The sequence below is a fragment of the Streptococcus caledonicus genome, assembly GCF_042656225.1.
GTDB lineage: Bacteria > Bacillota > Bacilli > Lactobacillales > Streptococcaceae > Streptococcus > Streptococcus caledonicus.
The window spans coordinates 1-42,833 of sequence record NZ_JBHSOJ010000022.1; the positions used below are offsets into that span (position 1 = coordinate 1).

The 42,833-nt window shown below is 37.9% G+C and carries 34 protein-coding genes, 3 tRNA genes, 1 other RNA gene and 3 pseudogenes; 35 read left to right on the top strand and 6 right to left on the bottom strand.

The genetic code is table 11. The annotated features are described in order from the left end of the window. Nucleotides 1–293 precede the first annotated feature (293 nt). The 6 genes from ACFPQ3_RS08285 (at nt 294) to ACFPQ3_RS08310 (ending at nt 7,650) form a co-directional block, all read left to right on the top strand. Nucleotides 294–2,813 (top strand): YSIRK-type signal peptide-containing protein, encoded by a 2,520-nt coding sequence (locus ACFPQ3_RS08285; RefSeq protein WP_380434029.1) that lies wholly within the window; start codon nt 294–296, stop codon nt 2,811–2,813. Between the two features lie 1,163 nt (nt 2,814–3,976). Beyond that, nucleotides 3,977–4,249: a hypothetical protein gene (locus ACFPQ3_RS08290; protein ID WP_156806700.1), complete on the top strand. Its 273-nt coding sequence runs from the start codon at nt 3,977–3,979 to the stop codon at nt 4,247–4,249. 12 nt (nt 4,250–4,261) lie between these two features. Then, nucleotides 4,262–4,531 (top strand): hypothetical protein, encoded by a 270-nt coding sequence (locus ACFPQ3_RS08295; protein WP_156806699.1) that lies wholly within the window; start codon nt 4,262–4,264, stop codon nt 4,529–4,531. Nucleotides 4,532–4,698: 167 nt separating this feature from the next. Then, nucleotides 4,699–5,256, top strand: a complete 558-nt coding sequence (locus tag ACFPQ3_RS08300) for an isoprenylcysteine carboxyl methyltransferase family protein (RefSeq protein ID WP_156806698.1) — start codon at nt 4,699–4,701, stop codon at nt 5,254–5,256. An 80-nt stretch (nt 5,257–5,336) separates the two neighbouring features. Further along, nucleotides 5,337–6,035, top strand: coding sequence for a response regulator transcription factor (locus ACFPQ3_RS08305; RefSeq protein WP_156806697.1), 699 nt, complete (start codon nt 5,337–5,339; stop codon nt 6,033–6,035). 64 nt (nt 6,036–6,099) lie between these two features. Next, the gene (locus ACFPQ3_RS08310) at nt 6,100–7,650 is read left to right on the top strand and encodes a sensor histidine kinase (RefSeq protein ID WP_198039920.1); all 1,551 of its coding nucleotides are present in this window, start codon (nt 6,100–6,102) and stop codon (nt 7,648–7,650) included. Between the two features lie 564 nt (nt 7,651–8,214). Here the strand turns inward: ACFPQ3_RS08310 and ACFPQ3_RS08315 are convergent. Together ACFPQ3_RS08315 and ACFPQ3_RS08320 are read right to left on the bottom strand one after the other, a co-directional pair. After that, entirely contained in the window at nt 8,215–8,376 is a 162-nt protein-coding gene (locus ACFPQ3_RS08315; RefSeq protein ID WP_162012369.1) for a hypothetical protein, read from the bottom strand. 652 nt (nt 8,377–9,028) lie between these two features. Then, the gene (locus ACFPQ3_RS08320; RefSeq protein ID WP_156806695.1) at nt 9,029–10,015 is read right to left on the bottom strand and encodes an AraC family transcriptional regulator; all 987 of its coding nucleotides are present in this window, start codon (nt 10,013–10,015) and stop codon (nt 9,029–9,031) included. A 124-nt stretch (nt 10,016–10,139) separates the two neighbouring features. Here ACFPQ3_RS08320 and rhaB point away from each other — a divergent pair, with 124 nt between their 5' ends. From rhaB to ACFPQ3_RS08380, 12 genes and pseudogenes are all read left to right on the top strand, one after another. After that, nucleotides 10,140–11,582 carry a rhamnulokinase gene (rhaB, locus tag ACFPQ3_RS08325; RefSeq protein WP_156806694.1) on the top strand — a complete coding sequence of 481 codons (1,443 nt, stop codon included), beginning with the start codon at nt 10,140–10,142 and terminating at the stop codon, nt 11,580–11,582. 12 nt (nt 11,583–11,594) lie between these two features. After that, nucleotides 11,595–12,851, top strand: coding sequence for an L-rhamnose isomerase (gene rhaA / locus ACFPQ3_RS08330; RefSeq protein ID WP_156806693.1), 1,257 nt, complete (start codon nt 11,595–11,597; stop codon nt 12,849–12,851). Between the two features lie 196 nt (nt 12,852–13,047). Continuing rightward, nucleotides 13,048–13,869, top strand: coding sequence for a rhamnulose-1-phosphate aldolase (gene rhaD, locus ACFPQ3_RS08335; RefSeq protein WP_156806692.1), 822 nt, complete (start codon nt 13,048–13,050; stop codon nt 13,867–13,869). Between the two features lie 218 nt (nt 13,870–14,087). After that, entirely contained in the window at nt 14,088–15,239 is a 1,152-nt protein-coding gene (locus tag ACFPQ3_RS08340) for an iron-containing alcohol dehydrogenase (RefSeq protein WP_156806691.1), read from the top strand. 768 nt (nt 15,240–16,007) lie between these two features. Beyond that, entirely contained in the window at nt 16,008–16,637 is a 630-nt protein-coding gene (gene upp, locus ACFPQ3_RS08345; RefSeq protein ID WP_156806690.1) for a uracil phosphoribosyltransferase, read from the top strand. Nucleotides 16,638–16,948: 311 nt separating this feature from the next. Next, nucleotides 16,949–17,542: pseudogene (locus ACFPQ3_RS08350) on the top strand (ATP-dependent Clp protease proteolytic subunit); the annotation flags it as partial. Between the two features lie 278 nt (nt 17,543–17,820). Continuing rightward, nucleotides 17,821–18,093, top strand: a complete 273-nt coding sequence (locus ACFPQ3_RS08355) for a DUF2129 domain-containing protein (protein WP_156806688.1) — start codon at nt 17,821–17,823, stop codon at nt 18,091–18,093. Nucleotides 18,094–18,199: 106 nt separating this feature from the next. Continuing rightward, nucleotides 18,200–19,357, top strand: a complete 1,158-nt coding sequence (locus ACFPQ3_RS08360; protein ID WP_198039919.1) for an ABC transporter substrate-binding protein — start codon at nt 18,200–18,202, stop codon at nt 19,355–19,357. A 139-nt stretch (nt 19,358–19,496) separates the two neighbouring features. Continuing rightward, on the top strand, nt 19,497–20,366 hold the full coding sequence (locus ACFPQ3_RS08365; RefSeq protein WP_156806687.1) for a branched-chain amino acid ABC transporter permease: 870 nt from the start codon (nt 19,497–19,499) through the stop codon (nt 20,364–20,366). Nucleotides 20,367–20,368: 2 nt separating this feature from the next. Further along, entirely contained in the window at nt 20,369–21,319 is a 951-nt protein-coding gene (locus ACFPQ3_RS08370; RefSeq protein ID WP_156806686.1) for a branched-chain amino acid ABC transporter permease, read from the top strand. Between the two features lie 2 nt (nt 21,320–21,321). After that, nucleotides 21,322–22,086, top strand: a complete 765-nt coding sequence (locus ACFPQ3_RS08375) for an ABC transporter ATP-binding protein (RefSeq protein WP_156806685.1) — start codon at nt 21,322–21,324, stop codon at nt 22,084–22,086. Then, complete coding sequence (locus ACFPQ3_RS08380) at nt 22,086–22,796, top strand: ABC transporter ATP-binding protein (RefSeq protein WP_156806684.1); 711 nt, start codon at nt 22,086–22,088, stop codon at nt 22,794–22,796. Before ACFPQ3_RS08375 ends, ACFPQ3_RS08380 begins: the two co-directional genes overlap by 1 nt. Before the next feature lie 181 nt (nt 22,797–22,977). Here ACFPQ3_RS08380 and ACFPQ3_RS08385 read toward each other — a convergent pair. The 3 genes and pseudogenes from ACFPQ3_RS08385 to ACFPQ3_RS08395 form a co-directional block, all read right to left on the bottom strand. Further along, nucleotides 22,978–23,815: pseudogene (locus ACFPQ3_RS08385) on the bottom strand (IS630 family transposase). A gap of 320 nt (nt 23,816–24,135) precedes the next feature. Then, nucleotides 24,136–25,401: a hydroxymethylglutaryl-CoA reductase, degradative gene (locus ACFPQ3_RS08390; protein WP_232323245.1), complete on the bottom strand. Its 1,266-nt coding sequence runs from the start codon at nt 25,399–25,401 to the stop codon at nt 24,136–24,138. Further along, entirely contained in the window at nt 25,391–26,563 is a 1,173-nt protein-coding gene (locus ACFPQ3_RS08395; protein WP_156806682.1) for a hydroxymethylglutaryl-CoA synthase, read from the bottom strand. The genes ACFPQ3_RS08390 and ACFPQ3_RS08395 overlap by 11 nt, the downstream gene beginning before the upstream one ends. Nucleotides 26,564–26,871: 308 nt before the next feature. On the opposite strand from ACFPQ3_RS08395, the gene ACFPQ3_RS08400 reads away from it, so the two are divergent. The 5 genes from ACFPQ3_RS08400 to yihA all read left to right on the top strand — a co-directional run bounded on the left by ACFPQ3_RS08400 (nt 26,872) and on the right by yihA (nt 30,400). Continuing rightward, nucleotides 26,872–27,732, top strand: a complete 861-nt coding sequence (locus tag ACFPQ3_RS08400) for a thymidylate synthase (protein WP_156806681.1) — start codon at nt 26,872–26,874, stop codon at nt 27,730–27,732. A gap of 124 nt (nt 27,733–27,856) precedes the next feature. Further along, nucleotides 27,857–28,369, top strand: coding sequence for a dihydrofolate reductase (locus ACFPQ3_RS08405; RefSeq protein WP_156806680.1), 513 nt, complete (start codon nt 27,857–27,859; stop codon nt 28,367–28,369). Beyond that, nucleotides 28,369–28,539 carry a hypothetical protein gene (locus tag ACFPQ3_RS08410; RefSeq protein WP_156806679.1) on the top strand — a complete coding sequence of 57 codons (171 nt, stop codon included), beginning with the start codon at nt 28,369–28,371 and terminating at the stop codon, nt 28,537–28,539. The genes ACFPQ3_RS08405 and ACFPQ3_RS08410 overlap by 1 nt, the downstream gene beginning before the upstream one ends. A gap of 20 nt (nt 28,540–28,559) precedes the next feature. Beyond that, nucleotides 28,560–29,789: an ATP-dependent Clp protease ATP-binding subunit ClpX gene (gene clpX, locus ACFPQ3_RS08415; RefSeq protein ID WP_156806678.1), complete on the top strand. Its 1,230-nt coding sequence runs from the start codon at nt 28,560–28,562 to the stop codon at nt 29,787–29,789. A gap of 11 nt (nt 29,790–29,800) precedes the next feature. Then, complete coding sequence (gene yihA, locus ACFPQ3_RS08420) at nt 29,801–30,400, top strand: ribosome biogenesis GTP-binding protein YihA/YsxC (RefSeq protein ID WP_156806677.1); 600 nt, start codon at nt 29,801–29,803, stop codon at nt 30,398–30,400. A gap of 338 nt (nt 30,401–30,738) precedes the next feature. Here the strand turns inward: yihA and ACFPQ3_RS08425 are convergent, their stop codons facing one another. Further along, a complete protein-coding gene (locus ACFPQ3_RS08425) occupies nt 30,739–31,437 on the bottom strand; it encodes a helix-turn-helix domain-containing protein (RefSeq protein WP_380434034.1) in 699 nt (232 codons plus the stop codon). A gap of 153 nt (nt 31,438–31,590) precedes the next feature. Here ACFPQ3_RS08425 and parE point away from each other — a divergent pair, with 153 nt between their 5' ends. The 12 genes and pseudogenes from parE to ACFPQ3_RS08485 all read left to right on the top strand — a co-directional run bounded on the left by parE (nt 31,591) and on the right by ACFPQ3_RS08485 (nt 42,278). Further along, nucleotides 31,591–33,546, top strand: a complete 1,956-nt coding sequence (gene parE / locus ACFPQ3_RS08430; RefSeq protein WP_161978767.1) for a DNA topoisomerase IV subunit B — start codon at nt 31,591–31,593, stop codon at nt 33,544–33,546. 9 nt (nt 33,547–33,555) lie between these two features. Further along, nucleotides 33,556–34,161, top strand: coding sequence for a protein adenylyltransferase Fic (gene fic / locus ACFPQ3_RS08435; protein ID WP_156806675.1), 606 nt, complete (start codon nt 33,556–33,558; stop codon nt 34,159–34,161). Nucleotides 34,162–34,332: 171 nt separating this feature from the next. Then, nucleotides 34,333–34,902: pseudogene (locus ACFPQ3_RS08440) on the top strand (lysostaphin resistance A-like protein). 521 nt (nt 34,903–35,423) lie between these two features. Continuing rightward, entirely contained in the window at nt 35,424–37,880 is a 2,457-nt protein-coding gene (gene parC, locus ACFPQ3_RS08445) for a DNA topoisomerase IV subunit A (protein WP_156806673.1), read from the top strand. 143 nt (nt 37,881–38,023) lie between these two features. After that, nucleotides 38,024–39,049: a branched-chain amino acid aminotransferase gene (locus ACFPQ3_RS08450; protein WP_156806672.1), complete on the top strand. Its 1,026-nt coding sequence runs from the start codon at nt 38,024–38,026 to the stop codon at nt 39,047–39,049. Nucleotides 39,050–39,215: 166 nt separating this feature from the next. Further along, the gene (locus ACFPQ3_RS08455) at nt 39,216–39,446 is read left to right on the top strand and encodes a DUF2969 domain-containing protein (protein ID WP_156806671.1); all 231 of its coding nucleotides are present in this window, start codon (nt 39,216–39,218) and stop codon (nt 39,444–39,446) included. 60 nt (nt 39,447–39,506) lie between these two features. Beyond that, nucleotides 39,507–39,587, top strand: a tRNA-Tyr gene (locus ACFPQ3_RS08460). Between the two features lie 5 nt (nt 39,588–39,592). Further along, nucleotides 39,593–39,664: transfer RNA gene (locus ACFPQ3_RS08465), tRNA-Gln, on the top strand. Between the two features lie 85 nt (nt 39,665–39,749). After that, the gene (gene rpsA / locus ACFPQ3_RS08470; protein WP_156806670.1) at nt 39,750–40,958 is read left to right on the top strand and encodes a 30S ribosomal protein S1; all 1,209 of its coding nucleotides are present in this window, start codon (nt 39,750–39,752) and stop codon (nt 40,956–40,958) included. A gap of 67 nt (nt 40,959–41,025) precedes the next feature. Then, nucleotides 41,026–41,097, top strand: a tRNA-Arg gene (locus ACFPQ3_RS08475). A 149-nt stretch (nt 41,098–41,246) separates the two neighbouring features. Then, nucleotides 41,247–41,593: a transfer-messenger RNA gene (gene ssrA / locus ACFPQ3_RS08480) on the top strand. A gap of 43 nt (nt 41,594–41,636) precedes the next feature. Further along, nucleotides 41,637–42,278 carry a DUF3862 domain-containing protein gene (locus ACFPQ3_RS08485; RefSeq protein ID WP_156806669.1) on the top strand — a complete coding sequence of 214 codons (642 nt, stop codon included), beginning with the start codon at nt 41,637–41,639 and terminating at the stop codon, nt 42,276–42,278. Nucleotides 42,279–42,833: the final 555 nt, after the last annotated feature.

Consider the following 42,833-nt stretch of genomic DNA (forward strand, 5'->3'; position numbering starts at 1 on the left):
AGATGAGTGTAGGTCATTTATGTTAGTCCCTTTCAGACAAATGTGGTAGTTTATCTGAGACTAACATAGATGGCTTTTTCTGTCTAGCTTAATTTTACAACGCGGGAAAAACAATCGTTTCAGAAGTTTCATTCTGAAGGGATGTTTAAGTTACTGCTTTTTTCTTAATCCTTGCCTATACACAAAAATTAGGTAACTATTACATTACCTCCGTTCCCTTTCTCTCTTCTTATAGCTATAATGATGATTATAGAGCACCTTCTAATTTCAGAGGTAGAAAGCGAGATATTTTTATGTTATTTGATAACCGAAAACGTTATAGCATTCGAAAACTCCAAGTTGGGGTAGGGTCTGTTCTCATTGGAACCTTGCTGATCGGACTACCGACACAATTCGTTCAAGCTGATGGTAAGGATGAAGTAGCAATCAGTTCACCACCCAGTACAGAGATTTTTTCTCATACAGAAGCCAGTCAACTAAAAGAAGAGCAACCGGCGATAGTTTCGGATGCGGAAATCTCTAAAACTGAGAATCGCACTGATGATACGAAAATCAAAGGAAGCGAGATTTCGGAAACAACTGACGCTACACTTGAAACGAAAATATCTGAAAGAGGTCACTCAAACTCAGATTCATTAGCCACATTAGAGCAAGAAGTCATCGGCAATAGTACACCTACACCTGGTTCATCTCAAATAGACAGCCTCCAACCTGCTGAAGCCACTTTACCTGAAATAGCTCAAACAAAACCAGAAACAACGAGCCTAAGAAATTCTACACAAGCACAGGAAATCAAATCCCCTCAAGCAAGTGATGGTATCGTTAATAAAAAGTCAACAACTGTTCCAATGGCTTATGAAGAAGATGTTAATAATACGCATAAAAGCGTAACTTACCAAATAGGATATCACTATGATGGTATCGGCAACAATAAAAAGATTACTCATATAACTTGGACTGTCTCTTTCAACAACGCTGGAGAAAATTGGGTTGGACCTAATATGATTTTTATGCTCCCCAAAGGAGTTCAATTAGAAAACATTGATTTTGAAAGGACTGGCGAAAAGAAAGAACGTTTCCAAATAAAGGATTCTCATTTTTTCACTGGCGATTTCGATCATACCTATGGATATTTAAAACGAGACAATGGTAGCTATAACTATCAAAGCGAGTGGGACACACATGTTTCTCGTGTAGAGCCTGATAAACAGGGATTTTCACCAAATGATTTCTCCACTATGTTAATCGTTAAAAAAACAGGTAAAACCTATCTGGATACATCAGATAAGTATCGATATCAAATTACTGCGAAGCTATCTGATACAGTCGATCCCACAAATCTTCCATTCTTAACGGGGATAAATCAAATCACTCAGGGAGCTGGGAACTGGTATCGTTTTAAAGGTGAGAAAATAAATCAAGAAGAAAAGAAAAAATTTGAAGACACCCTCAAAAATGAACTAGTCAAAAAGTTACTAGAACAAGTTGAAAGGGAAAAGCAGGAAGAAAAAGGTATAGGAGACAGCTCCTTAATAATTTCTCCAGCGCCCAAGCCTAAATCAACACCTGAGATGGCCCCTAAGTCTGAGGAGAGAGCAGTGCCCGAGGCTAAGCCAGAGACTGAGCCTAAACCAGCGCCTGAGGCTGAGCCAGAAACCGAGAAAAAGCAAGTACCGGAAGTAAAACCAACACCCGAGGCTGAGCCAGAAACCGAGAAAAAGCAAGTACCGGAAGTGAAACCAACACCCGAGGCTGAGCCAGAAACTGAGGCAAAACCAACACCTGAGGCTAAGCCAACACCTGAAACAAAACCAGCACCTGAGGCTAAGCCAGAAACCGAGAAAAAGCAAGTGCCGGAAGTGAAACCCATGCCCGAGGTGAAACCAAAACCTGAGGTAGAACCAGAACCTGAGGTGAAACCAATGCCCGAGGTAAATCCAGAGACTGAGGTGGAACCAGAACCTGAGGTAAATCCAGAGACTGAGGTAGAACCAAAACCTGAGGTAGAACCAAAACCTGAGGTAGAACCAGAACCTGAGGTGAAACCAATGCCCGAGGTAAATCCAGAGACTGAGGTGGAACCAGAACCTGAGGTAAATCCAGAGACTGAGGTAGAACCAGAACCTGAGGTGAAACCAATGCCCGAGGTAAATCCAGAGACTGAGGTAGAACCAGAACCTGAGGTGGAACCAGAACCTGAGGTAAATCCAGAGACTGAGGTGGAACCAGAACCTGAGGTAAATCCAGAGACTGAGGTAGAACCAGAACCTGAGGTGAAACCAATGCCCGAGGTAAATCCAGAGACTGAGGTGAAACCAGAGACTGAGGTGAAACCAATGCCCGAGGTGAAACCAGAGACTGAGGTGAAACCAATGCCCGAGGTAAATCCAGAGACTGAGGTAGAACCAGAACCTGAGGTGAAACCAGAGACTGAGGTGAAACCAGAGACTGAGGTAAAACCAAAACCTGAGATAGAGCCAAAATCTGAGAAAAAACCATCGCCTAAGTTTAAATCAACCCTCCCTCCCAAAAATGAACAACCTAGAGAATCTACTCCGATTGTTCCTAAAACGTCAATGACTCCTGATGTCAGCAAGGAAGTTCAAGTAAAATCTAACAAAATGGAATTACCTGCAGAAAATTTGGAGATAAAAGTCAAGCAAATACCTGTAACATCCAAAACGAAGACAACTTCTATTCAGAGAACAGCTCAGTTACCGATGACTGGTGACCTACCGTCGATCTTAGCCTTGTTGGGTAGCAGTCTACTAGCATTATTAGGAATTACACAAATCAAGAAAAGCAAGGACTAACCTCCCAAATGATTTTGCAACGATTTAACTTTCCAGTTATTTTGCTATCAGAGCTATACGTTGGACTCTCTCTCTAAACAGTAGAGCACTGTCCTTTGTAAGCTGTAAGGGATTGTGAAAACCACATCCTAGAAAGGACTGAACTGCTTCTTTTAAGTGGACAATACTATAATATAAAAGATTGAGCAGCGGCCTTGTTCCTCGTTTAAAGAGGTGCAAAGCCGTTTTGATTCCCTTGAAATCATTCGCTATTGTATAGTTATTTGAATTAAGAACAGGACACAGATGGATCATTTTAACCCGCGATAATACTATTGGTTATTCTATTATTTATCCTAATCTTTTTTTCAATTTACTATAATGCATGCTGCCAGATGAAAAAAATCATCAGAGAAGAACTTAGATTCAGATTTTGAATTTAAAGTAAGTATAAAAACAGATACAGTAATCCGTATCCACTGAAGCGACTTTTATATAGAAGCATCGTACTTCTCTAGAGTTAAGAATAATCCTTCTCGTTGACAATGTTAAAAAAGACAATATCCATAAGTTTTCAACAGTATTTTGGTATCCTTATTTCATTCATCAGTAGCCTTGAGTTCCTTTACCGCTACCTACTCTTTCAGCCATCCTCAGAGCACAAAATCTCAAGAAATATCATGTTTTGGTACTAGTAGGTAAACGAGTTCTTGCTGATCAAACTTATTTTTAGCTCAAAAATAGTCTTCATCAATATCATTTAAGAAACAGCACTAACGGTAATCTCCTAGTGTATGAAAGTCTCGTTAATTGTCTTATGTTGGAAGTCAAAAACCTCCAGCAAATATTAAGCATGTATGAAAGTAGATTGATTAAGTGAAAAAAACTAACAATATAAAGATAGCATTAATAATATTTAGATAACCTTAAGATTGTCTTATCTTTAGATAAAATCGTCACGAAGCCTATTGTAAAGTCAAAAAAAGCCTGTAAAATTAAGTATGAATAAATAAAAGGAGTTAAAAATTAAATGAAAATTCAGTATATCATGTCAAAATGATTAAGAGGAAAAAGCATGGATTAGTATGGTAAGTACATAATGTTGGCAGTAACAAATGTCATGACTTCGACAGTTCATGCTAAGGAAAATACTACCGATCGATTTACACGATTTGCAGAGTAAAGTGAAGGTCAATGGGTATATTGTTCCGGCAGCTGATGAAAAGTTTATTGAGGAGAAAGTCTTATCAAAACTTTCTTATCCAGGAGGAGGAACAGCTCAGTTAACAGGAGAGGTTACTGTAACTGTGCTAGCTAAAGCTAGTGTTGATAAAGTGTGCTATGTTTTAGGCTCTATGAAAGAAAGGTTGCCGTTTATAACAAATCCCGATGGAAGCGTAGGATTTAAGGTTACACACTTTAGTGTTTATGTACTTGTTTATAAAGTGGTAGAATAACCAAGACAGGATATGGATACTATATCTGAGATGCGACCAAAAGATGGGATGCTTGTGCAGATGTTAAGTCTCAACCAAAGCCATGAGATGAACAAGAAAGAACCTGGTCGGTCACAAAAAAGTCATCGTGATAAGGAACAAATGAAAGTATTGGAATTAAAACCAATCGTTAAAGAGCAGTTGTGTTTAACATCAAATCATGATGTCATTGAATCTAATAAAGCAATGGCATGTCGTATACCGAAAAACTTCCACGAGCAAATTCATTGGAATCAAGTCTAACAACAGAGTTGGTGGTATTTCTAGGCGTTTTAGGAGTTTTATCATTTATAATCTATGTGGTGAAACGTCATCGTAAATCTATGAAGTAGAGAATTACAGTACATAGAGAGGTTAAAAAACTCTTTTCTATGTTTATTTAAAATTGATTGAAAGGAGAAAACAATAAAATGATTTTAATGATTGTTGGAGCTATTTTCATACTCCGACTAGCTTTTTTAACGATTTCTAAGAAAAATGAGGCTGATATTCTAGCAAATGGTGGTATTGAATATGGCGTTAAAAATACGAAATTACTAACCGTTGCTCATATCTTATTTTATCTAGGATGCTTCGTGGAGGCTTATGTACGTCATACAATACTTGATCAGGTAGGTTTCTTAGGGCTAGGTTTACTTTTATTTGCCTTTATCATGCTTTGTGTTGTTATCCATTTGTTATCTGATATTTGGACTGTTAAGCTGATGATTGCTAAAAATCACCAATTTAACAATCACTGGCTATTTCGTGTCGTGAAACATCCTAATTACTTTTTAAATATTGCGCCAGAACTAGTAGGTCTTAGTTTGCTATGTCATGCTTGGTGGACCTTGATTTGTGTCGGTCCATTTTATGCTTTGATACTTCGTAATCGGATCGTTGAAGAAAATAACCTTATTATCACACAAATACTACCTAATACGGAAAACAACTGTAAACATGTAACGGGTGAAGGCAGAAGGTTTTAACTAGAATTGGTGCTCATATTTTGTCATAAAATGCTACAATAGGAGAAAGAAATTATTGAACCTTTACGAGGAGGAAAGTGATGTATACGATATTGCTTGCTGAAGATGATCAGGATATTGTTGAATTACTCAGATTATATCTAGAAAATTCGTCTTATACAGTATTGATTGCTAACGATGGCGAAGAGGCTTATGAGCTTTTTAAGCAAAATCAGGTAGACTTAGCGATTGTCGATATTATGATGCCGAAATTGGATGGTTATGGGCTGACAAAATTAATCAGACAGGATAGTAATATCCCAATTATTATTTTATCGGCTAAAATGTCAGACATGGATAAAATTCTAGGCTTAAATATTGGTGCTGATGACTATATCACAAAACCTTTTAATTCTTTGGAAGTTGTAGCGCGTGTGCAATCGCATTTGCGTAGGTTCTATGAACTGAATTCAAAATCGAAAGAGACAAAGGAAATTGTTGCGGGCTCTCTGAGATTAAATATTGATGAGGTGTTGTTAAGGAAAAATGGAGAACCTATTGCAGTAACGGCGACAGAATTTAAAATTCTTCAAAAATTGATGGAATACCCAGGGCAAATTTTTACGAAATTGCAGTTGTATGAAGAGATTAATGGAAGTCATCAATTTATAGATGGTGATGAAAGTACAATTGTTGTTCATATTTCTAACCTTAGAGATAAGATTGAAGATGATCCTAGACATCCTGACTATATAAAAACGATGAGAGGTATAGGCTATAAATTTGAAAAGCAGACCTAAAAAAAGCGTTAGCTTAGTTCGAATGCTCCTATCTCAATTCATTATCTATATGGTTGTTTTATTTGTGGCAATATTTACTTGGATTTTTTTATCACTAATTATGCTGGAGAAAGTAACGATGGGTATTTCCATGACTGATCTTTCTAAAATTGAGAAGGAATTGAAGCGTGAAAATTTTGCAGATAAATCTCTTTCTATTATTAATAGATATGGTCAATTTTATGAAGTCATTTCTGATGGAAGTGTTATTTATTCTAGTAATCCCTCTAAAAGTTACTCTTTTTCTCCAGAGGAGTTAGAGATTATGCTACCTTATGATACAGAATCTTATTATACAAGTACAAGGTACACGGAAGTTGATGGTAAAGGACGTTATTTTATTCAGAAAAATAAGGAAATCGCAGATAAATATGTTGCTTCAGGAGTAATTGTCGAAGAAGAAGAGTTTGTTTATTTATTAGACGAGCAATTAAATGTTTTAATTGCGAATACGTCAACGCGAAAAGAGAGTTTTACACCACGTGAAATTGGTCTATTGACTCAAACCTTGTTTGATGATTTTCACGTCTATAAGTATGACTTTAAGACTAATAGTGGTAAAAAAATGACATTAGTTATGTTTAGGCCATACGATATTATGCTGGTAGAACAACGTTTTTATGACAGTACCATCTTTAATCTTGGAATTTTATTAATTATTGTTACGATAATTATTATCGTATTTACATGGCGCCTAAATAAAAGAATCTCTATGCCGTTGAAAGTATTGAATGACGCTATTAAAAAATTATCTCAAAAAGATCGGATTGAGACAGTTACCGATTACAATGGTCCGAAAGAATTGATGGAAATTTTTAAAACCTTCAATATAGTATCTCTTGAATTTTATAATAGTGAGAAGAAGCGTCAAGAAGTTGAAGAAAGTAATCAAACGATGATTGCCAACCTTTCTCATGATTTAAGAACACCTGTGACGGTAATTCAAGGTTATTCAAAAGCCTTGGCAGATAATTTGATTGCTAATGAGACACGTGAACGTTATACGCAAATTATTTATCAAAAAGCTGTCTTGTTAGATGAATTGATTTCATCCTTGTTTGATTTTAGTCAAGCACAGCATCCAAAATTTCAATTGCAGACCAAAACGATAGACTTTTGTGAATATTTAAGAAGTTACTGGGCAAAACATTATGATGAATTCATTTTGCAGGATTATGAATTGGAGATAGATATCCCAGAAATTGCCTATTATGCTCAATTAGATACTACAAGTTTTACAAGAGCCTTGGACAACTTGTTGAATAATTTTTTGAAGTATAATCCTCCAAAAACGCGATTGACCTTTACCTTGAAGCGTGAGAAACATGTGTTAATTTTGTCAATTGCTGATAATGGAACAAAAATATCCAAAGAGGTAGCAAAAACCCTTTTTCAACCTTTTGTCACTGGCAGTCCTGCCCGAACTGCTGGCAAGAGTGGTGCAGGGTTAGGTTTGTCCATTGTTAAACAATTTGTTATAATGCATCGTGGTAATATTATTCTCCGCACGGAAAATGTAGCTCCTTATTCTAAGATATTTGAGATAACCTTACCGATTGATTCGTATAAAAAATAATATTGTAAAAACTCTAAAGACGGATAAAAACTACTCATAATAAGTTCTTATTTAGACCGTACCTGCTCAGGTTATTTTGTGTTAGTGTTATAATTGTTTAGTTTTTTAATATTAAGATTAAGATAAATTGTCTTAGTGTTACAATTCATTATAAAATATAAATGATGATAACTGTATAATGTTGGCACTCGAAATATATTAAAAACTTCCAAAGTCAGTGATTTTGGAAGTTATTTTTGTCAAGGACAGTATTTGATCAAAATATAGTCATTCCACTTTAAAGAACTGTTCTCAAACACTCCTCAATTGTTTGGCACTAAGCGAGTAGTTTTATGACGCTTTTTTTTAGGATTACCCAAGATTTTTCAATGGGGTTACATTTAGGTGGCTAGGTTGGTAGGGGTTAAAAATAGTAACCTTGTGAAATGCAGGTCTTGTCTAGCGCTTTCTTTGGATGGAAACTGGCATTATCCATGACAATAACATATGAGCCGCCTAATACTGGTATAAGGTAATTGTCGAATCATTTGATAAAGAACTCACTGATCACATGTTGTTTATAAATTAAGTGGGCAATAAAACGCTATCAATCTGATCAACGACAATCGATATCCATCCGTTCAAATCATCTGCCACTAATGTGCTATAAACCTTTTGTTCGCGTTTTGCTCTGCCATTTTTCCGATAAAGGGAGGTGTCAATACCTGTTTCATCGATATAAAACAATGGGAATCATGATTAATGCAGACAGGATACCCAGGAATTGTTCTACGCTTTATGGCTTTTGCTCGTGATAGGTAGTGGCCTTTTTTTTAAGTGATGCCATGTTTTCTGAAAGATTTCCATACGGCATTGATGGTGCAGCAACAGTGCTCGGTGATTTCACGTATATAAGCTTTTGAATGTTCTTCAACGTAGGCGAGGAGCTCGTTTTTAGGAAGTTTCTGGGGGAGGTTCTCTTGAGCTGTCCTCTAAATGACTTTTGGTTCCTAACATTACTTCCTATTTTTTTAGGGTTGTGAGTCTCATTTTGAAAACACGGCAAGCTTCTACTTTGGTGTGGCCTTCATTGACAACATCTAAGGCGGGTTGTCTAAAATCTTGGATAAAGGTCATAAAGATATGATAACACATTTTTGAAGTGGAAGGACTGTAATGACTGTCCAAGTGTTTATGTTTATCTAAAATTCATTTCAACCTCATATTGGGGGCATAAAGACTAAATGATGATTGATTAAAAAAGAAATAGTAAACACATTTGCTACGAAGTGGTTCTTATAGGCCAGTCAGTATTCAAAGCTATCAAAATGAAAAATTTTGGCATTCTGTGGGGAGATTGTTAGACATTATTGGATGTTTCAATATCAAAAAAGTATAACTAATCTTTACTTACTTCATCATAATTCCTTAACTCGGATGGTTTCACTCCATACTCTTTTTCAAATTTTTTATAAAAGAAGGTGCGGTTTGAAAACCCGGTTTGTTGGGCAATGTCTTGAATGGAGAGTTGAGTGGATTCGATGAGGAGTTTGGCGCGTGAGAGGCGTTTCTGATGGAGGATTTGGGTAAAAGTTTTGCCGCTTCGTTCCTTGATGAGATTACCAAGGTAATTTTTATTGAAATTGAGTCTTTTAGCGGCATCTTTCAGGGTAAGTTTGGAAAACTCTTGGTCTATTAATTCAAGCACTTTAGCAAAGGGATCATTGGTCTTTGTTAAAAGATTTTCCTGTGTCACTTTAGATAAGGTCCGTGCTAAATGATACATGAGAATGGAAAGATAGTTACTGATGATTTTATCAGAAAAATCTCCCGGGAAGAAATATTCTTCCAATAATTGATTAAGGATGGGAATAACAGAATGTGTTTTTTCGGCAGGAAAAATGGCAAAATTACTCTGTTTTTTATCTGAGAGTGTCTCGTTGAGAAGAAGTTGGTAAATAAGACTATTATGACTCTGTAGTTCGGATAGCCAATCCAATGAGATGGACTTATCACGAAATAAAATGTTAATTAAGATATCATCCTCACCGAGGGATTTGATAGATTGTACACTATCGGTGTCCATCAGGATAAGATCACCTGTTTGAAAGTGATAAGTCTTGCCATTGATTACCTGTTCACAAGTGCCGTGATAGACATAGTTGATTTCAAGGAATTGATGAGAATGAGCAGGGTAATCTGCAAAACGACTATGCTTACTAATGTAAACTTCTTTATTTGTTCCAAAAATTTGCTGGCTAATGATTGGAATATCGGCATCATTTAGCTGTTTTAATTCTGGAAAATCACTGACAAACTGGTGTTCAGAGAGCTGCTTTTCTTCGTGTTCTGTATGAAGAAATAGGAAATTTTTAAGTTTAGTCATAATGTCCTTGTTAATCTGTAAATTTGATACAATTTTACTGTTTTTAGGATATTGTAGCAAAAATAGTAGAAATGGTAAAATCATAAATGTAAACGATAACAAAAAAATAAGAAAGGACGATTGAATGACTTATCATGTTGCCGTTGATATTGGTGCTTCAAGTGGGCGTGTGATTTTGGCAGATACGCGTCAATCCCTTGAATTAACTGAAATTCATCGTTTTAAAAATGGTTTTACGAAACAAAATGGGCATGATCGCTGGAATGTTAGTCAACTACTCAATGAAATTTTAGCAGGACTTGAAAAAGTAAAAACCAAAGGTGTTATGGACTGTACCGTTGGTATTGATACCTGGGCAGTTGATTATGTTCTCCTAGATAAAGAAGGAAACTTGCTAGAGGAGCCGATAGCTTACCGTGATGCTAGAACGCAAGGCATGATGGAAAAGGTTTTTGAAAGTATTCCGAAAAATGTTGTCTATGAAAAGACAGGGATTCAATTCTTAAATTTTAACACATTGTATCAATTGTGTGCTGAAGAAAGAGAGTTGCTTGAAAAGTCGCAAGATATCTTGTTGATTCCTGATTATATTGCCTATCGTTTAACGGGCCAAAAAGTTGGTGAAGTAACAAATGTCTCAACGACTCAATACCTTAATATTCACAGTCGTGATTATGATAAAGACTTGCTGGATGTGGCTGGAGTTTCTCTTGATCAATTGCCTGAGTTAATGGAAACAGGAACAGTTATTGGAGAAATCTTACCAGAACTTCATGAGACCTATGATTTGCCTAAAGCACGGGTGATTGCCGTAGCAACTCATGATACAGGCTCAGCAGTTGTTGGAGTTCCAGCGACCTCAGAGAATTGGGCTTATATCTCAAGTGGCACCTGGTCTCTCATTGGTGTAGAAAATAGCGAACCGTTGGCAACTCAACCTGCTTTTGAGGAAAATTATACCAATGAATGGGGAGCCTACAAAACTTACCGCTTCCTCAAAAACATTACTGGCATGTGGGCTGTTCAAGAAATTGCTCGAATGTTGGATTATCAGTATTCTTTTGCAGAAATGGCAGAGCAGACCTATCAGGTAGAGCCGTTCTTGCAGTATATCAATCTCAATGATGACCGTTTCACCAATCCAAAGAATATGATTGAAGAGATTCAAGCTGCTTGTCGTGAGAGCAACCAAATTGTTCCAAAAACAGTAGGCGAATTAGTCATGTGCGTGTATTCCAACCTAGCATTGGCTTATGCCCATGAATGGAAGGTGTTAGAACGTCTGACAGGAAAAGAGTTGGAAGTACTTCATATCGTTGGTGGTGGTAGCAACGTGAAACTCCTTAACCAATTAACGGCAGACGTTATCGGAAAACCAGTTATCGCAGGCCCAAGCGAAGCGACAGCTATTGGAAATATTATGGTACAAATGATTTCGTCTGGTGAATTAGAAAATCTGGCAGAAGCGCGAGCTTGGTTGTCCAAAAATCAAGCATTCGACCGCTATGAACCACAGCCTATTGCAGACCGAGATCACTTGAAACAATATCAAAAATTAGTATTTTAATAGGAGAATAAGATGACAACAGTAGAACAACGCTATCAAGAAGCAAAAGCAACATACGCTAGCATCGGTGTAGACACAGATGCCGTTTTGAAACAATTGCAAGAGGTCAAAATCTCAATGCATTGCTGGCAAGGAGACGATGTAAAAGGTTTCCTTAATCCAGACGGAGAGTTGACCGGTGGTATCATGTCAACAGGAAATTATCCTGGAGCAGCTCGTACGCCAGATGAATTACGTGCGGACCTCGAAAAGGCTTATTCTCTCATTCCTGGAAAACACAAATTGAATCTTCATGCCATTTATCTTGATACGGATGAGACGGTAGATTTGAATGAGATTGAGCCAAAACACTTTGAAAAATGGGTTGTTTGGGCAAAAGAACAAGGTCTTGGACTAGATTTCAATCCAACGTTCTTCTCACACCCAATGATGAAAGATGGTTTCACACTTTCTCACCCTGACAAGGAAGTCCGTGATTACTGGATTGAACACGGAAAACGCAGTCGCCGTGTTGCTGAATATTTTGGAAAAGAGCTTGGTCAAACTTGCTACACGAACTTCTGGGTTCCGGATGGTTTCAAAGATAATCCAGTTGACCGCCTATCTCCTCGCAAACGTCTCATGGAATCGCTTGATGCCATTTTCTCAGAAGAAATTGATGAAGCGTATAATGTTGATACCGTTGAAAGTAAACTCTTTGGGCTTGGTGCAGAAGCTTATACCGTGGGTTCGCATGAATTTTACATGGGTTATGGTTTGACACGCAATAAAGCGATTTTGTTAGATGCTGGGCATTTCCATCCAACAGAAGTGATTTCAAATAAATTGTCTTCATTGTCACTCTTTAGTGAAAAGAACTTGATGCTCCATGTGTCACGTCCAGTGCGTTGGGATTCTGACCACGTTGTCATTATGGATGATGAATTGCAGGACATTGCTAAAGAAATTGTTCGTAACAATCTACTTGATAAGACCGTTATTGGACTTGATTTCTTTGATGCGACAATCAATCGTGTGGCTGCTTGGGTTATCGGTACCAGAAACACTCAAAAAGCACTTTTGAAAGCCATGCTTGAACCAACTGCAGAATTGAAAGAATTGGAAAATAAATTTGATTTCACGGCACGTTTGGCTTATACAGAAGAACTCAAAGATTTCCCATATGCGGATGTATGGAATTATTTCTGTGAGCAAAATGGCGTTCCAGTAGGTCTTGATTGGCTTAAAGAAGTGCAAGCATACGAAAAAGAAATCTTAGCAACGCGTTAAAAGGCTTAATAAAATAGCTGAAAGAAATTGAACTCGTCTGCAAGGCTTAGCAAAGGGTTCAAACATAAAAAGGAAAGGAAATAAAGGGGTTCGAGTCGTTGAACTCGAGTTATGGACTCTGCGAAAATGATAGATTCTACTAGAGGAAAATCTCCTATTTTCGCTCTGTCCGTAAATTCCCTCTAGTATCAGAAAAATGACAAAATTTGTTGATTCATCATTTGTTAAAAACATGCGTGAGGTGACGCGCGAGTCTTATCTTCGGTATTGGGATGAGCGTAATGGTGGTAACGTTTCTTATCGACTTTTAGCAGAGGAAGTAGAAGGTTTTGAAGATGTTTCAGAGGTCAAAGCGACTTATGAACTTGGCTTTAATGCTTCGGCTATTGCTGGTTTTTATTACTTGGTAACAGGGACTGGGCGTTACTTTCGTAATGTGTATGACCGTCCAACATTGGACCTCGGTCTTGTTAAAATTTCTGAAGATGGTAAATCTTATGATGTCGTTTGGGGATTTGAAGACGGTGGTAAACCAACGTCAGAGTTTCCAAGCCATTTGCTCAGTCATATTGAGCGGCTCAAAGTGAATCCTGAGCAACGCGTTGTTTTCCATTGTCATCCAACAAACCTGATCGCGATGAGCTTTACACAACCTTTGGATGAACGTCATTTATCACGTATTCTTTGGAAAATGCAGGCAGAATCAATCGTCGTCTTTCCAGAAGGCATTGGGGTGATTCCTTACATGACCCCAGGTACAAATGCTATTGGTGAAGCGACAGCAGCAAAAATGTCAGAATTCCAAGCAGTCCTTTGGCCACATCATGGTTTGTTTGCTTCGGGAGTTTCACTTGATGAAACCTATGGTCTTGTTGAAGTTATCGAAAAAGCTGCTATGATTTTTTCTCAAGTTGGTGCGCAAGGTGGTCAAATACTTCAAGAAATTACAGATCAAGAATTGCAAGAAATTGCAGATTATTTTGGACAAACACCACATGCAGGGTTTCTTGACCTGTAAATATTGAAGCGTGTTTAAATAATGGGTTAAGGGCAGTTAGGCTCTTAACTTTTTGAAAAAATATGTGAAAAAATCAACAAAATTTCTTGTGTTTTGGCTAGATTAATAATAAAATAAAGAAGAAAACGATTACAAAAAATCTATAAATAGCTTTGAAATTTTTAATTATTTATAGATAAACATTTATTCATATTGTATTTAAAATAAAGGAGTCTCTTATGTCAACTTTTTATGTCCCTTCAGTCAACCTTATTGGTCGTGGTGTTATCAATGAATTTGGTGCCCATGTTGCTGAACTTGGTTTCAAGAAAGCTTTAGTCGTCACTGACCATTTTATTGCTGGTAGTGATATTCTGCCTAAAGTGACTGCACCGCTTGATGCAGCAGGTATTGCTTACGTCGTCTTTGAAGATGTCGATCCGAACCCATCAACTAAAAATGTTTATGATGGTCTTGCAGTGTTGAAAGAAAATGACTGTGATTTTATTGTTTCAGTTGGTGGAGGTTCACCTCAAGATGCTGCTAGCTGTATCTCAGTCATGGCAACAAATGATAAAACTCCACAAGAGCTTGAAGGTCTCCATAAATCTGATAATAAAGGGCTACCAGTTGTTGCAATCAATACAACAGCTGGAACTTCGGCTGAAATTACCATTAACTATGTTATTACTGATGAAGAACGCAAAGTCAAAATGGTTATGGTAGATAAAAACAGTCTTGCGCTAATGTCAGTTAATGACCCAGAACTTATGCTTTCTAAACCAGCAGCGTTGACAGCAGCAACTGGTATGGATGCATTGACACATGCTATTGAAGCCCTTGTTACCCCAGGTGCTTATGGCGTGACGAAGAAATTGTCAATCGGTGCTATTGAGTTAATCAATGAATTCTTACCTCGTGCCGTTGAAAATGGTCAGGATATTGAAGCACGTGAGGCAATGGTAAATGCGATTTTCCTTGGTGGTATGTCTTTCAATAATGCTGGTCTTGGTTATGTCCATTCTATGGCCCACCAATTAGGTGCTGTTTATCACTTGCCACACGGTGTTTGTTGTGCGATGTTATTACCAATTATTGAACGTGAAAATGCTAAACGGGTGCCAGTAGCTTTCCGTGATGTTGCCAAAGCCTTTGGATTTGTCACAGAAGGTAAAACAGATGAGGAATGTGCAGATTTTGCCATTGCCAACATTGAACGCTTATCAGAAACAGTTGGTATTCCTAAAAAATTGACAGAATTAGATATCAAGGAAGAAGATTTTGATTTTGAATATCTCTCTAAGAATGCCCTAATTGATGCCTGTGCACCAGGTAACCCATTCATGCCAACTCTTGAAGAAACAATTGCTTTTTATAAAGAATTGTTCTAAAGAGAATATGGTTTGTCATGATAGTGGGATAGAAGTCTTGACTTCTATCCCACTATCACAAGTTAAAGTTTTTTGCGTCAGCTTAAAAAGAGAATATAAGGTCGCTCAACACAGACAGTTGAGACCGTGGTCAAAAGACGATTGACTATATTCTGCCAATTGTCAGGTTAGCTTTAAAACTAAAAAGCTAACGGAGATATTAGGTTTAAAAATAGCAGTGGAACTGCGTTAGGAGGTTTTGACGCCGGCTTTGCTGGCTTTATTTTAACCTCCAAAGGGCTCCTAGACTCTTGGAGCATCCCTAAAACATAAGACTAACTGTCCAAAAAATTGTGAATATAAGTTATCATATTTTGATTTTAAATGAGTATAACTACTGCATCAAATTCTCTCCACATTAAAAGGTCAGAAGTTAGAACACTTTTCCTTGCCAATAATAAATGTAATTACTCTTCTTGTCTGAACTGCTTCGGATAGGGAGAGATTTTTATTATAAGATAACAGTATTTTAAAACATTTATGCATTTATTATTGTTCGTCGAAATAATTAAGAAAAGTTTTTATCTGTAGAGTTTCTTGACAGATTTGAACAAGCAGGTATGTATAGTATCGAATCACTTTTAATATCTATTTGAGAAATTAAAGTGGAACTTATTTTGTGAAATTCTCTCCTGTGTACGGCATGGCTAGTTTTACAAAAATAATGGTCAACCGCTTACTTTTTTGCTATAATGTTAAACATAAACGTATATAGAAAGAGGTTCTCTCATGGGAAATTTCCAAGTTATTGCACATCCACTAATTCAGCATAAGTTGTCTATTTTACGTCGTACAACGACTTCTACGAAAGACTTTCGTGAGTTAGTTAATGAAATTGCTATGCTCATGGGGTATGAAGTATGGCGTGATCTTCCACTTGAAGATGTTGAAATCGAGACGCCGATTACAAAAACTATTCAAAAGCAGTTGGCTGGTAAAAAATTAGCAATCGTTCCAATTTTGCGTGCGGGTATCGGTATGGTTGATGGTCTTTTGAGTCTTGTCCCAGCCGCAAAAGTGGGACACATCGGAATGTACCGTGATGAGGAAACACTTGAGCCGGTTGAATACTTAGTGAAACTTCCAGAAGATATTGAGCAACGTCAGGTCTTCTTAGTTGACCCAATGCTTGCGACAGGTGGTTCAGCTATTTTAGGTGTTGATTCATTGAAAAAACGCGGTGCTACTAATATTAAATTTGTCTGCTTAGTAGCTGCGCCAGAAGGAGTTGCAAAACTCAGAGCTGCGCATCCAGACATTGATATCTATACAGCAGCCCTTGATGAAAAACTAAATGAACAAAGCTACATCGTCCCAGGGCTTGGAGATGCTGGCGACCGACTCTTTGGGACTAAATAGGTCTGTGTGACCTATTTAGGTCGTTGTTTGAAAACTAGAGAACAACGAGGTTCGGGCGACCTATTATTTAGGTCAGTCGTCAGAATTTGAGGATGATAAAAAATGATTGCTTAGAGTTCTTCGTGTTGCTAAGCCGAGAAGAATTGGGGTTGATTATATCATCAATATGAGAAGGGGCAATTGGGTTTGCTCTTTCATTTTCAAGTGTTTTAGCACTCTTGTGAAATGAGTGCTAAAAATAAGTTTTTTTATTTGACCTTTGCTGACTAAAAGCATATAATAGCATTAAGAAATAAGAAGAAAAGAGGAAAACTATGATTCCTGTAGTTATTGAGCAAACTTCACGCGGTGAGCGTTCTTATGATATTTATTCACGTCTTTTAAAAGACCGTATTATTATGTTAACAGGTCCAGTTGAGGATAATATGGCGAACTCAGTGATTGCCCAGCTATTATTTTTAGATGCGCAAGACCATACAAAGGATATTTACCTTTATGTAAATACACCAGGCGGTTCAGTGTCAGCAGGGCTTGCGATTGTTGATACAATGAACTTTATCAAGGCTGATGTGCAAACTATAGTTATGGGGATGGCGGCCTCAATGGGAACTGTCATTGCCTCATCAGGTGCCAAAGGTAAACGCTTTATGCTTCCAAATGCTGAGTATATGATCCACCAACCTATGGGGGGGACTGGTGGAGGGACCCAACAGACAGATATGGCTATTGCAGCAGAACACCTACTCAAAACACGTAACCGCTTGGAAAAAATCTTGGCAGACAATTCTGGTAAAACCATTAAGCAAGTTCATAAAGATGCTGAACGTGATTACTGGATGAGCGCAGAAGAGACGCTTAAATATGGGTTCATTGATGCTATCATGGAAAATAATAATTTAAATTAAGTTGCCAAAGCAGGGGTTCCCTGCTTTTTTGCTGTTGCGGATTTGGAATTATGGTACAATAAAAGTGTTGTATTATTGGGAGTATACATTTTGAAAATCAACAGATTTATTACTGATTGCCCCTAATGATGCCAAGAGTACAACACATTCAGCCTCACTAAACTTTATTGTCAAAGGGAATCCGGCCGTAGCAGCCGATAAAATATGTGCCAATAAAAACGATATGACAGGTGCAGTCAATAATGACTAGTGTAAAAATAAGGTAGAAAGGAAAAATCATGTTTGAAAAACAAGAACGAATGAGTTTAGCAGTGTATCTTTACTATAATCGTGATGCTCGTAAATTAAATAAATTTGGTGATATTTTTTACCATTCCAAAAAATTGCGTTATGTTCTCCTCTATGTGAATACAACAGATGTGAATGATCTTATCCCAATGATTGAAAAACAAAAATTTGTAAAGCGTGTTTTGCCATCTCACTTGCAAAAAATTGATCAGAATTTTGTTGGAAGCCTTTCCAAAAAAGTAGAAGAATTAGCAACTAAATAAAAGAGACAAAAAATATAAAAATTGAGATAAAAGTGTTGCAAATTTTCAGATAATTCAGTATACTTGTACAGTATTAAATTTTAGAAATTATTAAGGAGTATATCTCGTGAAGAAAAAATTAACATTTGGAATGCTTGCTTTTACAAGTTCAGTAGTTCTTGCTGCCTGTGGTGCGGCACCATCAGCTGGCTCCTCGGCATTAGGAACGGAAGTTGGAGATACTTTGAAGATTGGCCTTAATTTTGAATTATCAGGTAGTACAGCAGCATATGGTACTGCAGAAAAAAATGGTGCCGAACTTGCTATAGAAGAACTAAAGGCAACAGGCGAGAAATTAGAAGTCGTTACCCAAGATAATAAATCTGAAAATGCTGAGGCTGCAACTGTAGCGACTAAATTAGTAACAGAGAATAAAGTTAATGTCATGGTAGGACCTGCTACATCTGGTGCAGTTGCAGCAACTATTCCAAATATTACATCTGCGGGTGTTCCGATGGTTACACCTTCAGGAACACAAGATTCTCTGACAATTGGTGCAGATGGTAAGGTTAATGAATATGTTTTCCGTACAACCTTTATTGATAGCTATCAAGGTGCTGTTTTATCTAACTATGTGACAAATACGTTAAAAGCTAAGAAAGTTGTTCTTTATTATGATAATTCTTCGGATTACTCTAAAGGAATTGCAGAAGTATTTAAAGAAAAATATAAAGGTGATATCGTCATTGAAGAAACCTTTGCAGCTAAAGATACGGATTTCCAAGCAGCTCTTTCAAAAATCAAATCAGCTGACTATGAAGTGATTGTTATGCCAGGTTACTATGAAGAAGCGGGTTCAATTATTAAACAAGCTCGTGAGATGGGAATTGAGAAAGCAATCGTAGGTTCTGATGGTTTAGCGGATAGTCGTATGATTGAATTAGCCGGCGCTAACAATGTTGATAACGTTTTCTATATTTCAGGTTTCTCAGCTGAAGCTTCTGATAAAGCAGCAGCGTTTGTTAAAGCCTATAAAGCAAAATATGGTGAAGAACCTTCAATGTTTGCAGCACTTTCGTATGATGCAGTCTATTTAGCAGTGAGTGCTGCTGAAGGTGCTAAAACATCTAAAGATATTGCAGCAAATATTGCTAAAGTTAAAGATTTTGAAGGTGTAACAGGAACAATGACAATTGATGAGACACATAACCCAGTAAAATCAGCCGTTATGATTGGCTTGACTGATGGTAAAGTGACTTCTTCAACAGTCGTAAAAGCTGACTAGTCATATTAGTTTGAATGTAAGAAAGGAATTTGTTAATTCATCCTTCTTGCATATCACTGAAAAAGAAGTTATATTAATCTGGGAAGCAAACTGTCTTCCCAGATATTGTTATTTTATAGAAAGATTGGTAAATAAACAGATGATCCAACAATTGGTCAATGGTTTAATTCTAGGAAGTGTGTATGCCCTCCTAGCTTTGGGTTATACCATGGTTTATGGAATATTAAAGTTGATTAACTTTGCTCATGGAGATATCTATATGCTAGGTGCCTTCATTGGTTATTATCTTATCAACACCCTCCAGATAAATTTCTTTATCGCTTTAGTGTTAACAATGATGATAACAGCATGTATTGGGATGTTGATTGAATTTTTAGCCTATCGTCCCTTGCGGAATTCAACAAAAATAGCTGCACTAATTACTGCGATTGGTGTGTCCTTCCTTTTGGAATATGGCATGCAATATTTTGTTGGAAGTGAAAAACGTGCATTCCCTCAAGTTATTGAAAAGGTTCGTTACGATTTTAGTGCTTTTACAATTGATAGTCATCAAATCATTATTTTAGTAACCTCTTTGATACTTATGATTGGTTTGCAATTTATTGTTAAGAAAACTAAGATGGGTAAAGCTATGCGTGCTGTTTCTGTTGATGGTGATGCAGCTCAGTTGATGGGGATAAATGTCAACACAACAATCAGTTTTACTTTCGCTCTTGGTTCAGCTTTGGCTGGAGCGGCTGGTGTCCTAATTGGTCTTTATTACAACTCAATCGAACCACTTATGGGGATGGCTCCTGGGATTAAATCCTTTGTAGCCGCAGTACTTGGAGGAATTGGAATTATTCCTGGAGCTGCTCTAGGAGGTGTTGTAATTGGTATATTAGAAACATTTACTTACGTTCTTGGTATTTCAACCTATAAAGATGCTGTTGTGTATGTGATTTTAATTTTGATTCTTTTGGTTCGTCCAGCAGGAATCCTTGGTAAAAATGTGAAAGAGAAGGTGTAAGCATGAAGAAAAATTTAAAACCTATTCTAGCTTGGCTCGTTCTTGTTCTAGCTATTTACGGGATTTTATCTATGTTTGTAAGTACTGGTTTAATTGGCCTCTACTATGTCCAAATCTTAATGGGAATTGGTATCTCTATGATTATGGCTTTGGGAACTAATTTAGTTCTTGGATTCTCTGGTCAATTCTCGCTTGGTCAAGCGGGTTTTATGGCTATTGGTGCTTATACGACAGCTATTTTAACTAAAACAATGCCAACTTATGGAGGATTTTATATCTCTATGCTTGTTGGGGCACTTGTTGCAGCTTTGGTGGCACTAGTAGTTGGTTTACCAACCCTTCGTTTAAAAGGGGATTATCTTGCCATTGCGACTCTTGGTGTCGCCGAGATTATTCGTATTGCTATTGTCAACGGTGGAACATTGACAAATGGTGCAGCCGGTATGTCTGGAATTCTTCCTTTTACAACTTGGCCTGTTGTCTTTATCTTTGTTGTTTTGCTGACAGTATTAGTTTTGAACTTTTTAAGAAGTCCAATTGGTCGAAGTGTCATTTCTGTTCGAGAGGATGAAATTGCAGGAGAATCAATGGGTGTAAATACTACTAAAATTAAGGTTATGGTCTTTGTTCTAGCAGCTATGATGTCAGCCATTGCAGGCTCTCTCTATGTTGGCTATATTGGAACAATTGTTCCTAAAGATTTTGCTTTGATGAAATCTATTGAGTATCTTATTATTGCGGTCCTTGGTGGCATTGGTTCTATTACGGGGACAATTATTGCTGCGGTGGTGCTTGGTATTTTAAATATGTACTTAGCCTCATTTGCTGACATCCGAATGATTATCTATTCACTAGCATTGATTTTGGTGATGGTTTTCCGACCAGGCGGTTTATTGGGAACTAAAGAATTGATGTTTTCAAAATTCTTTACAAAAATTAAGGAGGGCAAATAAGTATGGCACTTCTTGAAGTTAAAAACCTAACGAAAAATTTTGGTGGTCTGACTGCTGTCGGTGATGTGACTATGGAACTCAATGAAGGGGAATTAGTTGGCCTTATCGGTCCTAATGGTGCTGGTAAAACGACTCTCTTTAACCTTTTGACAGGTGTTTATGAGCCATCTGAAGGTTCAGTAACTCTTGATGGTATTTTGTTAAATGGGAAAGCTCCTTATAAAATTGCTGCGCTCGGTCTATCTCGTACCTTCCAAAATATTCGATTGTTTAAGAATATGACGGTTTTAGAGAATGTGCTAATCGGCTTTAATAATCATCATAAGTCACATATCCTAGCTTCTTTACTCCGATTACCAAAATATTATGCTCATGAAAAAGAGTTGGAGGAAAAAGCTTTAGCGCTATTGAAAATCTTTAATCTTGATCAAGATGCTAGAACTCTAGCTAAAAATCTTCCTTACGGACAACAACGTCGTTTAGAAATTGTGCGTGCTCTTGCAACAGAACCTAAAATCCTCTTCCTTGATGAACCTGCAGCTGGTATGAATCCGCAGGAAACTGCTGATTTGACAGCTCTTATTCGTCAAATTAAGGAAGAGTTTGGAATTACCATTATTTTAATTGAACATGACATGAGTTTGGTTATGGAAGTAACAGAACGTATCTATGTACTAGAATATGGTCGTTTGATTGCCCATGGAACGCCAGAAGAAATCAAAAATAATAAACGTGTTATTGAAGCTTATCTTGGAGGTGAAATTTAATGGTAATGTTAGAAGTAAAAAACCTCTCGGTTAGCTATGGGGCAATTGAAGCAGTTAAAAATGTTTCTTTTGAGGTAAATGAAGGCGAGGTTGTTACTTTAATCGGTGCTAATGGTGCTGGAAAAACATCTATTCTTCGTACGATTTCAGGGCTAGTTAAACCAAGTGCTGGAGAAATTTTTTATGTTGGCAATGATATTACAAAAATACCAGCACGAAAAATCGTAGCAGATGGTCTAGCTCAGGTGCCTGAGGGACGTCATGTTTTTGCAGGTTTGACTGTTATGGAAAACCTTGAAATGGGTGCCTTTTTGAAAAATAATAAGGATGAAAATGCTGCGAATTTGAAAAAAGTTTTTGCTAGATTCCCACGTTTAGAAGAACGTAAAAATCAAGATGCAGCAACCCTTTCAGGAGGAGAACAGCAGATGTTAGCTATGGGGCGCGCTCTCATGAGCCAGCCCAAACTCCTTCTTTTAGATGAGCCTTCAATGGGATTAGCACCTATTTTCATTCAAGAAATTTTTGATATTATTCAAGATATTCAAAAGCAGGGAACAACAGTTCTCTTGATTGAACAAAACGCTAATAAAGCACTATCAATCGCTGATCGTGGTTACGTTCTTGAAACAGGAAAAATTGTTCTTTCTGGAACAGGAAAAGAACTTCTGGAATCAGACGAAGTCCGCAAAGCATACTTAGGTGGTTAATGCTAATATAAAACCGAAATAAAGAAAAGAGAGGCTGGGCAAAAACTCAAATTTTAGCCTTGCTGTTGAAAATTGCACAAAATAAAATGGCTTAGAATCAACGTTTTTTTTGATGACGTTATTCTAAGCCGTTTACAATTTTGAAAACTTTTTGCCAGCCTCTTCTCTTTTGACAATATAGTCAATTGAAATAGGGATAGGACAAAAGAGCTTCATAAAAAGTATTGTAATTTGGCAATACTTTTTTGAGGTGCTTTTTGATATGAATCCATGTTTTCTCAATAGGATTATACTCAGGAGAGTAGGCTGGAAAAGGTAAAAGTTTATGCCATACTCTTCACATAAGAGTTCTAGCCTATTCATTCTATGGAATCTTGCCTTATCCATAATAATAACTGATGGTGTGCCTAATGTTGGTAGCAGAAATTTCTGAAACCATGCTTCAAAAAAGTTGCTCGTCATTGTCTCTTCATAAATCATAGGAGCGATTATGTCACCATTTATCAGCCCTGCAACCAAAGAAATCCTCTGATACCTTTTTCCAAACACTTTACCTTTTATCAATTGACCTCTTAATGAGCGACCATATTTTCGATAAAAATAAGTATCGAATCTTGTTTCATCACTATAAACAGGTGTTAAGTGCTTTAAATGGTTAAAATTTTTAAGAAATAAAGCTACTTTTTCTGGATCTTGTTCATAGTAAGTGTTGAGTATATCCCATAGCTTTGAGAGCATAGTGAATGGTAGGAGGATGACAGTCAAATTCAGAAGCTATTTCAGCCAAATAAGCATCTGATGATCAGTAAGATAGTTTTTGAGGCTATCTCTATCAACTTTCCTAGGTTTTGTTCCTTTGACTTGATGTGATGGTTTAGATTCCTTGTTTTCTCTTTTAGTTTTAACCAGCCATAAATGGTATGTCGTGAGATTTGGAAAACATCTGATGCTTTTGTGATACGACCTGTTCGCTTACAATATGCGGGAACTTTTTCACGAAAATCTAATGCATATACCATAAGAAGCTCATATCACATTATGTACTATTAGTATTTCATTTTACTATCATATTAGAGAATTTATAAATCTAATTTTGATTTTGAATGAGTATGACGACATTTTTTATAGTTGGATAGTATAGGCGTTTGGTTTTTAGATAGTAAGCATCGTTGGGATAAATTGTCCCAGTTGTAATTTAGTTGTTATCAATACATGAGGGGCAATTGGAGTTTTCTGAAATCATTACAGGCGACGAAGTTGCAATAACGAGAAATTTCTGTAGTGAAGCAAACGAGAATGAGGGTAAGTCAAAACTTTGAAAACATGACTTATCCTCACTCTATTTTTGATTTCTTAAATCTATTAGCAGTTCTTGTGCAGTTTCTTGATTTCGGTGCTTTTCTTTAAGTAATCTGGGGAGAAGTATGGTGGCCTCTTTTTCTGTTGCACCGACAAGGAGTAGCAATGACTTAGCCTGAAGTTTCATATGTCCTTCTTGGATACCTGTTCCAATTAATGCTTTTAAAGCAGCAAAATTTTGTGCTAGTCCAACTGAAACAATAACACTTGCTAGTTCTTTTGCACTTGGGGAATTGAGAAGTTCGTGTGCTAATTGCACGGTTGGATTAAGGCCGATGGAACCTCCTTTGGTTGCGATTGGCATTGGTAGTGTGAGTTTACCGTGAACTTGTTGTTTTTTTCTATCGTAAAACCAATTAGATAAACCACGATATAAACCTCCTTGAGTAGCGTAGGAATGTCCGGCGGCTTCAATAGCTCTCCAATCGTTTCCTGTTGCTAAAACAACAGCATCAATACCGTTGAAAATTCCTTTATTGTGAGTGGCAGCACGATAAGTATCAACCTGTGCTAAGTGAGTTGCGAGTTCCATTTTTTGAGCTAATTGTTGAGCTTCTTCAATGTTACGACTTAAAAAACGTAGGTCAACGGAACATTCAGCAGTTACTAAACTTTCGGTAGCATAGTTGGACAAAATTGCCATAAGACTTTTCCCAGCTGTTATCTCTTCCAAAATAGGGGCAATAGCTTCTAACATAGTGTTTAACATATTAGCTCCCATTGCTTCCTGTGTGTCCACAGACAAATAAACGATGAGAAACTCTTCTTTTTCTTCTGTCCAAATATTACGAGCACCACCCCCGCGTTTGAGGATAGAAGGATGGGCTTCGTTTGCATGAGATAAAAGCTGTTCTTTGTGAGATGAGATTATTTGCTCTGCTATTTTTTTATCCTTAAGATCGTAAAGAGCAACTTGACCTATCATAAGTCGATTGTGGATTGTAGTAGTAAAGCCACCTGAACGCTTGATAAGTTTAGCAGCAAAGCTAGCAGCGGCGACGACAGAAGGTTCCTCTGTTACCATAGGAACATGGTAAATTTTATTGTCAATTAGAAAGTCTGGAGCTATAGAAAATGGCAAGGAGAAAGTTCCTAGGACATGCTCTGCCATCTGATCGGCAGTTTTAAGAGCGAGTTGCTTGTTGTCCCTAAGAAGTGTCTGTTTTTCTTCTGTTAAGAGAGATGAAATAAGTTTTTGGCGTTCTAAGGGTGTTTTTTTTGAAAAGCCAGTCCAATTAATCTTCATTTTTGATATAAATCCGTTGATGTTGTTCAATGCCTTTGAGGCGATAAGATCCAGTTTTATAGTTGTTAAAAGTGGCTGAGCCCTCTTCATCTAGGTCAGCTTCTTCATAGAATAATTTCTCATATTCAGTTACAGAAAGGGGAGAGCGTTTGTCTAAATCGAGTAGTCGAGATGGTTTTAACATTGCCTTGTACCCTTCAACTAAGTTAGCTGAGAAAATTTCAGAGACTGCTCCTGAACCATATGAAAATAACCCGATTTTATCTCCTGCTTTGATGGTATCACTAGTTTCAAGAAGAGATAGGAGTCCCAGATAAAGGGATCCGGTATAGATATTTCCAACTTTCCGGCTATAGGCAATAGAATGCTCAAAATTAGCCAAAAGCTGTGTTTTGTTCTGCTCTGGGAGATTTTTTGTGATTAATTTATTGAGTCCTTTGAGGGCTAATTTTGGAAATGGGAGGTGCAGACACATAGCCGCAAAATCTTTTAAATCTGTCTGGTGGCGCTTTTGATATTCTGCCCAGGTTGTTTTTAAACTATCCAAATATTGTTTAGTAGAATAAATTCCATTTACATATGGGGTAGTAGAATAGTTTGGACGCCAAAAGTCCATGATATCACGCGTCTGAGCCACATTGTCATCGTTAAATGTAAGAATCCTAGGATTTGAGCTGACTAGCATAGCTACAGCACCGGCTCCTTGTGTTGATTCTCCGGCAGAGCCAATGCCGTATTTAGCAATATCAGAAGCAACTACTAAAACCTTACTATCAGGATTAGTAGAGACGTGTAGTTTAGCGTAATTGAGCGCAGCAGTAGCCGCATAGCAGGCCTCTTTTATTTCAAAAGAACGCGCAAATGATTGGATACCTAAAAGGCTATGAACATACACACTAGCGGCTTTTGACTGGTCAATGCCAGATTCGGTCGCTAGGATAACCATATCAATATCTGCCTTATCTTGTTCTGTTAGGATGTCATGGCTAGCTGTAGTAGCTAAGGTTACAATATCCTCTGAGATGGGTGTGATACTTAGGGCATCTAACATAAGCCCTATTGAAAATTTTTCAGGTTCGGCTCCGCGAGCGCAAGCTAGATCATTCATGTTGAGGACGTATTGTGAGGTTGCAAAACCAATTTTATCAATTCCAATGTTCATCGATTTATTCTCCAAATGGGTAGAAACTGCTATCAAGTTAGAAAGTAAGCAATTTTGCCAAGTTAACTTAGTCATGTGCAAAAATGTCATAACTTTAATATACTGTAGAGATATTCCATTTATGTACACAGTTTCTTATTTAGTTTTATTAGGGGATTTTACCATTGTCCATTTTATCATATTTTTTTGAAAAACCCCTAAGACTTGAGACCAATTTTTTCGTTGGCTTTTTTAGGTATTTTTCGGTAAAATAGCATAGCGACTAACAAAGTAAAGTGTCTATTCAAATGTGTAAAGAAGGGTAAAAAATGACTAAAGCGGATGCTATTTTCAAAGATAATATCAGAAAAATTTTAGAAGAGGGAGTTTGGTCAGAACAGGCTAGACCTAAGTATAAGGATGGAAGGGTAGCAAACTCTAAATACATTACAGGTGCTTTTGCTGAGTATGATTTAAGTAAAGGAGAGTTCCCTATTACCACATTGCGTCCAATCGCAATAAAATCGGCTATTAAAGAGATGTTATGGATTTATCAAGATCAATCTAATAGCCTAGATGTTTTAGAGGATAAATACAATGTTCACTATTGGAATGATTGGGAAGTAGCAGGTGTTACTGCTAATAATGGTGATGCTCGTTCCATCGGACAACGCTACGGTGCAGTCGTTAAACAGCATGACATTATCACCAAGTTATTGAAACAACTAAAGGAAAACCCTTGGAACAGACGTAACGTCATTTCTCTTTGGGATTACGAAGCATTTGAAGAAACTGCTGGGTTGTTACCGTGTGCCTTTCAAACCATGTTTGATGTCCGTAGAGTTGATGGTGACATATATCTAGATGCAACTTTGACGCAACGTTCCAATGATATGTTGGTGGCTCATCATATTAATGCCATGCAATATGTAGCTCTCCAAATGATGATTGCCAAGCATTTTGGCTGGAAGGTTGGGAAGTTTTTCTATTTTATTAATAATCTTCACATTTATGACAATCAATTTGATAATGCGGCTGAATTACGACGTCGCACGCCATCAGATAAAGAACCACGTTTAGTGCTCAATGTGCCTAATGGAACTGATTTCTTTAAGATTAAACCTGAGGATTTTGAATTAGTAGACTATGAACCTGTTAAACCACAGCTTAAATTTGAATTGGCAATCTAATCTAGAGTCAATGTTTACGACAGGGATTGATGCAGTTGTAAAAGATGTCACAGTGTCTTTGAAGTTTTGGGCATCTTTTGATTTCAAACAAGCTTTTTTAGCTTATTTTTGGTAAACTATAGACATGACTAATGAAAAAAAGATGATTGCTATTTGGGCACAAACGGAAGACGGTATTATTGGAAAAAATCAAACCATGCCTTGGTATTTACCTGCCGAATTAAACCATTTTAAAGAAACCACAATAGGGCAAGCGATTTTGATGGGGCGTGTGACGTTTGATGGTATGAACCGTCGTAAGTTACCAGGACGAGAAACCTTGATTTTAACCCGTGATACGAATTATAGTGTTGAAGGAGTTACTGTAGTTCACTCTATTGAGGAAGCTTTAAATTGGTTTGAACAGCAAGAAAAAACTCTCTATATTGCAGGTGGTTCAGCTATTTATAAGGCTTTTGAAGCCTACTATGATGGTTTAATTAAAACGACTATTCATGCAGATATTGATGGAGACGCCTATTTTCCATCATTAGATATGAAGCCGTTCGTTCAGATATCTGAACGAAATATTCAAAAAGATGATAAAAATCCCTATGATTTCACCATTTCCATTTTTGATAAAAAGGAGGGAGACTAGTGCAACGTAGTCTTTTTGGTGTGTTTACCGCCTGCTTAGGTGTCATTTGTGTACTTGCTATAGGGCCAGCGCTTAAGAAAAAGCGATATGGTTTAGCAATTTTTTTCTTACTCAATGCAATTAGTAACCTTGTCAATACGATTCAAGCCTTTTATGGCAACTTATTTTAAATAACTAGAAAGTGAAGATAATGGCCTCAAATAGAAAAATGGATCACAGAGTTTATTGTTCTTTCTGTGGAAAAAATCAGGAAGAAGTTCGTAAAATTATCGCTGGTAATGGCGTTTTTATCTGTAATGAATGTGTTGAACTTTCTCAAGAAATTATTCGAGAGGAGTTAGCAGAAGAAGTTTTAGCTGATTTAACAGAAGTTCCAAAACCAAAAGAATTACTAGAGCTTCTAAATAGCTATGTTATTGGTCAAGACCGTGCCAAAAGAGCTCTAGCGGTAGCAGTCTATAATCATTATAAACGTGTTAGTTTTACAGAAAGTCGCCACGATGATGATGTTGAGTTGCAAAAATCAAATATTCTTATGATTGGTCCAACAGGTTCTGGTAAAACTTTCTTGGCTCAAACGTTGGCTAAAAGTCTAAATGTTCCATTTGCTATTGCTGATGCTACATCATTGACTGAAGCAGGGTATGTAGGTGAGGATGTCGAGAATATCCTACTAAAACTGATTCAAGCAGCAGATTATAACATTGAACGTGCTGAGCGTGGTATTATCTACGTGGATGAAATTGATAAAATTGCAAAAAAAGGGGAAAATGTTTCCATCACCCGTGATGTTTCGGGAGAAGGAGTTCAACAAGCTCTTCTAAAAATCATTGAAGGTACAGTGGCTAGTGTGCCCCCTCAGGGAGGACGTAAACATCCAAATCAAGAAATGATTCAAATAGATACTAAAAATATTCTATTTATTGTTGGTGGTGCTTTTGATGGTATTGAAGATATTGTTAAACAACGCATGGGTGAAAAAATCATTGGTTTTGGACAAAATAATAAAAAACTTGATGATGAAGCATCTTATATGCAAGAAATTATTTCTGAAGACATTCAAAAATTTGGTTTGATTCCGGAATTTATTGGGCGCTTACCGGTGGTAGCGGCTCTTGAGCAACTAACTGTAAATGATTTGGTTAAGATTTTAACGGAACCTAAAAATGCCTTGGTTAAACAATATCAAACATTACTTTCCTATGACGGTGTTTCATTAGAGTTTGAGCAAGAAGCGTTAGAAAGCATTGCTTCAAAAGCTATTGAGCGTAAGACAGGAGCACGTGGACTACGTTCAATTATAGAAGAAACTATGTTAGATGTTATGTTTGAAATTCCAAGTCAAGAAGAAGTGACCTGCGTTCGTATCACCAAAGAAGCTGTTGAAGGGAAAGCCGGCCCTGTTTTGGAGACAGCGTAAGGAGGTCACATATGGCAGAAGAAATTTTTCTAAATACCCATAATGCCTCAATCCTTTTGAGTGCGGCTAATAAATCTCACTATCCTCAAGATGATCTCCCTGAGATTGCCTTAGCAGGTCGTTCAAATGTTGGAAAATCTAGTTTTATTAATTGTCTTTTGGGCAGAAAAAATCTGGCGAGAACATCAAGTAAACCGGGGAAAACTCAGTTACTGAACTTCTTTAACATTGATGACAAGCTTCGCTTTGTTGATGTTCCGGGCTATGGCTATGCCAAGGTTTCTAAAACAGAACGTGCCAAATGGGGCAAAATGATTGAAGAATATTTGACTAGTCGTGATAATTTGCGCGCTGTTGTCAGTCTTGTGGATATGAGACATGATCCATCAGTTGATGATGTGCAAATGTACGAATTTCTAAAATATTATGAGATTCCTGTTATTGTTGTGGCAACTAAAGCCGATAAGATTCCACGAGGTAAGTGGAATAAACACGAATCAGCGATTAAGAAAAAATTAAATTTTGATAAAAATGATAATTTTATTGTTTTTTCATCTGAGACCCGTCATGGCTATGATGAAGCATGGGATACTATTTTAGATTATCTCTAAGAATAATTGTCATTGATAAAATAAAGGCTTGAAGTTCGGGTTAGAAAACCAAAAACTTCAAGCCTTTTAAGGTGTTTTTGTAAGCAGGAGATAGTTATGGGAATGAAATTGCTATCTCTAAATCTTACCATCATAGGTGAATACTGACATCGCAACAGAAAGTGCTGATAGGATGTGTTTTATCAAAAAAACGATGGAATCCTGTAGGAGGGAATTTTGATACTAGCTTCGTTAACTTTTCTTAAAAGGTCCCCTGAATCTTTTGAATGTCCCACACGTTAGAAAAATTGATTAGATACTAGAATAGGTATTTAATCCATCTAATGATAGCTCGGGAATCAGACTTCCATCGGCATGAAATGACCGACGATGATTCCGATGATACGAGGCTCCTCATCATAGGGGGCAAATTTATCCTTATATTTAGGATTTAGGGATACCAAACGGAGGCCGCCCTCTTCTCGGTAAACTTTTTTGATATAGGTTTGGCCATCCCAGTCAACAGCATAAACAGCACCATCGTAATCAAAACCAGTTTGTTTGATAAGAGCCACTTCACCGTTTAGATAAACAGGATTCATGCTATCACCAAAAATCCAAGAAGCAAAGTCATGATCAAGCTCTTCTTCGTAAAAAACGCTGTCGTAGTTGCCATCATTATAATAAGAGAAGCCTCCTCCAGCTGATAATTTTTCATAAACCTTATATTCAAAACGTGGTTTGGAAAGGCGAACTTGTTCTTCAAGTTGCAAATGAGCAAAGTCTATTACCTTTTCTTTGCGGGCACTTTCTAACTGGGCAAAGATGGTATTCAATTGAGGGGATTGATTTTCTTGACCATAAAGAATGTAATCAATGCTTGTATTTAAGAGCTCTGCTAATCGGCTTAGGCGTCGTCCTGTCGGAAGGGTTTTGCCAGCTTCCCATTTGGAAATGGTACTATCAGATTTATAGCCTAATTGGTTTGCTAATTCTGCTTGTTCAAATCCAGCCTTTAATCGTAACTGCTTTAATCGCTCCGCTATTTCCAAAGACATCATATTTCTCCTTAATACTTGTTTAATAAAAGTGTATCATCTGTATGAAAAAAAATCAAGTTTATTGAAAAAAAATCAATAAAAACAATTTTATTTTGCAAAATTCAATAAAAATCGGTAAAATGGTACAGATGAAAATTTTCGGAGGCTATTTTGGCTAAAAAAGATATTAATGTAAATAACTATAATGATGATGCGATTCAGGTATTGGAAGGGTTGGATGCCGTTCGTAAGCGACCAGGAATGTATATTGGATCAACTGATGGGACTGGACTGCATCACCTGGTTTGGGAAATTGTGGACAATGCGGTTGATGAAGCTCTATCTGGCTTTGGAAATCAAATTGATGTGACATTAAATGCGGATGGCTCTGTTAGTGTAGCTGACAGTGGTCGTGGGATGCCTGTTGGGATGCATGCTATGGGTAAACCAACGGTTGAAGTAATCTTCACCGTTCTTCACGCAGGTGGTAAATTTGGTCAAGGGGGCTATAAAACTTCAGGTGGTTTGCACGGGGTAGGATCGTCAGTGGTTAATGCCCTCTCAAGTTGGCTTGAAGTTGAGATTACTCGTGATGGTGCTGTTTATAAGCAGCGCTTTGAAGATGGCGGAAAACCTGTAACCACCTTGAAAAAGATTGGCACAGCACCTAAGTCTAAGACAGGGACGACCGTTACCTTTATGCCGGATAACCGCATTTTTTCCACGACTGATTTTAAGTTCAATACGATTTCAGAACGTTTGAAAGAATCTGCTTTTCTCTTGAAAAATGTGACCATGACGCTTACTGATTTGCGTGGAGAAGAGCCTGTATCTGAAGCTTTCCATTATGAAAATGGGGTGCAGGATTTTGTCGCTTATCTGAATGAAGACAAGGAAACCTTGACACCAGTTATTTCTATCGAAGGGCAAGATCAGTCATTCCAAGTGGAAATTGCTATGCAGTACAATGACGGTTACTCGGATAATATCTTGTCCTTTGTCAATAATGTCCGTACCAAAGATGGTGGAACGCATGAGACGGGTCTAAAAACAGCGATTACAAAGGCGATGAATGATTATGCCCGTAAGACAGGTCTACTCAAAGAAAAAGATAAAAATTTGGAAGGGTCTGACTACCGTGAGGGCTTGTCTGCAGTTTTGTCCATCCTTGTGCCTGAAGAGCATCTACAATTTGAAGGGCAGACCAAAGATAAGTTAGGTTCACCTTTAGCTCGTCCAGTTGTGGATGGGATTGTCTCTGAAAATTTGACCTTTTTCCTCTTGGAAAATGGTGAACTGGCAACGAATTTAGTACGTAAAGCCATTAAAGCAAGAGATGCTCGTGAAGCGGCTCGAAAAGCGCGTGATGACGCTAGAAGCGGTAAGAAAAATAAGAAGGACAAAGGACTTCTGTCTGGGAAATTGACCCCTGCTCAATCTAAAAATGCGGCAAAAAATGAATTGTACCTTGTCGAAGGGGATTCTGCCGGTGGTTCTGCTAAACAAGGGCGTGACCGTAAATTCCAAGCCATTCTGCCATTGCGTGGTAAGGTCTTAAATACTGAAAAAGCTAAAATGAGTGACATCCTTAAAAATGAGGAAATCAACACCATGATTTATACGATAGGTGCAGGCGTTGGTGCGGATTTTAGCTTAGATGATATCAATTATGACAAAATTATCATCATGACAGATGCCGACACCGATGGTGCCCATATCCAAACCCTCCTATTGACGTTCTTCTACCGTTACATGCGACCACTGGTTGAAGCAGGGCACGTTTACATTGCACTTCCACCTTTGTACAAAATGTCTAAAGGCAAAGGTAAAACAGAAAAAATCGCCTATGCTTGGACAGATGGAGAGTTAGAAGAGTTGCGTCGTGATTTTGGAAAAGGTGCCATGCTCCAACGCTATAAAGGACTTGGTGAAATGAATGCCGACCAGCTTTGGGAAACGACCATGAATCCAGATAGTCGCACTCTTATTCGAGTGACCATTGATGACCTTGCGCGTGCTGAGCGCCGTGTATCGGTCCTTATGGGGGACAAACCAGCTCCTCGCCGTCAATGGATTGAAGATAATGTCAAGTTTACCTTGGAAGAAGCAACAGCCTTTAGCAAGTAAGGAGATATGATGGTTTTAGAAAATAAGCTAGGAATAGGAAATTCTCTAGAATTAGCAGAAGCAGAAGAAAAACTCAGTAAGCTCCGTGCAAAACAACTGTTTGAAAAACAATTGTTGGAGGATAAGCCAGCAGGCATATTTGAAACATTAGCTTATATCCATGATTTTCTTTTTGAGGAAATCTACGATTTTGCTGGCAAGGTCCGTACGGTCAATATGGCTAAGGGAGCTTTTAGATTTGCACCAGTTATGTATCTTCAAGTTTCCTTGGAAAACATCGACAAAATGCCACAGGATAGTTTTGATGCTATTGTTGAAAAATATGTCGAGATGAATGTTGCCCATCCTTTTCGTGAAGGGAATGGTCGCAGCATGCGTATCTGGCTTGATCACATCTTGTCAAAAGAGCTAGGTCAAGTGGTTGACTGGTCTAAGGTTGATAAGGAAGATTACCTCTTGGCTATGGAAAGAAGCCCTATCCGTGATATTGAAATTAAACATATTCTGAATAAGGCATTAACTTCCGACATTACTAATCTTGAATTGTATATGAAAGGAATTGACTACTCCTATTATTATGAGGGGTACACACTGTATAAGATTGAGGAGTTATAGTTAATGGTGAAGTCATTTCCTAATAAATTAGTTTTATTTCTCAGTCTAACTTTTTTTATGACATGGGGTTTAGGCTGGGGTGCAATGGCAATCTTTCATATCCCTTTGACCTCGTCCATAGGCAATGTGATGCATATTTTTTCAGGTTTAAGTCCGACCATTGCAGCTATAATGTATTTAGAAGATAAATCATTAAGTGGGTTAAAAACTTTCCTATTTAGTATAAAAAGAAATTCTTGGCAATATTTAATCTTGTTTTCAGTATTATTATTGCTTGTATTTAGCTTATCTTCTGTCGGGATTAGTGGGCGTTTTTCAAACTCACTCATTCTAATTTTACTGATACAGGCAATCTTAATTGGTGGTGGTAATGAGGAGCTAGGATGGCGAGGGACGATGCAACCTTTGCTAGAGGAAAAGATTGCTTATTGGAAATCTAGCTTGCTAACTGGATCTGTGTCGGGGTTCTGGCATTTACCACTATAGTTTATTGACGGTAGTATTCAGCAACAATTTCCCTATTATCAATTTTTAATCTACGCCGTTATTTTTAGTTTTGTGCTAGCGACATTATATCGTAAAACGCAATCGATACTTTTTTGTATGATTTTGCACGGCTTAAACAATATTGTATTAGGTTACTTTATTACAAAAGTAGATTCAGTATTGATAGCAGGCTTAATGATTTTATGGGGAATTTCAGTGTGCTTAGCCAATTCAGATATCGACATGCTAGAATAAAGATAGTATTACTTAGTAAATAAACGATATGGTCGCCTATTCAGAAATCTCCTGCCGTAGTGAAAGAGAGTGGAACAGGAGCCATGATTTCGAAGTCTTGACTTCCCCTCGCTCTCTGATTTCTAAGCTCAGGCTGAAACTGTCCACTGGACACTTTCACTCCTACTTCCGCACAGCTCCGAAGGTCTGGGAGATTTTTGGAGGTTGGAAATAAGATGAACGACGTTCATCACATTTGTATAGGATGGCCGCTAACGATTGCGTGGTATTAAAATAGTCTGGTGGACTATTTTAGGTGGACACTTAAAACTAAAGAAGTGTCCAGTTGCAGACTGCCAATCAACCACTGCGTCAATCTGCTATTACCATTAAAAATAGAAGGTGGAGATATTTATGTTTCAACCTCTAGGGGACTATTGAGACCTAGGCTCAACAGTTAGGGATGGAACGGTAGGCTCGCTTCCGTCCTCACTACTTAAAGGAGCTTTCAAAAAATCATACGAAAGAAAGATATTTAGAAAATGTCAAACATTCAAAACATGTCCCTTGAGGACATCATGGGAGAGCGTTTTGGTCGCTACTCCAAATATATCATTCAGGAGCGGGCGCTTCCTGATATTCGAGACGGGTTAAAACCTGTTCAACGTCGTATTCTTTATTCGATGAATAAGGATGGCAATACCCATGATAAGGGCTACCGTAAGTCGGCTAAGTCTGTCGGTAATATCATGGGTAATTTCCACCCCCACGGGGACAGTTCGATTTATGATGCCATGGTGCGCATGTCTCAGGATTGGAAAAACCGTGAAATTTTGGTGGAGATGCACGGGAACAACGGTTCTATGGACGGTGATCCACCTGCTGCCATGCGTTATACGGAGGCTCGGCTATCTGAAATCGCAAGCTACCTCCTTCAAGATATCGAAAAAAATACCGTGCCATGGGCATGGAACTTTGACGATACGGAAAAAGAACCAACGGTTTTACCAGCTGCTTTTCCTAACCTTCTGGTCAATGGTGCCACAGGTATCTCAGCAGGTTATGCGACCGATATTCCACCACACAATTTATCAGAAGTGATTGATGCAGTGGTTTACATGATTGACCATCCATCAGCTAAGTTAGAGAAATTGATGGAATTTCTCCCTGGTCCAGACTTCCCGACAGGAGGTATTATCCAAGGTGCGGATGAAATCAAAAAGGCCTATGAGACAGGTAAGGGACGTGTTGTTGTTCGTTCACGGACAGAAATCGAAACCCTCAAGGGTGGCAAACAACAAATTGTGGTAACTGAAATTCCTTACGAGGTCAATAAGGCTGTCCTTGTCAAGCGGATTGACGATGTCCGTGTGAACAATAAGGTTCCGGGAATCGCGGAAGTTCGTGATGAGTCAGACCGTACCGGTTTGCGCATTGCAATTGAGTTGAAAAAAGATGCCGATAGCCAGACGATTCTCAATTATCTACTCAAATACACAGACCTTCAAGTCAATTACAACTTCAACATGGTTGCCATTGACAACTTTACCCCTCGTCAGGTAGGACTTCACAAAATCCTCTCTAGCTACATCGCGCACCGCCGTGAGATTATTGTGGCGAGATCTCAATTTGATAAGGAAAAAGCAGAGCGCCGTTTGCATATTGTAGAGGGACTTATTCGTGTTATTTCGATTTTAGATGAGGTCATTGCCCTTATTCGTGCTTCGGAAAATAAAGCTGACGCCAAGGAAAACTTGAAGGTTAGCTATGACTTTTCCGAAGAACAGGCAGAAGCGATTGTGACCCTACAACTGTATCGTTTGACCAATACTGATATTGTGACCTTGCAAAATGAGGAAGAAGCGCTTCGTCAGCAAATCATGGAGTTAGCCGCTATTATTGGCGATGAACGAACCATGTACAATGTCATGAAAAAAGAACTCCGTGAGGTGAAAAAACACTTTGGTAACCCACGCCGTTCAGAATTGCAAGACGAGGCTGTTGCCATTGAAATCGATACAGCCAGTCTTATCGTGGAAGAAGACACCTTTGTCAGCGTAACCAAAGGAGGTTATATCAAGCGTACTAGCCCACGTTCGTTCAATGCTTCAACGGTGGACGAAATTGGAAAACGTGATGACGATGATCTCCTATTTGTACAAGCGGCTAGGACAACGCAACATTTGTTGATTTTCACGACTTTGGGAAACGTTATTTACCGCCCAGTCCATGAGTTGACGGATATTCGTTGGAAAGATATTGGTGAGCACTTGTCGCAAACCATTACGAATTTTGCAACTAATGAGGAAGTTCTGTATGCAGAGTTGCTTGATCAGTTTGACCAGGGAACCTACGTTGCGATTACCGCATTAGGTCAAATCAAACGTGTTGAACGCAAGGAATTTAGTCCATGGCGGACTTACAAATCGAAATCTGTGAAATACGCTAAACTGAAAGATGACAGTGATCGTATGGTAATGGTTAGCCCGATTCTCTTGGAAGATGTGATGCTTGTGACACGAAACGGTTATGCCCTTCGCTTTACGATTGATGACGTTCCTGTCGTCGGGGCGAAAGCGGCAGGGGTTAAAGCCATTAACCTTAAAGATGCTGATGTCATCCAGTCTGCTTTTATTGCAAATACGGATAGTTTCTATCTCTTGACACAGCGTGGTAGCTTGAAGCGAGTAGCACTCAGTGAGATTCCACAAACCAAGCGAGCTGGTCGAGGTCTGCAAGTTTTACGTGAACTAAAAGCCAAACCTCATCGTGTCTTTGTAGCTGGCCCTGTTCTTTCGGAAAATAGCGGAGCTGTACTCGATTTATTTACGACAGAAGTTGCAACGGATGACGCACAAATTCTTCAGATTACAGATACTGCTGGTCAAGTGATTGAAAAAGATTTGAGTCAACTCAGCCTTTCTGAACGTACCAGCAACGGTAGCTTTGTCAGTGACACGATTTCAGAACATGAAGTTTTATCAGCTAAAATACGATAACAAACCAATCTCTAGCCATTTCGGTTAGAGTTTTTTTGTGTTCAGTATCGCTAAAAGACAGAATTGTCTGAAAATTTATTGATTTTCTTTTCCAAAAGCGTTATACTAAATAACAATTATTAATGAGAGAGTGGGTATAAACAATGACAGTTGAATTAGATTGGGAAAATTTAGGATTTGAATACCGCAAATTACCATTTCGTTACATTTCTTACTTTCAAAATGGGAAATGGGATGATGGTGTGCTAGTAGAAGACACGCAATTGCACATTTCAGAAAGTTCTCCAGCACTGCATTATGGGCAACAAGCGTTTGAAGGTTTGAAAGCCTATCGGACGAAAGCGGGAAGCGTTCAACTTTTTAGACCAGATCAAAACGCAGAGCGCCTACAACGGACTGCAGATCGTCTGTTGATGGAACCTGTTCCAACTGACAAATTTATTGATGCTTGTAAACAGGTGGTGAAAGCTAATGCTGATTTTGTTCCTCCTTATGGCACAGGAGGAACACTCTATCTTCGTCCTCTATTGATTGGTATTGGAGATATTATTGGCGTAAAACCTGCAGAAGAATACATTTTTACTGTTTTTGCGATGCCTGTCGGCAATTATTTTAAAGGGGGCTTGCAGCCAACGAATTTCTTGATTCAAGACGATTATGACCGTGCGGCACCAAACGGCACAGGAGCGGCTAAGGTTGGCGGAAACTATGCAGCAAGTTTGTTGCCAGGTAAAAAAGCTAAATCTGCTGGTTTTTCAGATGTGATTTACCTTGATCCGGCCACCCATACTAAAATTGAAGAAGTTGGATCAGCCAATTTCTTTGGCATCACAGCTGATAATGAATTTATCACTCCAATTAGCCCATCCATTTTGCCTTCAATTACTAAATATTCGTTGCTTTATCTAGCAGAGCACCGCTTTGGAATGAAGGCAATTGAAGGTGATGTCTTTGTTGATGATTTAGCTAAGTTTACGGAAGCAGGTGCCTGTGGTACAGCAGCAGTTATTTCACCGATTGGTGGGGTACAACACGGAGAGGAATTCCACGTTTTCTATAGTGAGACAGAAGTTGGACCAATCACTAAAAAATTATATGATGAATTAACAGGCATTCAATTTGGTGATAAAGAAGCACCTAAAGGTTGGATTGTTCCCGTTGATTTATAGAAAAAATAACAGCTTGCACTTGCAAGCAGTTTTCGTTTTCGGTAAAATATTAGTGTTGCCCGAAAAATAAGACAAGGAGAATAAAAGTCGGTTACTAACAGTGGAAGATGAATGACAAGTGATTGTTTGAAAACTTCCATTTGATAGCCATAGTGTTTTAGAAATTATGAGTAAAAAAGATAAAAAAATTGAAATTCAAATTGTAGATGCAAAAATTGAGGTGAATGGGACCGAAGTCGATGGTTATCAGCTTAATATTGCCAAAAAAATGATTGGTGAAATTGCAGAGCTTGATGACCGCTTTGCCCTTGTAAAAGATAGCAAAGTTGATAGGTTTTATAAGACATTGGATCAAGCGGTTGAAAAAATTATTGAAAACTACAATTTAAATCATTAAAAATTTAAATATATGACTTGATTTCAACAAGGAACTGTGTTATACTAATCCTTGTGTTTTGGAAAGATAGCGAAGAGGCTAAACGCGGCGGACTGTAAATCCGCTCCTTCGGGTTCGGGGGTTCGAATCCCTCTCTTTCCATCTAATGGGGTATAGCCAAGCGGTAAGGCAAGGGACTTTGACTCCCTCATGCGTTGGTTCGAATCCAGCTACCCCAGTCATGGTAAGCTCTTGCGAGTAACCTTGAAAATAAGATATACCAAAACCCAGAATAGGCTGGGTTTTGTTGGAGGATTTTTTAGAATGAATGAATTTGAAGATTTGCTAAACAGTGTTAGCGAAGTTAACCCAGGTGATGTTGTCACTGCAGAAGTATTGACAGTTGACGCTGGTCAAGCTAACCTTATCATCAGTGGTACTGGTGTTGAAGGTGTATTGACTCTTCGTGAATTGACTAACGATCGTAATGCTGACATCAATGACCTTGTAAAAGCTGGCGAAACACTTGAAGTGCTTGTTCTTCGTCAAGTTGTAGGTAAAGATACTGATACAGTAACTTACCTTGTATCTAAAAAACGTTTGGAAGCTCGCAAAGCTTGGGACAAATTAGTTGGTCGTGAAGGCGAAGTTGTTACTGTTAAAGGGACTCGTGCTGTTAAAGGTGGACTTTCAGTTGAGTTTGAAGGACTTCGTGGTTTCATCCCTGCGTCAATGATTGATACACGCTTTGTTCGTAACACTGAACAATTTGTTGGTCAAGAGTTTGATGCTAAAATTAAAGAAGTTGATGCTGCTGAAAACCGTTTCATCTTGTCACGTCGTGAAGTTGTTGAAGAAATAGCTGCAGCAGCTCGTCAAGAAATTTTCTCAAATATTGAAGTTGGTTCAGTTGTTACTGGTAAAGTTGCTCGTTTGACAAGCTTCGGTGCTTTCATCGACCTTGGTGGTGTTGATGGACTTGTTCACGTGACTGAATTGTCACACGAACGCAACGCTTCTCCAAAATCAGTTGTATCTGTAGGTGAAGAAGTAGAAGTTAAAGTTCTTGCAATTGATGAGGAAGAAGGACGTGTATCACTTTCTCTTAAAGCAACAACACCTGGACCATGGGATGGCGTTGAGCAAAAACTTGCAGCTGGCGATGTTATTGAAGGTAAAGTTAAACGCTTGACTGACTTCGGTGCTTTCGTTGAAGTATTACCAGGTATTGATGGACTTGTTCACATCTCACAAATTTCACACAAACGTGTTGAAAATCCAAAAGATGTTCTTTCAGCAGGTCAAGATGTAACTGTTAAAGTTCTTGAAGTAAATGCTGAAGCTGAACGTGTGTCACTTTCAATCAAAGCATTGGAAGAGCGTCCAGCACGTGAAGAAAATTCCAATGAAGAAGGCGAAAAACGTCAACCACGTCGTCGTGCTCCAAAACGTGAAGCTAAACGCGATTACGAATTACCAGAAACACAAACTGGCTTCTCAATGGCTGACCTTTTCGGTGATATCGAATTGTAATTTTAACCAAAGACCTGTTAAACAGGTCTTTTAATTTTTGGTTTTTCATGCTATAATAATTTAGTTGCCACTCTTAGTGTAATGGATATCACGCAAGATTCCGGTTCTTGAAATAGGGGTTCGATTCCCTTAGAGTGGATGAAGGATACAGAGAAGTCCTTGTGATTTAAGCTTTTTAATGTTCATAACAAATGCTAATCGCTGATATCTTCTATTTGCTCTAAAAGCTTGTCTGAAGATTGCAAGGGAGATGAAAATTTGTTATACTTAAAAAGTGTTACACGTAATGGGGTCGTTACGGATTCGACAGGCATTATGAGGCACATTTTGCGACTCGCGTGACGGCGTTAACGTTCAGTTAAATATAACTGCAAAAAATACAAACTCTTACGCTTTCGCTGCCTAAACACCAGCAAGCGTGATTTCTATAAGATTGCTTGTGTCTTATTAGAAGTCTTAAAACAGCAAGCTACGTTTGACTATTGTCTAGCTAGTTAAAAAGAGATTGATAGACTCGCAAGGTTTGGGCTTGAGTTATGTGTCAAAATTTTGTTAAAGCAAGACATAACCTATGGTTGTAGACGAATGTGTTGGCAGGTGTTTGGACGTGGGTTCGACTCCCACCGGCTCCATATCTATTTGGCAGATTTTTTCTGCCATTTTTTTAAAGGAAAAAAGATGAAAAAAAACTTATTATTTCTAGGACTTGGGATATTTTTTCTTTGTTTATCAGCTTGTTCTTCTAAGAAAGATACAGAAGTAAAAACTGTTGAAAATGTTACATTAGATACTAATGTTGTAAAAAAAGATACAACCCCAATTCATCAAGATATACGACTGAAGTTTAATGATATTCAATTAGCCAGTGCTGCTAATGAGTTTAAAGGTGGTACAAATCTTGAAGGTTTAAAAAATCTGTTTGGTGAGCCTATGAGCCACGAAACAGTTCCTGCAGGTAGTGTTTCTGTTGATCTATACACTTGGAATTTTGACCAAGTATCGTTACGTGTCCACATTTATCAAGATAGTAGTATTGTTCGTTCTATTTCAAACTTTCAATTTAACCGTGAAGAAACTATCACAAAATCGGATGTTGATGCTTTAAAGATTTCTCAAGAGAATATACCTGGTGATAGTTTCAAAGCTATATCGGATAAGCTTGGGCAACCTGATGTGATGTCACAGGCAGTTTCCTCAGAAAAAGAGGAAATACAAGCGGTTTGGACCAGTGGTCTTAAAACGGATAGTGGAGCTACTCTAATTCTAGATTTTGAAAATAATGCTCTGGTAAGAGTTGAACAGAATGGAATTAAGGATTAATTACCCAAACTATTAGAATTTGTTTTATATGATATAACCTTGGCTAGTCTGTTTGGAAAATTTAGGGATTCTTTTTGTTGTTCTTATGTTTAAAACATGGTTAAAAGGCATAGAATCCGATTGTAAAACAGATGATTTTGTGCCTTTTAGTGTTTAAATCGTAAATAAAAAAATTCATGCTTATTTTGTATGTTACCATTAAATGCTTGTACAACTTTTGGGTAATAGTGTGTCGCTTTTTTGATTTTTTATCTTTAAAAAACACAAGTGAACGACTACTTTGGCTATAGTTGTTGGCGTTCTGTAGGAGTGTTGTCATAACTTGCTAAATCAGGTCATTTAGAAATTAGGTATAAGAGGTTGACTTGTTTGGTATAATAACTGTTATCTTGATAGAGGATTTTTTACTGACTTGTTTTAGTTGTTTTTTTGATGGTAAATGATTTATAACATTTTCCCGCGTTGTAAAATGAAGTGCAACAGAAAAGACATGTTCTTCTGATATACTAGAATTCCCCAACTCAGTATAGAAAGCAGATGAACATGTCCACTAAC

Coding starts and splice junctions, on each gene's coding strand:
- ACFPQ3_RS08305 (WP_156806697.1), top strand. CDS start 5,337: ATGTATACGATATTGCTTGCTGAAGATGATCAGGATATTGTTGAATTA.
- ACFPQ3_RS08295 (WP_156806699.1), top strand. CDS start 4,262: ATGGATACTATATCTGAGATGCGACCAAAAGATGGGATGCTTGTGCAG.
- ACFPQ3_RS08405 (WP_156806680.1), top strand. CDS start 27,857: ATGACTAATGAAAAAAAGATGATTGCTATTTGGGCACAAACGGAAGAC.
- ACFPQ3_RS08485 (WP_156806669.1), top strand. CDS start 41,637: ATGAAAAAAAACTTATTATTTCTAGGACTTGGGATATTTTTTCTTTGT.
- ACFPQ3_RS08395 (WP_156806682.1), bottom strand. CDS start 26,563: ATGAACATTGGAATTGATAAAATTGGTTTTGCAACCTCACAATACGTC.
- ACFPQ3_RS08285 (WP_380434029.1), top strand. CDS start 294: ATGTTATTTGATAACCGAAAACGTTATAGCATTCGAAAACTCCAAGTT.
- ACFPQ3_RS08375 (WP_156806685.1), top strand. CDS start 21,322: ATGGCACTTCTTGAAGTTAAAAACCTAACGAAAAATTTTGGTGGTCTG.
- rhaA (WP_156806693.1), top strand. CDS start 11,595: ATGACAACAGTAGAACAACGCTATCAAGAAGCAAAAGCAACATACGCT.
- clpX (WP_156806678.1), top strand. CDS start 28,560: ATGGCCTCAAATAGAAAAATGGATCACAGAGTTTATTGTTCTTTCTGT.
- ACFPQ3_RS08380 (WP_156806684.1), top strand. CDS start 22,086: ATGGTAATGTTAGAAGTAAAAAACCTCTCGGTTAGCTATGGGGCAATT.
- ACFPQ3_RS08300 (WP_156806698.1), top strand. CDS start 4,699: ATGATTTTAATGATTGTTGGAGCTATTTTCATACTCCGACTAGCTTTT.
- ACFPQ3_RS08455 (WP_156806671.1), top strand. CDS start 39,216: ATGAGTAAAAAAGATAAAAAAATTGAAATTCAAATTGTAGATGCAAAA.
- fic (WP_156806675.1), top strand. CDS start 33,556: ATGGTTTTAGAAAATAAGCTAGGAATAGGAAATTCTCTAGAATTAGCA.
- ACFPQ3_RS08450 (WP_156806672.1), top strand. CDS start 38,024: ATGACAGTTGAATTAGATTGGGAAAATTTAGGATTTGAATACCGCAAA.
- ACFPQ3_RS08320 (WP_156806695.1), bottom strand. CDS start 10,015: ATGACTAAACTTAAAAATTTCCTATTTCTTCATACAGAACACGAAGAA.
- ACFPQ3_RS08370 (WP_156806686.1), top strand. CDS start 20,369: ATGAAGAAAAATTTAAAACCTATTCTAGCTTGGCTCGTTCTTGTTCTA.
- ACFPQ3_RS08390 (WP_232323245.1), bottom strand. CDS start 25,401: ATGAAGATTAATTGGACTGGCTTTTCAAAAAAAACACCCTTAGAACGC.
- ACFPQ3_RS08340 (WP_156806691.1), top strand. CDS start 14,088: ATGTCAACTTTTTATGTCCCTTCAGTCAACCTTATTGGTCGTGGTGTT.
- rhaD (WP_156806692.1), top strand. CDS start 13,048: ATGACAAAATTTGTTGATTCATCATTTGTTAAAAACATGCGTGAGGTG.
- ACFPQ3_RS08355 (WP_156806688.1), top strand. CDS start 17,821: ATGTTTGAAAAACAAGAACGAATGAGTTTAGCAGTGTATCTTTACTAT.
- ACFPQ3_RS08425 (WP_380434034.1), bottom strand. CDS start 31,437: ATGTCTTTGGAAATAGCGGAGCGATTAAAGCAGTTACGATTAAAGGCT.
- upp (WP_156806690.1), top strand. CDS start 16,008: ATGGGAAATTTCCAAGTTATTGCACATCCACTAATTCAGCATAAGTTG.
- ACFPQ3_RS08400 (WP_156806681.1), top strand. CDS start 26,872: ATGACTAAAGCGGATGCTATTTTCAAAGATAATATCAGAAAAATTTTA.
- rhaB (WP_156806694.1), top strand. CDS start 10,140: ATGACTTATCATGTTGCCGTTGATATTGGTGCTTCAAGTGGGCGTGTG.
- parC (WP_156806673.1), top strand. CDS start 35,424: ATGTCAAACATTCAAAACATGTCCCTTGAGGACATCATGGGAGAGCGT.
- yihA (WP_156806677.1), top strand. CDS start 29,801: ATGGCAGAAGAAATTTTTCTAAATACCCATAATGCCTCAATCCTTTTG.
- ACFPQ3_RS08365 (WP_156806687.1), top strand. CDS start 19,497: ATGATCCAACAATTGGTCAATGGTTTAATTCTAGGAAGTGTGTATGCC.
- rpsA (WP_156806670.1), top strand. CDS start 39,750: ATGAATGAATTTGAAGATTTGCTAAACAGTGTTAGCGAAGTTAACCCA.